Raw genomic sequence first — 56,761 nt, 5'->3', positions numbered from 1 at the left:
CACGATCAGATCTTTAACGGACTTAGTTGAGGATTCCTGAGATGATAAAAAGCAATAATGATTGGGCTGAAGAACAATTTGGGCATGCTAAACTGGGAGACCCAAGAAGAACGGCTAGACTCGTAAAAATGGCTTCAGACTTAGCGCAACATCCAGGTAAATCGGTAGTAAAATCATCCCCCTCACCAGCAAGCATGGAAGGAGCTTATCGATTTATTCGCAACGATAATGTTTCGTCAGGCGATATTGCCGAAGCCGGTTTTAATGCAACAGCTAATCAAGTTCACCATTACCCCCTCCTTCTCGCTATAGAAGATACAACCACCTTAAGCTACAAGCATCGCTCTATTCGAGCTGATTTAGGGCATGTGAACCAAGGTAACCGTTATCGTGGTCTGCTTGCTCATAGTATTTTGTTGTTTGCTCCTGAAACTCTTGACGTTGTTGGTCTGATTGAACAACAGAGATGGACGAGAGACATCAAGACTCGCGGTATCCGTTCCCAGCACCTCAAGCGACCTTATGAAGAAAAAGAAGGTTATAAGTGGGAAAGAGCTTCTCGTAATATGGCAGCTCGTTTAGGAGATGCCATGACCAACGTGATATCGGTTTGCGATCGTGAAGCTGACATCTACGACTATCTCATTTATAAAATGGCAAACCAGCAACGTTTTGTTGTGCGGTCAATGATGAGTCGCCACATAGAAGAAGGGCCAGATAAGCTTTATCAATTTGCCTCTGAACTTAAAAGTGTTAAACAACGACAAATCCAGATAGCTCAAAGAGGTGGTCGTAAATCTCGTGAAGTCATACTGGATGTGAAATATGCGGCGGTGACATTGACGCCCCCCTCGAATAAAACAGGTGAATCTATTTCCCTGAATTATGTGGGTTGCTCTGAGGCCGGAGATGAAGACAAGAAACTGAACTGGCACATTCTGACGAATGAACCCGTAAACAGTGCGGAAGAGGCGTTAAAAATCATCTCCTACTACGAGAAGCGTTGGCTCATTGAGGAATATCACAAGGTCTGGAAAAGTGAAGGGACCGGAGTTGAAGAGCTTCGAGTACAGAGTAAAGATAACTTAGATAGATTAGCGACCATTTATGCTTTTTTAGCCGTAAGGATCTTCCAGTTGAAATTTGCCAATGAGCAAGTTGAAGATATTAGTTGTGAAAAAATCTTGTCCCCAAGAGCCTGGAAGTTACTTTGGGTGAAAAGAATAAAGACGCGACTTCCAGAGGAAATACCAACTGCAAAATGGGCTTATGAACATCTCGCACGACTTGGCGGTTGGAAAGACAGTAAAAGAAATGGAAGAGCGTCAGTTAAAACGCTCTGGGAAGGATGGCTAAAACTACAAGCCATCCTTGAAGGCTACGAACTCGCTCTGTCTCTTGAACAGGACTTGTGATCAAGAGACAGGCGAGTCGCTGGCTTTTTTTGTTTGAACGATAGAGTCGAGTTTATTCACACGGTGGAGCCATATGGATAAGCGCTAAACCACCTAATGACGTTTCACGGTATTTCTTGTTCATATCTTTGCCGGTTTGGTACATGGTCTCGATGACCTTATCCAAAGATATCAGACATTTGCTTGTTCTCTTCAGTGCCATGCGAGAAGCGTTGATGGCTTTTACTGCACCCATCGCGTTTCTCTCAATACAAGGTACCTGAACCAATCCACCAATCGGATCGCATGTCATGCCGAGCGAGTGTTCCATCGCTATCTCTGCCGCGATGCAGATTTGCTCATTGCTGCCACCTCGCAACGCAGTTAATCCTGCAGCAGCCATAGAAGAGGAAACGCCTACCTCTCCCTGGCAACCAACTTCTGCGCCGGAAATTGAAGCATTGGTTTTGTATAAAATACCTATTGCTCCAGCCACAGCAAGGAAGTCTTTGAGCTGTTTGGTGTCGAGTTCTTTTATGAAGCGGTGGTAGTACATCAACACTGCAGGAATGACACCAGCAGCACCGTTCGTCGGCGACGTAACCACTTGTCCACCAGCTGCGTTTTCTTCACTAACTGCGAAAGCGAACAAGTTGATCCAGTCCATGATTTCCATTGGATCATTTTCTATCGCTGCGTTGGCTTCCAACTTTTTCAAAAGGTTAGGTGCACGGCGTGTGACATTGAGGCCACCGTCCAGTATGCCTTCGGTATCAAACCCTCGTTGCATGCAAAGTGACATGACTTTCCAGATTTGCTCGGCTCTTTGGTTGATCTCTTCTTCGTCACGAAACGCCAGTTCGTTTTGAAGAATCATTCCGCCCAAACTAAAGCCGTTCGCTTCCGCCTTTTCCAGCATTTCGTCTGCAGAAGAAAATGGGTAAGGAACCTCTACCTCTGCTTGTTTCGCGCCATTTTCCAACTCATCAGCCGTTGCAATAAAACCGCCGCCGATGGAGTAGTAAATCTCAAACGCAACTTGGCCACCAGATTCGTCAAGCGCAGTAATAGTCATACCGTTTTCATGCAAAGGTAGGTTATCGCTATGAAAAACGATGTCATGATCGTAGCTAAAGGTAATTTCGTGGGTACCTGCTAACAATAAGGTATTGTTTTCAATAGTATGTTGCAGCGCGCTCTTTGCACTGGTCATTTTGATGGTATCGGGTTTGTTGCCCATCAGCCCCAGAACGGTAGCTCTGTCTGTGTGGTGACCTCGGCCAGTCAGTGACAACGAACCATACAAGTCCACTTGTACCCTGTGTACTTTCGCCATAGAGTCCTGAAGTAACTGAGTAAAGTTAAATCCCGCAAGCATTGGACCGTTGGTGTGGGAACTTGAAGGACCAACACCGACCTTAAATATATCGAAAATCGACAGCATAATTGACTTCCTATAGCATTGGACCTTTCATAGGCCTCTAGAACATGGCTGTTAACCGGATGTTAATGCGTAGCAGGCACAAGGCAAAGAAGAATTTTGTATATTTGCCAACTAGAATGCATTGTGAAGCAAGTAGGGTTTATAGAGATCGTAGTATGAAGTTAGATAATGTTGTCATCATTCTGGGTAAGCGGCTCATTAATAACCGATTGAGTACTGAAGGCGCTTCACGGGTAACTGCGTTGGTGGATGCACTTGATTCATTTCCTGTGAACAATACGGCGCTTATTTTCTGTGGTGGCAAAACGGAAGGGCAAAGCATTTCTGAAGCGGATGCGATGTTTCGCTATTTTCAGACACTCAATTCATCGCGATCAATACCATTTCCCGAAAGTCATATTTTGCTCGAAAATCGCTCTCTCAATACCTTACAGAACATGAACAACGCTGCGGAGATGCTATGTGATTTCGGTTTATTTAACACCTCCTCGCTTGAGCAATTACCAATTAATGTAACGCTGCTTTCTAACGATTATCACCTTGAGAGAATCATAGAAATTCAAACGTTAATGGATGAACAGGGCTTGTTAAGAGTGCTCAAATCACGTTGTGCCTCCAGAGGGCTTGAACTGAGTGTTTCATTGGATGTCAAACAGCACATTCGCGTTCCTTATCCTCATAGGGGGACATTGGCTGAAGCGTTCTTGCTGCTCGATGAACTGACCACTTATCGTGTCTATCTGGAAGGTGTTATCGGTGATGCATTTACGAGAGATTTATCTGCCGTAAGATCTAAACCATTGCTTATTGCTCAAACAGCGCTAGAGAAACTGCTGACTTTACCTTTGGGAAATGAAATCCTCATGCAAATTGAAGAGATGAAAAAGGCCATCGAAATGACGGCCTTTGATTGTGATCTGGACTTGGTAGAACAAGCGTTAGATATCTTTCATCCAATATTAACGTTGCTTAACCGAACACTCGATCCTGAGTCTATGCTGTGATTTCTCGACGAGTGCGGAAAGCGCTCAACGCAATTAAGCTATAACACAGCAGTTCTATCCCTTCTTCTGAGATATTTTTCACTTCACGGATGTAGCTTGCATCCAAGACAGAGCGCCAAAAGCTGCCCATACCGTAATGACGTGATTTGATTATTAGTAATCTTCACCTTCTTGATGGTGATCACGATAATATTCCCATTGTTCAACACGTTCATCTTCAGAAAGAATGCAGTAAGTTACACGTTCACCATTTTCAGTTATGGTTTCCAGCTCTCCACCTTGTTGAACACAGTACACGGAAGCTGGGTTTGCTGCAGATGTGTATTCCGTCGAGCGAGTTGCGCCTTCATAAGTGGAACAACCAGTAAGTACTGCTGTCACTGCCATAGCCATCACTAAACTTGTCTTTTTCATTCTTGATCTCCGCATGGGATGAGCGAGTATTGTATTGATTATAGGCAACTTTCGCAGGTTATTGTGTTCTCGGTGTTAAAAGTATGAAGGGCATACAGATTTATATTCAGTGACTTCAATAAGATGGACTTATTAGGGACTTAAACTATCCAGATCATGAAACGTGAAGTTTAGGAGCTTGCCGGAATTGCAACTTGGGAAAGAGAGATAATTTCGGTAGTATGCGCGCAAAGCACTCACAATGGAATTCTCGATGAGACACTTAAAATCAACCATTCATCCAGATATCGAACATCTAGATGACAAAATCATTTTTAAGCGGAATGCCGCGCGTGCCATCGTGCTTGATGGGGAAGATGTATTACTGCTTTACACTGAGCGTTACCATGATTACACGTTACCTGGCGGTGGTATTGATGATGGCGAAGATGTGATAGAAGGGCTGGTCCGTGAGCTAGAGGAAGAGACTGGAGCTAAGAATATCCACGGCATTAAACCATTTGGTATTTTCGAAGAGTTTCGCCCTTGGTACAAAGATGATGCCGACGTGATGCATATGATCTCTTACTGCTACACCTGTAAAATTGATCGTGAGTTAGGCGAGACGTCTTACGAAGATTACGAAGTCAAGAATGGAATGCGTCCAGTCTGGATGAACATCCACGAGGCAATTGCTCACAATGAAAGCACGATGGCAGAGAGTCCGAAAAAAGGGATGAGCATTGAGAGAGAAACCTTTTTATTGCATCTAATAGCTAAAGAGCTACTTTAATTTCTCTTAAATTTTCAAAAATTGCGTAAGAGATTGACTGGTTGATTCAACGGGTGAGAGTGGGGTGCTGTAGATTGGCGTCTCATCTAAACACTACAGCATCCATTTAATAAAAAAGTCCGAGCTCCCCCCCGGAACCCGGACTTATTCCAGACGCGCAAGCGAAGCGTCATCTCGGTATTTTGAATTTTGTTTCAAATTAATAGAACAATAGCCGTTTCATCTTTGGTATGTAAATGATTAATTGGTCTAACTATTGTATTTCAGCTTGTTTTGCATCAGTGATGAGATGCATATCTATCCGATGGCAAGCATAATTTGGATTATTATCAGTAAACCACTACTCTTTCTTATCTATGAGATACAATACCTTAACTTTTATGCACACGCTTGTATCGAGATCACGAGTTATTAAATTTGCAGATCGAGGTCTTGTGAATTGACGCTGTTCTGACATTACTTACGTTGAAGATTTTTTATCACAGATTTGCTAATGGCGGACGTCAACTAAAGTCGAATAATGAATATGGACACGTATTGCCCGCAAACAAGAAAAGCGTCATTCCCGAAAGCGACAGATGAGCGCAGTCGGGAATCTAGGTTGTTAGTTAAGGTATAGAAGTCTATGCGATTGAGCGATGAAGCTTCTGGAATAACCACCCCAGTGCAATCAAGGAAGCGCCTAAGCCGAGGAAGCTTATCGCTCTCCAGAAACCATCCAGAGACCGAACATCCCATAGGAAGACTTTTAGCGCAACGCACGCTAATATAATTAGCCCGATACGTTGTACAGTCATAGCCTTATGCATCGCGCCAGTCCATGTCAGTATGCCTCCTACAATTAAACCCGCCACTGAGTAACTAAACAGTTCCGCCATACTGGTTGGCTGATATAGAGTCATGGAACTTGTTTGCCAAAACTGTCGAATTGACATACCTAACCATATTGCCGCGAGTGTAAATCCTATACTGGCGACAACATGTCGGTGAATTCCCAGGGTATTCCAACGTTTAGCTACCGTTACAATAAGGATACCCGCCGGTAATAGCCAACCTAGACTTAACATGTTGAAAATCGGTATCGCTTGTGCGGAAACGTTATCAACGTTTAATGGTGAATCAATGGTGTTGAGTACCAGGATCATCAAAACAAATGCACCCCACAACAGGTAACTGTAAAGCTGATAAATCTGAGTGAGTTGCTGTGCGAACTGACTGCGGTAGCTGTATACCAAGCCCATGACCAGCGCTTGGTTGGCAAAGACGACTAAACTGGTAAAGTCGATGTGACCTAAGTAGCCGTATTGGCCAGTTAGCCAGTAATTCGTCTGCGTGAAAAGCGCCATTAAAAAGACATGCAGGAAAGCACCTTCAAACCAATTGGCGATCTCGGAATCCACTCTTAGTAATACGGATCGAGCATACGCGAGAATGATTAGCGCTGGTAGATAACTCAGCAATGCCCAAGCCCAGTGGCCGGTTTCGACAGGTTGCCATTCTGGAATAAATGGCAACAAGGTCAGGCGGATGACCAATGTGCCCATCATGACTTTGACCGCCCAACTGGCCGGGCGAAAGTATCCTGACTGAATCTGCAACGCCATTATTGCCACTTGTACAGAAATCGCAGTGGTTAGCCAGGTATCACTTAACCACACAAAAGCGCATCCAGCGACAATGGCATGGGCGACAGCTGAACATTCGTAAGCCAGTTGTTTAAGACGCAGGCCTAGGTAGACATAGAAAACCGTGACTAAAGTAGCGAAAAATGTCCAATACCAAGCGTAACTCCGCATAAGTTCGTGCGTGTAAAACAGTGCGATTAATGTCATCGACGGAGCTAAGGTTAGCAATAATATGCCGCTCATCTGAGAACGGTCATAGAGACTCTGGCTGTAGGTTCTTAAACTGATCAACAAAATACTGGACGCCAATGCGAGTAGAATGCTTGCCTCGCTCTGTGACATATAGAGCATGTCAAAAGCGACAGAAATGACCAAGATGGCGGTTGCAGAGACCAGTATGGATGGCAGAAAAACTCGCATTGACCAACCTTTGCGTACGGCTGGTAACCAGATCGCAGCGACGAGCACTGTATAGCAATAAGCCATTTGCAACACGTTGATCTCAGACATTCGCGTTATAGCGGAAAACGTTAGTAAGGCGACCGCAAGAGAGGTGATGATTGGCGGGTTTGTCCATTTATCCTGACAATGGTGAAAACGAGGATTGAGCTTCCACCCCAGCCTTGGTACCGCGTAGATGAGATAAAGAGTGATGGATAAGTAAATATAAAGCCAGCTGAACAGACTCTCTGTCGGGATACTTTCAATCAGTACCAGCATCCACAATGTATGCGGTATAGAAGTGCTTGGTGAGATCCAGGAACGACCAACGGTTTGCATTAACAGGGTGGCTGCGATGGAAATAGCACTGATGTAGCCAGCTAATAAGAAGTAATCGGGGTCAGTTCCACCTATCCAGAGGGGGGCAGTGTAACCACCAACTAAGCCCAATACGGCCATTAGTGGACCTTGACGTAATGACAACGCGAGGCTGGAAAATGCTGCTGCCGCCAAGATCAGAAGGGACACACTCGGGGTTAGCATTTGATAAACAACGAATGCAAAAATAACGGTACAGTAAACACCGGTTAAGCCGGTACCGGTAATGGCGGCCGGAACATAAGTGAACCCCTGAGCACGTAGCGCTCTCTCGGGGCTGTGTTGTTCTTTACGGTGAAACCATTCGCCCACAAGGATCATCGCAAATGAAAGCGCAAAAGCAAAGGTGACGCGCATAAGTGGTGAAAACTCAATATGGCTACCAATGACCTGAACCAAGTAGCCGCCCCCTATAAGCATGGCAAGAGCACCTACCCACACTAACCAGTTTTCTTGAAGGCTGGAGAGCCATTTTTCGGTTTGGCTTTCCCATTTGTTTCTGGTTTGGCTTTCCCATTGGTTGTCGGTGTCAGATGCTAAACTCGCAACTTGAATCTCGTCCTGATGTGCCTGTTGAAACGCAGGTATTGGCTTTTGTATAGATTGTTCGGCGTCGTCGAATTCTGTTTGATATGTTGATGATGCCTTAAGTTGTTCTTCTGCGTACGATGCGTTTGCATCAGATAGTTCAGTAATATGGGCAGGAGGCTCTTGTTCCGAATCCGTTTGGACACGCTGACTTAAAAATCGCGAACGTAAGTCAGACAACTCATTTCGGAGTTGTTTAATTTCATCTTCCAGTTTTGCTATGCGACTCACTGCTCTGATGGTAATCAGTAAGGCAAAGAACGCCATAATTACCGCTAAAAAAGTATACAAGTGCTTTCTCCCTATCCTTGGTCTCTTTTTAACCCCTAATGAGGATTCTTAACTTTGAGCACCTACGTTAAAGCTTAGTCCACGGTCTATGCCTGTGAGAGTTGGGATGCTAGGTTCCGCCTAAAATTATTATAAAAATTTAGGATATACATGATTTGAGCATTCTACAGGGCGAATGTATTAAGGTCAGTGTCGTGAGGATTAAAAACGATCGAGTTCTTAAACTTGCACTGCAATTTGGGGATCATGTTTATCTTTTGCATGATTTTTATTGTGTCAACCGACGGGGTAAACGTGAACTCAACTATATTAATTATTTCAAGGAATAAGATTGTGCCTGGCGTGATTACGCTAAAACAACGATAAAAATAGGTGACGATAGATGCAAGTTGGTAATGAAGCGCTGGTATTGTCAGCGGTTGGGGTCATAGGGCTGGGGTGTCAGTGGTTAGCTTGGCGGCTGCGTTTGCCTGCCATACTGTTTTTGCTTTTGGCTGGCTTAATTGTTGGCCCGTTTATGCAGTGGCTGAAGCCGGATGACATATTAGGAAATTTACTCTTTCCTCTGGTCTCTCTTGCCGTGGCGGTTATTCTTTTCGAAGGAAGCCTAACTTTAAACTTCAAAGAAATTCGCGGAGTCAGTGGTTCGGTGTGGAGTATTGTCTCTATCGGGGCCATTACCTCTTGGGCCTTGACCAGTGTAGCGACCCATTATTTTTTGGACTTCACGTGGGAGTTAGCAATGCTGTTCGGCAGTTTGACGGTCGTTACGGGGCCGACAGTCATTGTTCCCTTGCTCCGAACGGTAAGGCCAAACAGCACTCTCGCTAATATTCTGCGTTGGGAAGGGATCTTAATTGATCCACTTGGTGCTCTGTTCGTGGTCATGGTCTACGAATTTATCGTGTCGCACAGTGCGGTAAATAGTATCGAAGTATTCGCGACGATTATCGCGGTTGGTGTGATTCTGGGTGTCGTATCGGGCGCGGCGGTTTCCACGGTGCTACGTCGAGGCTGGTTGCCGGAATACTTGCAACCGTTTTCCGTTCTGATGGTCGTGCTCGGTGTATTCTCTGTTTCCAACCATATCGAGTCGGAGGCCGGATTACTGACGGTGACGGTGATGGGGATGTGGCTTGCCAACGCGAAAGACATTAATATCCAACAGATTCTGCACTTCAAAGAGCACCTGACTATTTTGCTCATTACCGGCTTGTTTATTTTCTTAGCCGCTCGTATCAGCCTGGATGATTTTACTGCGCTTGGCAGTGGAGCTCTGATCCTGTTTGTATTTATGCAGCTGGTCTCTCGCCCGTTATCGATCTTTCTTTCCACCATGCGGAGCAACTTAAGTCTAAAAGATAAGCTGTTTCTCTCATGGGTTGCTCCGCGCGGTATTGTTGCCGCATCGATATCATCCCTGTTTGCCATTAAATTGACGGAATACGGTGTCAATGGAGCTAGTTTACTCGTGCCTATGACGTTTATGGTGATCATCGGAACCGTCGTATTGCAAAGTGCAACCGCTCGACCAGTAGCGATTGCATTAGGGGTGGCAGAAGCCGCACCAAGAGGTTTCCTGTTGATCGGTGCAAACCGAGTCGCGAGAGAGATTGGTCAGGCGCTGGCGCGTTATGACCGACGCGTACTTTTGACAGACTCTAACTGGGAATACATCAGCCAGGTACGGATGCTGGGGTTGGATTATTACTATGGCAATCCTATTTCCAGCCATGCAGATGACAATCTTAACTTAATTGGTATTGGTCAGGTTGTTGCTCTGACGCCAGACCAACATTTCAACATTATGGCCTGCATGCAGTTTGTCGGTGAGTTTGGCGAAGATAAAGTGCATTGTTTGCAAAAAGCGAAGACAAACGGCAATGGCAGTGAAAAGCATTCTGTTGCCCAAGAGTATCATGGCAGATTACTGATGGGTGGAAACGTCAGTTATAGCCAATTGGCGAGTTTGTTGAGCCGTGGAGCAGAAATCAAACATACCAAGCTAAGTGACAATTTCACTTATCAGGATTATTTGGCACACCATAAGAATAATCTGCTCATTCCGCTCTTTCATGTGGAGGAAAAGGGCAAAATTCACTTCTGTGATGACCCCGAGCAATTTACACCGGGCAACACCAGTACGATTGTTTCAATGGTTATGGCAGAAAATATCCAATAGCATTTTACATTCGCTCGATTTGGCATACTGCCAATTTGTTATCCAAGCTTACAAAAGCAACTGGCCTTATTTGTTTTAAACACGAGGCGAGAGTTTTCGAGAGTAAATCAAGATCGCCAGAGCATTTAAAAAAGTATTGTGGTCATTTCAGAAATTTCGCATTGACGTTATTGGTAAGGATCGCAATACTGCGCGACTGTTTTACTTTAGGGTGACATTATGGCTCCGCAATCTAACCGAAAAGATTTACATCTAGACGCTGTTTTACATCATGACATGAGCATGAAGAACAAAACGGCGGGCTTCGAGTCGATCGAGTTTGAGCACTGTGCGTTGCCAGAATGTGACTTTAATGCCATCGACTTATCGACCGAGTTCTTGGGCCGCAGATTAGCTTTGCCTTTTTTGATTAGTTCGATGACTGGCGGAGCGAAAGATGCAGAAGCGATTAACTGCCGCCTGGCTGAAGCCGCTCGTGAATTAGGAATTGCGATGGGCGTAGGCTCGCAACGTATCAGCCTAGAGCAAAGTTTGCATTCAGGATTAGGTAGAACGATACGCGATTTGGCGAAAGATGTTCCACTGTATTCCAACCTTGGTGCAGCGCAACTGCGTGATAAAGCTAACTTGGACAATGCCCAGCGCGCTGTAGACGCGATTCAGGCGGATGCGTTGATTGTTCATCTTAATCCAATGCAGGAAGCCTTTCAGAAAAATGGAGACCATAACTGGATAGGTGCCCTCCATGCGATAGAGCAACTTAAATCACGGGTGAACGTTCCAATCATCGTCAAGGAAGTCGGGTTTGGCATCAGTAAGTCTATTGCATTGCGGTTAGTGGAAGCTGGCGTAAATGCTATCGATGTCGCCGGGGCAGGCGGTACCAGTTGGAGTGCTGTCGAAGGTTATTGCCAGGATGATGTTCGTATGAAGCGTGCCGCCGAGCTGTTTCGAGACTGGGGTATACCAACCGCTCGATGTATTGAGCAAATTCGCGCGCAATACCCAACGTTGCCTTTGATTGCATCGGGCGGCGTGCACAATGGGCTCGAAGCAGCGAAAGCAATCCATTTAGGTGCAAACTTAATCGGCCAAGCGGGCGCAGTACTCAAAGCCGCGACGATCAGCACTGAAGAAGTCATCGAACATTTTGAACAGATGGCACTAGAATTACGCGTGGCGTGTTTTGGAACTGGATCTGTGAATCTCTTCTCATTGACTAAAGCTAAGCGTCTATAACCGATCTGTTATGCGTCTTTTTACAGCGTAAAATCCGATTAATTTTCGGTGTCTTAACACGTAGACTAATAATTTAGTTATAGTTTGTACAAAAGTCGCTTCAGGATGCTGGACTAAGAAATGATCTTTGATTGCAACATCTTGACGTTGATTGCTTAGAACATTATATGAAACTGGAACCTAAATCTTATGAAAAAACTGGTAATGCTACTGTTGGCGTCTGCGGCTTTAACGGCTTGTAGTGATGAGGTTGGCACCGAAAGTTGGTGTAACGACATGCGAGACAAACCTAAGACGGAATGGACAACAGATAATGCTATGGATTTTGCTAAACACTGTGTTCTTCAAGATGGTGTGGGTAGTGAGCAATGGTGTAAAGACCTTAAAGAGAAACCAAAAGGTGACTGGACGGCGAACGAAGCGTCAAGTTTCACCAAGCACTGTATTTTCTAATTGAGCCAAAAAGCTCAATGGGTTAATCGAAAAGCCAAGCTGATTGCTTGGTTTTTTTGTATCGGTAAGTTTCCACTGTTTGAACGTCCCGACATCCTCATTTTATTTTTGCAAACCTGTCTTGCTCGTCTTTTATTTATATTAAATCAGTAGCATTCTGTCTTGAGGCAAAAGTTACGTTCTTACAATATAAAAAGGGACTCTTATGAAAGTACTAAAAGGCTCATGTTTGTGCGGCAAAGTAAAGTTAGAAGTGGCAGATGAATTTAAGTACATGGGGAACTGCCACTGTTCTGAATGTCGAAAATTTACTGGTTCTGACTACTCTTCAGCTGGCGGTATCGCGCTGGATAAACTGTTAATCACTGAAGGTAAAGAACATATTCAGTCTTATCAAAAAAGCGAGAATACCGAGCTGTGCTTTTGCCGTCAGTGTGGTTCGAGTCTCTATTCGAAAAAGAATAACGGTATTATAAACCTTCGAATGGGCATTCTGGACGATGCGCCTTCTCACAAGCCAACATTTCATATTTTTGTGGCCTCAAAAGCGCCTTGGCATGAGATATCGGACAACCTGACTCAGTACGAAGAAGGGCCGAAGTAGTGTTTTAGGAGATGTCACGTTGGACAGAGCGCAATAACGATGCGCTCTGTTTGTATGTTTGCCTGTTACTGAGCGTTTTGAAGTTCTTCAAAACCGCCCGCGTTGTGCAGATTCGTAAATCCCTGCGACTGAAGATACTGATACGCTTGACTTGAGCGGTTGCCACTCCGGCAGTACAGAACGATCAATTGATCCTTATTGATGTCTTTAAAATGCTTGTCTATTTCTGAAAGCGGAAAGTTAACGGCGTTGTCCAGGTGACCTTGAGAGAACTCTTGTGGTGTTCTGACATCGACGATCATTGCACCCTGTTCAATCAACTGCCACCCTTTTTCCGCTCGTTCTGAGGCAAAAGTCATTGGCGACATTAAACCAACGCAGATGGTCGCGAGAAGTAGAGAAATTACCTTTTTCATTGTCCAATCACCCTCTCAAATTTCTAATTAATTCATAAGGCTATGATGTTCACTGCCCTGTGTGACTTATCATCATAGACCCAATGTTGGACTTGGTGAACAGAAATTTATTGATAGAGAATTCTATTAAAGCCATAACAATCTCTACCAAATACCCCTTGAACTCCAATTTTTAGGCCTTATGACTTTCATCACAAGCGAATAGCCTGTTATTCCTGCTATAAAATTCCCTATTGTCAGCAAAGTAGAAATGGGTATCGCTGGCTTGATAATTACCACTGAAGCGATGATCACTAACCATGTAGTGGACCTAGAGCTTGATATATAACATCGTTAACCGTTAGTAATTAAGTAGGCGTTAAGGCAACGCTAATATCTATGTGGATTCGCTTTAACCCATTTCTCAGTTATTTCATTCCTTGATGTCACATATCCAACATTGCCATTTTTATGATTTCAACCCAAGCATAGCGCCGAATAGGATCAATCCAGCACCGCAAGCTTGATTTAATCGATGTTTCACCTTGAGTAATAGCCTCTGTAAGTGTGGCGATGTAAACAGTATTGCCACCATTGAGAACCAGATACCATGCAACACAATCATGTAGATCCCATAGAGCAGAGCACTGTTTTGGTTATCCGCATCTGCATTGATCACTTGACTAAAAATACTCAAGAAAAACAACATAGTTTTGGGGTTAAGGGCATTACATAGAAAACCTTGAAAAAAGAACTGCCAAACCGGAGCGTTTTCATGTTGGGTTTGCTCCTTGACTTGATGTGACGATGATCCAAAGAGGCCTTTTAATCCCAGGTACACCAGATAAGTAGCACCTAAGTAACGAATCAAGCTAAACAACCATTCATTTTGTGAAATTAAGTAACTGATACCGAGCAAGGAATAGGTGATGTGTACCGAGATAGCGAGGCTAATACCGATGGCACTCCAAATGCCAGCACGTCTGCCTTGATTGAGACTGTTGTTAAGTACCAAAACAAAATCGGCTCCGGGACTAATAACGATAAGTATACCTAGTAAGGCAAGGCTGAACAGCTCCATGAAGACTCCTGTTTATTTGTTGTTATAGACGGAGCAATTGTAGGCTGATAACTCGAAGACTATAATCGAAACAAATTCTGTTACTTGTGAGAAAAATTCACACATGAGGCACCTAAAATCCTTTCATATTTTTCACGTTGCGGCATCTTCATCCAGCTTTAGTGAAGCGGCGAACAAGCTAAACATTACGCATGGCGCAGTGAGTAAACAGATCAAAGTATTAGAGAGCTATCTCGAACAGCCACTGTTTTACAAGCAAGGTCGGAACGTATTCCTCACTAAAGAAGGAGAAATGCTAAAAGGTTACACTCAGCAAGCCTTTCAAGCGTTGGAAAATGGCGTGAGTAAATTGCGGCAAGAGCGGCATCAATACCTAGAAGTGTCATGTGAGCCAACCTTAACAATGCGCTGGCTGATGCCACGGCTGTCTGCCTTCAACGAAGGGTGTGAGGCGGATGTTCGTTTGTCTACAGCTGGGGGGCCTGTAACGCTGGGTTCAACAGGGCTTTCGATGGCGATTCGTCGTGATGATTTTGAACCACTGCATGATTATCCGAAAACGGCGTTGGCAGAAGAGTGGGTGGGTCCTGTTTTTTCCCCAAGCTATTGGAAGCAAGTCAAACAAGACTTGAGCACAGTTAAGTTATTACACAGCCAAACAAGACCGGTTGCTTGGCAAGCATGGATGATGAATGCTGAACATCAGGAAATGAGCGAGAATGCACAGCAGACTTTTGCCCACTTTTACTTTTGTATTCAAGCCGCGGTTGATGGCCTGGGCGCAGCAATGGGATCTTATCCTTTGGTGATGGACGATCTTAAGCGTGGCAATCTGATTGCTCCTTTTGGCTTCATTTTATCAGGGCACGATTATGTATTACTCAGTCAAAACAAGTCTCTAACTGAGCTAGAGCGTAAATTTGTGGTTTGGTTGCAAGAACAGATGACTGAATGCGTACCATCTTAATGAGAAATCAAAGCCTTAGCTGGTAACGCCTGTTCGTTTCTTAGAGTGGAGAGTTCTGAACTCCTCGCCACAAGAATGCACAAACGCATACCTATCCATCGCAGTAATCAAGAAGAAAGTGACTACTCACTTTAGTTAAGTGCCTTATCAACTTAGTGATTCAGCCTCGTTTCTGTTGGTGTTTCACCAAACAGTTGCTTGTAGCTTTGGCTGAATTGGCCGAGATGAAAAAAGCCGAAATCAAAGGCTATCTCTGCGATGTTACGAGTGTCTTGTGGATCCTGAAGAATCCGGCGTATTTGATTCAGTCGCATTCGATGAATGAACTGTTTAGGGGAAGTATCGCAACAAGCTTCAAACGTATATTGCAAAGTTCTTCTACTCACATGCACTGCGTTACAAAGTTCACTCACGGTAATTGGGGTACTGTAATCCTGACTTTCCAAGAATTGTCTGATGCGTTTCATCACAACCTGTCGTTGAGTGGTAGCGCTTGACGATATTTCCTGATGTGAGCTTAAAGCCTGTACATTTATAGAAAAGAGCTCGATCAGGACATCTTTGACGACAGATTGATGCGTTTCACATGACCACCGTGTTTGGTTGGGATCGAGCAGTATCCCTAAGTAATACTTGAGTCGTTGAATGTGGTGTTCGCTTAAGCCAGATAAACACAGTTCCTGCCCTTTAATTGCATCCAGTTCGAGTTGCTCTTTGATCAGTTGAACAAAATCTTGCTTGAGCACCATACCATAAATTGAAAACGCTTCTGGCGTAATCAGCTCGAAATCCTCTCCTCCTTGGCGAAGTAGAAGCTTGTCAGCAGCAAGTTGTGAATGATTGATGTGCAGCGGCTTATCTTCTGCACTTAGCCCTAACCAGAGTCCGCCTTCTTCGATACGGCATTGTTGTCTAAGGGCGCGATTACTGTCTTCACGAAACACATGAACACTGGAGAAGCGACGCTCTCTTATCTGACCGAGGAAACGGCCATTACTGATTTGGTCGTATTCCTGCTGCCAATTAACAAGACTTGCTGCCTGCTGGTTTGCATCTTTTGTGGGATGCGTGCACAACTTAGGTGCAATTTGGTTCGATCCATCATTCATCATAATTACTTCCGATGCCTGTTGTTTGAATCAAATTAGAGCAATGAGGTTTTAACTAATTGTTTATTAGTAATTTTTCAACATTGCCGATTTTTGATAATCATCAGGAATGCATTTCGCTTTATTCCCCATAGAGACTTATAGAACTATCAGCAAAAAATTGCAAAAACTGAACCATGTAGTTCAAGGGGAAGATTCATGACCGCAACTTATCGTCGACAACAAGGAAGTAAGGTGTACACCTTTGAGTCGTTGGCAGACTTGATGGCGAAGGCAACACCGGAACGCTCTGGGGATGCGTTAGCAGGGGTGAGCGCAGAGTCGGCTGCTGAACGCGTGGTCGCTCAAATGACCTTGTCTGAGCTGCCACTAAAAACTTTTCTTAATGAAGTGGTGATTCCTTATGAAAGTGACGAAATCACACGCTTAATTATCGATACGCACGACCGTGAAGCGTTTAAACCCATAGAGCACCTGACCGTTGGGGATTTTCGCAACTGGCTGCTGAGTGAGCAGGCAGACGGTGTTACTTTGGCTAAGATTCGTCCCGGTTTAACACCGGAGATGGTTGCGGCGGTCAGTAAAATCATGCGCAATCAAGATCTTATTCTTGTTGCGAAAAAGTGCCAGGTTGTCACTGCTTTTCGAAACACCATCGGTTTACCGAGCCGCTTATCTACTCGTTTGCAGCCAAACCATCCGACAGATTCTCTCAACGGCATTGCCGCGACGATTTTTGATGGACTGATGTACGGCAACGGTGATGCGGTTATTGGTATTAACCCGGCGACAGACAACGTACCTCAGGCTGTCAAACTGATGAAGTTGATGGATGAGGTTATTCAGCACTATCAAATCCCTACCCAGTCTTGCGTTTTGACTCACGTAACTAACACGATTGAGGCGATCGAGATGGGTGCACCTGTCGATCTGGTTTTTCAGTCAATTGGTGGTACGCAAGGCACTAACGACACATTTGGTATCAACTTAGCCATCTTGAAAGAGGCGCAGGAAGCGGCATTGTCACTTAACCGAGGCACAGTCGGTAATAACGTGATGTATTTCGAGACAGGTCAGGGCACCGCACTGTCGGCTAATGCTTTTCATGGCGTAGATCAGCAAACCTGTGAGACTCGTGCTTATGCTGTGGCAAGACAGTTTGATCCTTTGTTGGTGAACACGGTGGTTGGTTTCATAGGCCCAGAATACTTGTTTGATGGCAAACAGATCATTCGTGCCGGCTTGGAAGATCACTTCTGTGGCAAGCTTCTTGGGCTGCCGATGGGATGCGATATCTGCTACACCAACCACGCTTACGCGGATCAGAATGATATGGATAACCTCCTCACGCTGTTAGGCGTTGCAGAGTGTTCTTTCATCATGGGCATTCCGGGGTCTGATGACATCATGCTCAACTATCAAACCACGTCGTTCCATGACGCGTTATACGCAAGAAAAGTATTAGGTCTGAAGCCTGCTCCTGAGTTCGAACAGTGGTTAATGGAGATGCAAATTTTCGAAGATGTAAACGAAGTTCGTTTAAATGACCGCGTTTCTGGCTCATTCGCAGGGGCTATTGCACAACTGAATAAGGGGCGTTCTCATGGGTAAAGTAGTGTCTATTTCTGAGTGTTCATTAACGAAAGTGGTGACACGAAATCCTTGGGACAAACTACGTGAGTTTACTTCTGCTCGCATCGCTTTAGGTCGCAGTGGAAACAGTGTACCGACGGATGAATTACTGTCTTTTCAGTTGGATCACGCTCAAGCGATGGACGCGGTTCATTGTTCGTTAAATGTCGATTCTTTGGTCACACAGTTATCCGATTCGTACTCCATTCTCAAATATACGCTCGAGCCACCTGTCGTTGTATCAAGCAAGGTAACAGATAGATTCATGTACTTGCAGAGACCAGATTTAGGCCGTCAGCTTAATGATGCTTCATGGCAAAAACTTGAAGCGATCACCAAGGAACATAATGCGGAACTGGATTTAGCGATCGTTGTGGCGGATGGACTTTCTTCTGTCGCGATTCAAAACCACGCCGTGCCAGTTATCAGTCGTTTAGTTTCCTTAATGAGCGCTGACAATGACCATCAGTGGAACCTGGCACCGATTACTGTAGTTAAGCAGGGACGAGTGGCTGTCGGTGATGATGTTGGCGAGTGCCTTAATGCCAAAGCCGTGCTGGTTCTGATTGGAGAAAGACCAGGACTTACTTCTCCAGACAGTATGGGTATGTACCTCACTTGGGGAGCAAAGCGTGGGTCGAAGGACTCCGACCGAAACTGTATTTCTAATGTGCGACCGCAGGGGCTCAACTATGACGATGCCTGTCAGCGCGCATTCTATTTGCTTAAAGAGGCGAGAAAACTACAACTCTCAGGCGTGAACTTAAAAGACCGTTCAGCCATTGATGAAGAGAGTGGTGGCAGCCTCGAAGACAAACACAACAACAATTTCTTAATTTCTAAAATGTAGAGGGATTTACTATGTCTAATCATCAGGAATATCTTGCTAAAAGACAGTTAAAAAGAGGTACCGCGGGCTGGATTCTGCTTGCGGGGCTAGGTGTATCGTATGTTATCTCAGGTGACTTCGCTGGATGGAACTTTGGTATCGCACAGGCTGGATGGGGAGGCTTCCTTATTGCTGCGATTGCGATGGCAGTGATGTACTTCACTTTGGTGCTGTCTTTGGCTGAAATGTCAGCAGCGATTCCAGCTGCTGGTGGTGGCTACAGCTTCGCACGCCAGGCAATGGGTCCGACGGGCGGCTTCTTCACAGGTTTATCTGTGCTTATTGAGTACGCGCTTGCACCTGCTGCGATTGTAATTTTCATTGGTTCGGCTGTGAACGAATTGATTGGTATTGATGGCCCCGTTGTTTACGCACTTTTTTATGCCGTCTTTATCGGAATTCACATGGCTGGTGTTGGTGAAGCACTTAAGGTCATGATGGTTATCAGTGGCTTGGCTGTGTTGGCGATTTTGGGAACGGCGGGTGTACTGATTGGCGACTTCGACATCAGCAACTTGTACGATATCGCTCCAGCTACCGCTCAGGCGACGGAATCTTTACCATTTGGTTGGTATGGTGTTTGGGCCGCACTGCCATTTGCGATGTGGTTATTCCTTGCGGTTGAAGGGGTTCCTTTAGCGGCAGAAGAGGCGAAAAACCCGGCGAAAGACGTACCAAAAGGCATCATCGGTGCAATGTTATTCCTGCTGCTGACTGCAACGATTGTCGTCTTGTTATTAGCGGGTGCGGTAGGCTCACAGGTCATCGGTGACAGCGCGGTACCTTTGGTGGATGCACTGAAATTGACTGGTAACCCGACGCTTGCGACAGCCGTCAATATTCTTGGGTTAGCAGGTTTGATTGCATCTTTCTTCTCGATTATCTATGGCTACAGCCGTTTGGTGTTCGCGCTTTCTCGTGCAGGTTACCTGCCACAAAGCTTGTCACTGACAAGTGAGAAAAAAGTGCCGACTCGCGCACTGTTTGTTCCGGGTGTATTTGGCTTTTTAGTTTCGCTGACGGGTGAAGGTGATTTGATTCTGGCAATGGCAGTAGTGGGTGCAACGGTATCGTATGCATTGATGTCGCTAAGCCACATCATGCTACGTATCAAACAACCAGAGCTACATCGCCCATACAAAACGCCGGGTGGCGTATTTACCTCTGGTATCTCATTGGTGCTTTCATTAATCGCAATGACAGGTGTATACGCTTTCGATCCTTCAGCTTTCTTCATGACAACGGGACTGTTTGTTATCGGTGGCGCGTACTACGGGCTATACAGCCGCAACAAGCTGGTTGCGACGACCGCAGAAGAAGAGTTCGCGATGCTGTCAGTAGCTGAAAAAGAGCTTGAAGCGGAAGCTGCTCGTTAAGTTTTTCTCAATAACTTTTTAGATAACATATAGGGAGCCTCGTGCTCCCTTTGTTGTTTCTGGTGTTCTGTCTAATATCTTAGCGATGCTGAACGCTAGCGGTTTTTATACTTGTGCAATAAATCCAAAGGAATATGACAGTAATCATTCGGGAAGCGAGTCAGTCTGTCTTGGTGTTCGTCATCACTTGGCACGTAGTTGGTTAGCTCACGAACTTCTACCACGATTTTATCGGCATCTTCTCGTTTTGCGATATAGCGTCTGACACTCTCGAGATGCTGGGGGTTGTGGCTATACACACCCGTTCGATATTTTTCACCGACGTCCTCACCTTGTTTGTTAACACTGTAGGGATCGATGATTTCAAAGAAGTAATCCATCAAATCTTCGACAGAGACCAGAGAAGGGTCGAATTTAGTGCGTACACACTCCGCATAACCGTCGTAGTCAGATGTTGTAGAATTTGTGGTGCCGTTCGCGCGACCAGCTTCGGTTGCAATCACACCTGGAAGGTGGCGCATAAACTCTTGTACACCCCAAAGGCAGCCGCCCGCAAAGTAAATCTCTTGCATAAATCTGTTCACTTGAAAGTTTGGGGCATTATGTCGTGGCAACAGAGCTAAGTGCAAGGTGTCACCAGCTAATCAGACCACCAGACTTTGGTTTCTGGTGGTCGAACTGCTAAGCGGAAGGGGGAGGCAGAAAAATAGCGCGTTACTGGTGGAAAGTTAGTGACTTTCTGACCAAACCGCGAATTCATTGCCACTTGGCTCTGCAAAGTGGAATCGGCAACCGCCAGGAAATTCAAAGATAGGACGAAGAATACGCCCGCCATGTTTTTCCACTTTTTCCAATGTCGCGTGAATGTCTGAGCTGTAAAAGACCAACAGCGCTGCGCCATTTGCTGTGTTGCTGACGGATTCCGATTTAAAAAATCCACCATCTAATCCTTGATCATAAAATGCCGTGTAATCTGGGCCATAGTCGACAAACGTCCAACCAAACACCTGCTCGAAGAACGGTTTGGTCGCACTTAAATCTGTACTACCAAACTCAACGTAATTTAATTTTTCATGTTGATGCATCGTAATTTCCTTATTATTTCGATTCTTACGCAAACTTTTCTACGATGATCTCATCGGCATTGTCTACAAATACCGCTCCCTTTTCTTCCATCTCTGCGACAACACTCTCAACAGTGTCCGGCAATACCGCACGTGTTGAAGCGAGATTCACAACTACCTTAAAGCCGAGATCTAATGCCTGCATAACCGATTTTTTTACGCAGAAATCGAGGGCTAATCCACCAATCACCAGAGTATCGATGCCATTACATTTTAGGAACTCGTTTGCACCTGTGGTTTTGGTATCAGCAACATCATGAAAGAAAACACCGTATGGATGTGCATCCGGGTCCATGCCTTTGTTGACCTGAAAGTCATATTCTAAAACGGGTGGCAAACCATCTAACAGTTCAACGCCGGTCGTGCCCAGTACGCAATGGCGATTCCACTTTACGTCCACATTTGGTAAGCCAACTGGCTCAAGCATATTGGCGGGTGTTTCAGCGTCCCATGCCGCTTTGGGCGGATGTAGGTCTCGGCTCACCAGTTTTAAGTGACCTTTAGCGTGGTTTTTAAGTAGCTCCGGTACAATATCAAGGGCACCAGCAACAGGTAATTCGTCAGGACAAAGTTCACTGAATCCTTTCTCAGGATCGACATCGAACACAGCAGTGGTTTGATAGTTAACTCGAACAGTCATTAGCAGACTCCTTGTCTGGTTGCGTGCGTTTATCCGCGCAAGCAGTTTTGAAAAAAGGTCACTTCGTCGCTGGTGAGTGTGTACACCATGGCTGGCTTGCCACCTTTACCCTTGTTCGTGGATGCGACTTTATTGGTTGGCTTCAACACGCCAGAATCAATCAAACGACGTTTGATGGTCATACGACTGATATCGATACCAAACTCCTGATAGGCCGAAATGATGTCGGCGACTAAAAACTCTTTGTCTAACGCAAACAAAAGCACTGACGTGTACTCAATGGAAGCGCGCAGTTTTTGCCAGGCCTTTTCAATGGTGTTCTGATGGTCAAAGGCCAGTGTTTCTTCACCATTTAGAATAGCCTGTAACGGGAACCACTTCAGGTGACATTCAGGTATACCAGCGTTGTTGATTTGTTCTGCGTTATTGCGATCAACCAACGCGTAGTGGGTGATATTTAAACTCCAGTCGTCCGGATCACGTTTAGGATCGCCATCAATAAAGGCTTCGCTGAAGTGGCGAGGGTAAGTATGGATTTTTTCGCGGCAAATACGACGCCTCGCCGCTTCGAAGTTTTCATCCGCCGGACGTCCGCCTTCACTGGTTAAATCTTTATCAAAGACAAATCCACCCGGTAATGCCCACACGCCATGGTAAGGTCGGTTCGGATTTGAACGCTTAATCAGCAACACTTCCAATCCTTTATTGGCACAGCCCGAGAGCCTGAATGGGATAATGTCGACAGTTACGATCATGGTTGGATCCTAAAAATAAGTTGTAAGTAATCTAGCGCATAACAACTGTTCAATCAATAGGTAAGTAACGATTTGTTAGTAACCAGAATTCTGGCATTGATGATTAACTTTGGGTATTAAGTTTCCTATTGCGCTTAGTTATACACAAGGAGTATTGATTTTTAAAAAATAAAAACCTCATAGAAAAGAGTAGTTAGTAACAAAAGTTGACAAACTAAGTCAGGGTGTTTATTGTTTACGCAAATAAGTTAGTAACAAAAAGTTATATACCCAAGGAAGGGCGTATCGAAGGACACCTAATGACAACCAAACTATTTTCTTCTCGTATCATTCAAAGTGCGTTGGACTTTGATGTCTACAAAGTGAACATGATGAGCGCTGTTGCCGCGCTGTATCCTGATGCGATGGTGTCATACAAATTTATCGTGCGCAGCGAAGAAGATCTCTCTGAATTGTTGCCTGCAGTACAAGCAGAAATCCTTAAACTACAAGACATTCGCTTCACCGAAGAAGAACTTGAGTACATGAAACGTGTTGCTCCATACCTCAAGCCTGAGTTTGTCGACGCACTACGTCACTTCCGCTTTAACCCTCGGAATGACGTTTCTTTGCATAACAGAACCATGGCTGATGGCTCAAGTCAACTGCGTATCACCATCAGTGGGTTATGGAAAGAGACGATTCTGTACGAAACAATCATCATGAGTATTGTTTCTGAAGTTCGCAGCCGTCTGCGTTGGTCTGATATTCCTTTCCAGCAATTCCAAACTGTGTTGGAAGAGAAAGTTCGTTATCTTAAATCTGAACTGAAGCGCCGAAACATCACCAGCTTTAAGTTTTCTGATATGTCGACTCGTCGTCGTTTCTCGTTTGAGGCTCAGAAAACCATGTTGGAGTATCTATGTCAGGAGTTGCCAGATTGCCTGACAGGAACCAGCAACTATCATTTAGCGCGTAAAATGAACCTCACGCCGATCGGTACGGTGGCTCACGAGTGGTTTATGGGCCATCAGGCACTGGTTAATGTCCGTGACTCACAGAAAATTGCTCTGCAACGTTGGCAAAAGATGTTTAACGGTGCGTTAGGGATTGCACTAACGGATACTATCGGTATTGATGCTTTTCTAAAAGACTTTGACGAAGAGTTAAGTAACGCTTACTTCGGGGTACGTCACGACAGTGGCTGTCCATTCGCTTGGGGCGAAAAAATGATTAAGCACTACCAGTCACTGAAAATTGACCCTATGACGAAAACCTTAGTGTTTACCGACGGGCTTAACTTTGAACAAGCGTTAGATATTTGCGAACATTTCCAAGGCAGAGCTCAGGTGAGTTTTGGTATTGGTACATTCCTCGCCAACGACATGGGTGACTATGTTAATGACAAAGGAGAGGCATACCAACCGCTCTCTATTGTGATTAAAATGGTGTCTTGCAACGACTCTCCTGTGGCGAAAATAAGTGATGAGCCAGAAAAAGCGATGTGCGAAGATATTTTCTTTTTGATGAACCTGAAGCGTCGTTTTGAACAGCCTTTAGATTTAGACGAGTGCCGCGATCTTATTGATCGTCTAGAGAGTGAAGGACAAAACTATCTGCTTCATGCCTAATCTCCATTCTGTGCACTCATATTGATAACCACTCTCTATCGTATCGACAAAAATTAGTTAGGTAAGCATAGAGGGTGGGTTCGCTATAGTACATATACCCAACGTTGCAATACTGTGGATGGTGTACATACACTGGAAACTCATTTCAGCCCGATCTTTTGGCTTAACTGTGCGTCTAACTGCTTCTTGATGACTTTGGGCTTCAACGTAATAGCTTGAATCAGGAGTGAAAGATGAATTTAGTTGTGCATTTGCAAAAGAAAGCAATAAGAAAATACGGCTATGAGCTGGCGACTCGTCAGGCATGGAAATGTGGGATTAAAGCGAATTTGGTACGACGTGTAATTGGTCTGTTTAAAGGTCAAATCGTGTGTGTAGTGGAAGGCTGTCGCGCCGAATTATCTTCTCCTATCAACAACCAACTTCATGATGAAGAAAAGCAAGGTCGCTATATTTTTGTTGGAGGCGTTTGCTGGGAGCCAAACAACATCATTGCTCCGGGTTTCCCTGATTTTATGTTTATGCATCTGCGTAAAATGAGTCACCGACATAAATACATCACGGATGATGAGTTATTCCTCAGCTTGGCTTAATTGCTCAGCCTTACTTTTTCAACTTGCTTTAACGACGTTCTGCTGGGGGAGATGAATAGGTGGCCTTATTCGCTGCTCTCAGGTTCTCTGCTGCATTCAATTTCATTTTCTGAAGCATCGTTCTATGCAAGAATCAACTCAACCTCTTCGTTTTGTTTCAATGATAGATTTCAGTGATGTCATTTCGGCTCAATTGACACTCCATTAGATATTTCCTAACCCTTTCCTTATAAAACACTGTTTTTTTACTCTCTAATGACAGAGGGCTTATCTTCGCCTGATGTGAAATTCTTCTCTCGGCTTACCATATCAGACATAGAAGAAAACCATGCTGGAATGTAAACCATGAATATGAAATCTATCGCAACTGCGGCAGTGATTGTCGCTCTATTAGCGGGCTGTAAAGACAAAACACCCCCAGCGCCAACGCAAGCAAACATCACTCTGATTGAGGCCGTGACAGAAACAGTCAAGAATCCTCATCAAGTATGTAAAGATGTGGTAGTGACTCAGCAAGTTGAACCGACAGATAACAATAAAATTCTCGGTACCGTTGGTGGTGCGGCAGCGGGTGCGGCGATTGGTAATCAGATTGGTGGCGGTTCTGGCAAAATCATTGCCACCGCAGCAGGTACTATTGCTGGTGCGTTGACTGGTCGCAAGATCCAGGAAAATGTGCAAAAAGGTGATGTCATCACGACGACTAAGCAACAGTGTCACACTGAATATACAACGTCAGAAAAAGTCGTGGGTTATGACGTAACCTATGAGGTTGCAGGAGCTCTAACAACAGTACGTCTGGCAAGTAAGCCAGCGGCGAAAAGCTTCCCAATCCAAGATGGTAATGTGGTTCTGCCATAGTAATTGGATATTAAGTAAAAAAGAAAGCCCCACTATTTTTGTCTTTTAGGCAAAAATAGAGGGGCTTTCTTTGTTCAAGGGTTAGATGTTATTCACTTTTATAGGAATAATTGTAGTAGCCATAACCGTATGAGCTGGATGCTTTCTTTTTAATCGCGTTGAGTAGAACACCTTTGACTTCAACACCCGCTTGTTCGAAATGGCTTTGGGCAATTTTGATTTCTTTAAGTGTTGTTTGGTCGAATCGAGTTACCATTAAGGTTGTGCCTGCAATCGCACCTACAATGCTTGGATCCGTTACGGCAAGCACTGGCGGTGTATCGATAATCACCAAGTCATACTTTGCAGAGACAAAGTCAATAAAACTCTTGAAACGAGGGTGCATGAGTAACTCTGACGGGTTTGGCGGCACTTGACCTCGTGTGCCCACATTAACTCAATGTAAGAAAAAACTTAGTTTTTTGAATATGTAAATGATGTCACTGTTGTGTGTTAAGTTTTTCTTCTTGCTGTCAGGGTTGTGAAAGGCCCCTGCTTATAAAGAGGCCTTATGATGTTGTCGTGGTACTTTATCGCTTTGCTAAACCTTTTTTATTTAAGTAAGGCAAGATATGTGGACGTGATTCCCCAGCAAGCTTGGTCGTGATTTCTTGTGACCAGGTGCTTTGTTTCTGGTTACTTGAACGGCTGGCGTAGTAGCCGTGCATGGCTTGATCGTAAATCTCGATATCTTCTAATTTTAGCGGTTGGTACTGGTTTTCATGTACGATCACTTTTGCTGGTAAGCGAGGCTTAATCTCCGGGCTTTGTTCTGGATGCCCTAGGCACATACCAAACAGGATGGCAGTATTTTCTGGTAAGCCCAGTAACTCATCGACTTGTTGAGCATTGTTTCTCAGACCACCAATGTACACCCCTCCCAGTCCCATCGACTCAGCTGCTAATAAGCAATTTTGCGCCATAATACCGGAGTCAACCGCGCCAATAAGCATCAACTCTGTAAAATCTGCTTGCACTTTAGGGTTGATCGTCGCGTGGCGCTGATAATCAATACAGAACACTAAAAACTCGGCAGCATTGGCAACGTATGCTTGGTTACCTGCGTACTGCGCCAACAATGTTCTCTTTTCTGGATCCGTGACTCGGATAATCGAGACAACTTGCAACATACTGGAAGATGATGCTGCCAGACCTGCTTGAATAATGGTTTCTAGTTGAGTTTTGTCTATCGGCTGCGTGCTGAACTTTCGAATTGAGCGGTGGCTTAAAATGGTTTGAATTGTGCTGTTCATGATGCTTTAACATCCTTTGCTATTGTTCTATTGCGTTTGATCATCACCTTATCGATATTTGATGACTGGGTAAACTCCCACAAAAGAAAAAGTGTGCCTCCGCCCATAAGTTTTGTCCGAGGAGTGTGAGTATCAGACATGCCTGATGATATAGGTATATACTGTCTTAAAATCAATAAATTACGTGCGGTAAAAAGATGAAAGAACTGATTGTTCACACGGTGACGGTGTTTATGGGCTTTTTCGCCATCATGAATCCGATAGCTAATATCCCAATATTTTTAAGCTTAACAGCTGACGAAGATAAAGAGACGGTTCGCTCTATAGCGCTCCGCTCAGTACTTATCGCTTTCATTATCGTTATGGTCTTCTCAATTGCAGGTAAATTGATCTTCGATTTATTTGGCATCACTCTCTATGCGTTGCGTATTACCGGAGGAATTTTGGTTTTTTTGATTGGCTATAACATGCTGCAAGGTGACACCACCCATCAAAAAACTAAAGAAAAGGCATACTCAGCAGCGCAGCAACAGGCGGCATTAAGCATCGCAGTCTCACCTTTAGCGATGCCAATCCTGGCTGGGCCTGGAACTATTGCAACAGCGATGAACTTTGCTACAGCTGGTGGGTTTGATCAGACGATCATCACCATTGTTTCGTTTGCTGTGCTCTGCATCATCACTTACATCCTGTTCTTATTTGGCGACAAGTTGGTAAAAGCGGTCGGACCTAGTGCACTCAATGTAGTGACTAAAATGATGGGGCTGATATTAGCTGTGATAGGTACTCAAATGTTTATTGATGGAGCTGGGGAAGCCTACAAGAGCGTTTTTCCATAATTCCTTTACTATTATTTGAGATTTTGGGCAACGTGACTGATAAAACTAAGTAACCAGATATGATTTAGGTATAGGAATACCCTATCTGAATAATAAGAATAACCAATTGTTTCTATGGCCTTAATTTCAATAGTATTTTGAAGATAGAGTATTGGGGAGGAAACATGGTCAAAAAAGCAATTGTTGTTGAAGGCGGTGCGATGCGTGGCGTATTCGCTAGTGGAGTGTTAGACGCATTCATGGAGCAAAATTACAAACCGTTTGATTTTGCTATTGGTGTGTCAGCTGGCGCATCGAATCTAATTGGCTATTTAACCGATTATCCACATCGCAGCATTAACATCATTACTAAGCTTGCGACCTGCAAACGTTTCTTCGATCCAACCCGCTTTATTAAAGGTGGTGATTTGATCGACGTTAAGTGGTTATTTGAAGAGTCTAATCGCCTGTATCCCGTCGATGAAAAAAAGCTGTTTGACGGGATCCCTTTCTTTGCCACCACGACGAATGTCGACACAGGTAAAGCCGATTATTATCGAGTGAATCGCACGAATTTTCATCATGCGCTAGAAGCAACTACGGCTTTACCGATTGCATACAAACATACCCCATGCTTTTCAGGTGGTTGCTACACCGATGGCGGAGTCGCGGATTCCATTCCGGTACGAGAAGCTTATCGTCGAGGTGCCCGAGATATTACTGTCGTGTTGTCTCACCCGTTGAGTTATTCGAAGAAGCCAGTCAAAACAACGTGGCTGATGAAAAAGTTATTCGCTGAGCACCCTAAAATGGTAGAAGCCATGTTGCACCGCTCTGACAACTATAATGAGTCTCTGGAATTTATTCGTAACCCGCCGGAAGATGCGCGCATTAGTGTTATTGCTCCGCCAGATAATTTCCACGTTCAGCGTTTATCTATGCGTCAATCGGTACTGCTTGAAGGCTATGAGATGGGGCTTGTCGAGGGCAGAGAGCATCTGAAAAATCTGGCTAATGCTCAGGGTTTGGACACAGAAAACTACCAATTATGTATCTAGATTCTGTTTGACGTAATAGATTTTCGTTAATTGCGAACAATAAGTAAGGACGCCATTACGGACTGGATAGGTTTGTAAAGCTTAGGAAATGCTGGGTGATTGAATAGAGCAAAGTAGGGCGAGCCACAGTAATATGGCTCGCTGATAAGCGTTAAGCTTGCTTACGTTGCTCTGCTTTCTGCGCAAGTTTTGTTGCGCGTCGCTCTTGTCGCTGCTTAGCGCTTTCTCCACCAACGTGCTGCTCGCCACGTTGTTCTGCTAATGAAATTTGCTTTTCACGCTCACGGAAACGGATGATTTGCTCTTCTGAGTGTGTGCCGTGACACTTAGGGCAACTCACACCTTGTTCATAAAGCTCTGATTGTTTGTCTTCTTCTGTGATTGGTAGGCGACATGCGTTACATAAGTCGTAGTCTGCTTTTTCAAGCTGGTGGTTTACCGCAACACGACCATCAAATACGTAGCAATCACCTTCCCACATGCTTTCTTCTTGTGGTACTTCTTCCAGATATTTTAGGATGCCGCCTTCCAGGTGGTACACCTCGTCAAAACCTTGCTCTTTCATGTAAGCGGTCGATTTTTCACAACGGATACCACCAGTACAGAACATCGCCACTTTTTTGTGCTTTGCGGGATCCATGTTTTCTTTTACGTAATCTGGAAATTCACGAAAAGTTTCAGTTTTTGGGTTAACCGCACCTTTAAATGTACCGATCTCGATTTCGTAATCATTACGGGTATCGACAACAAATACTTCTGGATCGGCAATCAGATCGTTCCAGTCTTTTGGTTTCACATACGTGCCAACCACGTGGCGAGGGTCGATACCTTCCACACCTAAAGTCACAATCTCTTTTTTAAGTTTCACTTTAGTGCGGTTAAACGGTTGAGTATCCGCAAATGACTCTTTGTAAACTGTACCTACAAGACGTGGCTCTTTATTTAACCAATCAAGCAGAGTATCAATACCTGCTCGGTCAGAAGCAACCGTACCGTTAATACCTTCACTTGCCAGCAGTAGAGTACCGCGAATTTGGTTCTTCTCCATCAGCGCAAGTAATGGTTCACGTAGTTCTTTATAGTTACCGAGTTCCACAAACTTGTACAGCGCGCAGACAACATACTGACTCATGAGGTTTCCTTAATAAAACAGGCTTTAATAAAACAGGTGGTCGATGACCATTAAATGATAACGGCATGGATTATACCTGACTAAATTTGTCGGAAATACGGACAATCTTTACGGATATTTAATCGGAGTGAAAGCCTGAGGCGGATCTTGTTAGATTAATGGACTTTTTTTGCTAATCCGCCGTAACATCGCTCCGAAAAGGAAGCTGCAATGAATATCCGACGTCAAAAGGTAAGCTGCTTTATCGTTTGAATTCGTTGGGTAAAGAAGCGCGAAACGCGTTGAAATATACGAATACTCGCTACACCACGATATCGTTTCATCCACTCTTTTGTTTGGCTGTAGTCGTCAGTCTCCCAATTTTTTAATCCATAACCTCAGGTTATCTATTCTCTGTTAAAAACGTCGTTTGTTGACTTGTTACGGTTTGGTTAATGTTTGTTTACGAGGTCAAGTCGGAAATTGACCTGATTCATCCATATCAACTAAGGCGGAAATCATGGAATTTAGAGGGATCTACACACCGGTTATTACACCATTTAAAAAAGATGGCAGCATTGATTTTGATGCATATGTTACTCATGTTAAATATTTGGTAGATGCTGGAGTTCAAGGGCTAGTCATCGGAGGTACGACGGGTGAGTACTATGTCGAATCTCATGACGAACGCGTTAAATTACTGCAATTAGCTAAAGAGCAGGCAACAGAAGGTGTTCAGGTTGTGTTCGGTACAGGGTCAGTTAACCCTGAAGAATCAATCAAACTAGCTCAGGCTGCTGCTGAATATGGTGCTGATGCTATTTTAGTGGCGACACCTCCTTATTCTTTACCAACTCAGGAAGAGCTGGTCGAACATGCATTGAACATCGATAAAGCGGCAAACTTACCTGTCATGCTTTACAACTACCCGGATCGTATGGGCGTCAATATGGAGAAGACGTTTTTTGATGCGGTGATGTCTCAGTCTTCTAATTTTGTTTCTATCAAAGAAAGTTCAGGTGATATCAACCGTCTACATATGCTGGTTGCCGATTACCCTGATCTGCAAGTGTCCTGTGGCATGGATGACCAAGCGTTGGAATTCTTTGCCTGGGGTTGTCAGAGCTGGGTTTGTGCGGGTTCGAACTTTTTACCTAAAGAACACTTAGCGCTTTATCAAGCGTGTGTCGTTGAACAGGATTTTGAGAAAGGACGCAAAATCATGGCAGCGATGATGCCGTTAATGAGTGTACTGGAACAGGGCGGAAAATTTATTCAGTGTGTTAAGCAGGGTGTAGAGATTGATGGTCGATTTGCCGGCGAAGTTCGCAAGCCACTGTTAGGTTTGAGCGAGGATGAAAAACGACAAATGGTCGATGTGATAGATACATTGAAGAGTGCTATTGCCGCACTGTAATTCATGATGACATCAAGGGAGAGTGAATATGTCAGCACTACTTAGCTATCAGGACTATCAGTCGATTGCAGAAACACTGAATGTCCCAACACAAAGCTTTATTGACGGACGCTTTTGTGACGCAGCATCAGGTGACACTTACGCAACAGTTAATCCGGCGACTGGTCAAGTTATCGCACAGGTTGCAGCGTGCAATAAAGAAGATGTAAATAGAGCCGTTGCAGCAGCACGTCGTGCTTTTGATGAAGGAACATGGAACGGCCTTCATCCAGCTGAACGCAAAGATATTCTAAAAAAATTTGGTGAGCTGGTATCTGGCGAAGCTAATCAACTTGCCGTTATGGAAAGCATTGATTCAGGGAAGCCTATTCAGGATTGTGTCACTATCGATGTGCCTGAATTTGTCAATACGCTGAACTGGCACGCCGAATCTATCGATAAAATTTATGATCAATCAGCGCCGGTCGGTAGTGATGCGATGGCAATGGTGGTTCGTGAACCGATTGGTGTGGTAGGTGCTGTCTTACCGTGGAACTTTCCTATGCTGATGTTGGCATGGAAAATTGCACCAGCACTGGCTGCTGGCTGTTCAGTAATCGTTAAACCTGCAGAGCAGACATCACTGACCGCTTTGCGTATCGCAGATCTTGCATCTCAAGCTGGTATTCCTGATGGTGTCTTCAGTGTCGTTACTGGTGGCGGTGCAGAAGTAGGTGAACCTTTAGGCCGCCATCCTGATGTGGATATGGTTACCTTCACGGGTTCAACGGTAACGGGCCGTCGTTTCCTTCAATATTCGTCCGAATCTAACCTGAAGAAAGTTGTGTTAGAACTGGGTGGTAAGAACCCTTGCGTAGTTCTTAATGACGCATCGAATCTGGAAAAAGTGGCAGAACACGTGTGTTCAGCAGCATTCTGGAACATGGGTGAAAACTGCTCGGCAGCATCGCGACTTATCGTTCAGTCTGGTGTGAAAGAAGAATTAATGGGACACATTCTTACCACGCTTAAATCATGGAAAATGGGCGACCCACTGAATCCTGATAATCAATTAGGCGCAATGATTGATAAACGTCAGTTCGACAAAGTCATCAGTTATCTGGAGCTGGGTAAGCAGAAGGGATACACCGTGGTTGCTGGTGGCAGCAGTTATGACGGGATATATATTGAGCCAACGATTTTTGATGGTGTAAGTAATCAGGATCAAATCGCTCAGGAAGAAATTTTCGGCCCAGTCTTAGCTGTTATTACCGTCGATAGTGTTGAAGAAGCTTTGAATGTTGCGAACGAAACCAGTTATGGTCTTGCGGCATCAGTATTTACTTCGAACAGCGGCCAAGCGCTACGTGCGGCTCGCGCGATTAAAGCGGGAACAGTAACGGTTAACTGTTTTGGTGAAGGTGATATCACGACCCCGTTTGGTGGTTATAAACAGTCTGGATTTGGCGGACGTGATAACTCTATTCATGCCCATGACCAGTACACAGAACTGAAAACTATCTGGGTTGATTTAACCCACGACCTGTAATCGGGTTAACTATCTAACGTTGCGGTATCAGTGACTGTGAATGAGCAGTCACTGAGTAAACCGCGTATTGTTCAGGCATGCGAGTAGGGAAGGCGGACGTATGCAAACACATATCAAAGTAAAAAAATTGCCAAAAGACACTGGAGAGGCTGCATGGAATGCCATTCTAGGCAAGCAGGTTTCTTATCCGGCAGTTGAAAAAGATTGTACGTATGACTGGGTGATTGTCGGTGGTGGTTTTTCTGGTCTTGCTGCAGCTCGTCGTCTGACTCAGTTAGTTGGAAGCGAAGAACGCATTGCGGTGTTGGAAGCAAATCAACTTGCCCACGGGCCTGCGGGGCGAAATAGCGGCTTCATGATTGATTTACCCCATGATCTAAATTCTGAAACATACTCTGGCGGTATGCAGGCTGATCAACGACAAATCAGACTTAATCGTACCGCGATTCAGTTTGCTAAAGATCTTGCCGCTGAATATGAATTTGATAAGAAAATCTTTGACCCGTGCGGAAAAGTCACGGCAGCTTGTACCGAAAAAGGGATCAAGCATCTTGATTCGTACCGCAACCATCTTGATACGCTTAACGAAAAGAGTGAACTCTTGAGCGCATCGCATATGAAAGATTGGACCGGGAGTGATTTTTATCAGCAAGGACTATTTACCCCTGGCGCTGTAATGATTCAACCTGCCGCTTTTATTCGTAACAGTGCAGCCGCATTACAGGGGAAAGTGGATATTTATGAAAATAGTCCAGTGATTAGCATGTCGTTAGGTGATGTTCATGTTTTGCAAACACCAAAAGGTAAAGTGAAAGCGAAGCGTGTGATTCTTGCCGTCAATGGGCATATTCAATCATTTGGATTTTTCCCTCGTCAGTTGCTGCACGTTTTTACCTATGCATCAATGACACGCAAGCTCACTACTCAGGAGATTAACCGTTTAGGTGGTGTTTCCGATTGGGGGATCCTTCCGGCTGATCCTATGGGAACCACCGTTCGCAGAATCTCTGATTATAAAGGCAGTGGTGATCGCATCATCATTCGTAATCAGGCGACGTTAAACCAATCAATCGTTACTTCGAGTGGGGACATGAGAAGAGCGAAACAGTTACAAGACCGTTCGTTTAAACATAGATTTCCAATGTTAGAAGGGGTTGATATGGAATACCGCTGGGGCGGAAGACTGTGTTTGTCCTGGAACTCGGTTCCGGCATTCGGGGAAGTTGAACAACGTGTCTATGCTGCCGCGTGTCAAAATGGTCTGGGGACGGTGAAAGGTACTTTATCTGGGATGATGGCGGCTGAAATGGCCGTATCACAAAGCTCGGATACTCTCGCCGAATTTTTGCAACACGAACAGCCTAAAAAACTGCCACCAGAGCCATTTTTAACCATGGGTGCCACGGCAACGATGCGTTGGAAAGAATGGCAGGCAGGTATCGAGTTATAACTGTTCGATAAGACCAATAAGCGGCGTTACGTCCTGTCCGAAAGGTCCGTATTTGGGGGGAGCCAAGCGGTACAGCACTTACTGTTAACGTTCTCGAATGCTGGCTACGCCATCATAGCATTGGTGGATTTGATTTTTTGTTGTTGAACTTTTATAACAATTAGCGAAATATCAAGACAGAGAAGAGAAAGCTTGTCCTGTTTGGCGCCTTTCATCAACTAGCGTCAATGTTTCTTTGCTAAATTCATTTATGGCGCTCCAAATTGGTATGTACTCTATGGATGCTTTTGAAAAGGATGATTCAACGCGACGTGTCTGCTTTATTCTTATGCCGGGCTTTGCATTTACGTCGTTCGCACTTGCTTTAGAAGCGTTGAGCGTTGCAAATGAATTTAACGGTATTCAATACGATTACCACTTATATAGTGGTGACACCTCTACTGAAAAACGTCATGTAATCAGTTCGAATCAGGTATCAGTCGAAGTAGAAGGGCATTTTAGCCAGTGTAAAGAGTGCAGTCATGTGGTTGTCTGTGCCTATAAAGGGGCTTCTACCTACGATAATGCCGAGCTATTTGCTAAGTTGCGGGCGTTTCGTAAATCAGGTGCGCAAATTGCGGCACTTTCCGGTGCCAGTTTTATCCTGGCGAAAGCTGGATTACTCAACGATCAGACCTGTACTTTGTTCCGTGACCAGGTCCCATCATTTAAAGAGTTGTATCCGCATATCGGTATTCAGGAAAACATATATACGGTCAATGGTAATATTTATACCTGTGCTGGTGGCATGACAACGCTGGATATGATGCTGTATATCATTGGGAAAGATCATGGTGCTGATCTGGCGAAAGTAGTGTCACAAAAATTTTGCCATGACAGTATTCGCTCATCAGAAGACATGCAGAACAGTCGTCGCTATTTGGAGTTACGGATGTTATCTCCGTGTCTTGGTGCTGCCGTAGAAGTTATGGAACGTAACATTGAGCATCCTTATAGTATTCAGAAAGTAGCTGAAAAAGTGGGAACCACGACACGGACGCTTGAACATGCATTTAAGACTCACCAAAACATGACGCCAGTTAATTATTATTTGAAGTTGCGATTAGACACTGCAAAAAAAATGATTGAAGAAACACGATTACCGTTATCAACGATTTCTCAGGCGACAGGTTTTACTTCTCAAAGTTATTTCACAAAACGATTCCGCGAGTTTTATTCTATGTCCCCGAGTCAGTTACGTCGGCTCGATGGTTAAATGTATGTATTGTTATTGTTTAATTAAAACTACCAAATAATTTCGTATTTGTTATATAAAAGCCGTAGTGCAATGTGCAGAATGAGATAACTACCAGGGTCATTTAAATAAGGACATTAAAAATGAGTCAGTTATCCGATATTCGTTTGTCTAGCAAGCAAACTTCATTTAACGAAATTCCTCTTATTGATATTGCATCATTAATTGATGGCAGTGACCCACAGGTCGTTGCTGACAAAATTGGTCATGTGTGTGAGAACGTTGGCTTTTTCTATGTTAAAAATCATGGCGTAGATTCCGAGTTGGTACAACGTATGTATCAGATGACAAAGCAATTTTTTGATTTGCCACTAGAAGATAAAAGTACTCTTGATGTTGCGAATTCTGGTGAGACTTTACGTGGATATATTCCGTTCTACGGTGAAAACGTAGACCCAGAAAACACTCGCGATGTTAAAGAAGCTTTCGATTTTGGATTACATGAGGAACAGGTATCCCCTTTCTTTGGTCCGAATCAGATGCCGGAAAACTTCCCAGAGTTTAATAAAGTATGTGAAGAATACCATAGTGCTATGTTAGCACTGGCTCAAAAACTGATTGGTGGTATTGCATTGAGTCTTGGCCTTCCTATGGATTATTTCGCGAAGAACCAAACCAAGCCAATTACCATTCAGCGTCTATTGCATTACCCGCCGCAAGAAGGTCAGGTTTATCAGGAAGAGATTGGTATCGGTGCACACACTGATTATGGATTTTTAACCATTCTTTCTCAGGACATGGTTGGTGGTTTACAGGTTCGTAACTGTGCTGGTGAGTGGGTGAGCGCCCCACCAGTAGAGGATGCATTCATTGTTAATATCGGAGATTTGGTCCAGACACTGACTAATGATCGTTATATTTCGACATTTCACCGAGTAATCAATACCAGTGGTGTACAACGTTACTCTCTGCCATTTTTTATCGATATGGATTTTGATGCTGTGGTTGAAGCGGTTCCAACCTGTGTTAGTGAAGATAACCCATCCAAATATACTAACTATACATGTGGACAACACAAGTTTAAACGTTTTGTAGATAGTTATTCACATCTAAAAAATATTGACGCTGCTTAATTAAAAGCAAATTTTATTATTGTTTTATGGCTAGTAAAAAGGCGACCCAAGAGGTCGCCTTTTTATTTTAACTCAATTTTTATATAAAGAAACTTGTCGGTTTGATGTGATCTTATAGCCATTCATTTACTCTAATTTGTATTCTTTACGTTCAACCTGTCTTCGGGGGGAGGTAATGAATCCTACTTAAAATGACGCCACATGTTCAACTGGATATAAAGTTTATATAAATCATGTTGTTAATATTATTTTGAGGTTGTGAGTATAACGGGTTTTTGGATGACAAAAACTCATGTATACCCAGCGAAAAAGTCGTTTGTTTGTTCGGTGAATGTTAATCACAATCAACAAAAATACAACATTTATTTGTTAGTGGGTAATTGTGTTAAGTACATATTTTGATATGTATAAGTACCTTGTACATCCAAAATGAACTTAATTGTTATTAAATAAACGAAATGAAATTCATAGCTATCTATTAAGGAAAATAATTGATAGTTCAGGCACCATACACAGGGAGTAATATATAATGAGCAAATTAAAAACGTTTGAGCTGATAAATCAACGTAAGCCAAGATATGGAGTTGATCGAGAGTTATATATTAGTGAGGATGTCTATCAACAAGATCTTGAATTAATCTGGTATAAAGAATGGATATTTGCTGGACATACTTTTGAGATTAATAAGCCTGGTGAATATTTTACTCTTCAGGTTGGTCAATATCCGGTTATTGTGGTTCGTGATGAAAAAGGTGAAGTCCGTGCATTTCATAATGTGTGCCGTCATCGTGGCTCTCGTCTTTGCCAAAATTCCAAAGGAAAGAACGCGAAGCTTGTGTGTCCTTACCACAAATGGACTTTCGGCTTGGATGGCAAACTGCTTTATGCCGGTAATATGGGCGAACAATTTAATGCCGCAGATAATGGACTGACTCCGGTACACTGCGAATTAGTAAACAGCTATATCTATATTTGTGTTGCTGATGAAGCCCCGGATTTTGAGCAATTCCGTCAGGATATGTCTCCATTTACAGATCCGCATAATCTTGAAGATTGTAAGGTTGCCTATGAGTCTAACTTAATAGAAAAAGGCAACTGGAAGATCGTTTTCGAAAACAATCGCGAGTGTTTCCACTGTGACGGAAACCATCCCGAATTGCTAAATTCGTTTGTTGAAAACTTATCGGTTGCTGGTATTGGTGCTGGTGAAGATCCAGAACTGGAAGAGCATTGGGATAAATGTGAACGTGCGGGACTCCCGAGTCGCTTGGTTATGGACGAAAAAGGTCAGTACCGTATGACTCGTATTCCGCTTTCAGCGAAAGCTTCAAGTTATACCATGTCTGGTAAACCGGCTGTGAATCGTCGTTTAGATAAGACAGACGTCGAAAACATTGGTGCTCTGCTTTATTTCCTATATCCCTCAAACTGGAACCACTTTCTGGGTGACCATGCGCTAAGTTTCCGTGTTTTACCTATGAGCACCGGAGAAACGCTGGTGACAACGAAATGGTTAGTACCAAAAGATGCAGTAGAAGGCGTTGATTACGATATCGACGACTTAACCAAGGTCTGGCTAGCAACCAATGATCAGGACCGTCAACTGGTTGAAGAGACTTATAAGGGGCTTAGTTCACCTGCTTATATTCCGGGCCCTTTCTCAGATATTGCAGAAAATGGCGTTTGTCAGTTCGTTGACTGGTATTGCGAAACAATGAAAGGTCGTTTGAATCAGGATTAATCATAGATTATCTATTGCAATTCATAGAAGAAACACAGAGTAACAACCAGTGAAAGGATGATGGCTCACTGGTTTATATAATAGTAAACCTGACGGTGAAATTACCAACTTAGCAGTTAGGTACAACGACAGTAGGATGATTGTCGATGAGGAGAACAGTGTGAACGCATTTAATACATCTGATTTCATGAATCCAATGGAGATTCAGACATGGAGCAACGGAAGGCACTTAGTTCGATGCGTTAAAGTTATTCCGGAAACGCATGACGTCACAACATTTGCGTTCAGTATGAATCAGCCGGTGTTCTTTTTCTTTAAACCCGGCCAGTTTGTCACTCTGGAACTGGATATTGATGGCGAACGCGTGATGCGCTCATATACCATATCCAGTTCTCCATCGATCCCTTATACACTCTCTATTACGGTCAAGCGAGTACCGGGTGGGCGAGTGTCGAACTGGCTGCACGATAACCTGGTAGTCGGAGAGCAAATTGCTATTCATGGTCCTGTTGGTCAGTTTAACTGTTTAGATTTTCCTTCCGATAAAGTGCTTCTTTTATCTGGTGGGGTCGGTATCACACCAGTCATGTCTATGGCTCGCTGGTGGTTTAATACCGATTCTGATGTTGATATGGTTTTTGCTCATAGTGCACGTACACCAAAAGATATAATTTTTGCTAAAGAGCTGGATTATATGTCGACCCGCATCGAGAACTTTAAACTACATATTGTCTGTGAAGGTACGGATGTTGGTGAAAGTTGGGGAGGATATCGTGGTTATTTAAATCATCATATGCTCAGGCTGATTTCTCCTGATTTTATGGAGCGAGAGATTTTCTGCTGTGGTCCTGAGCCATATATGAAGGCAGTTCGCGGAATATTGTGCGATCTTGGGTTTAACATGAAGCACTACCATGAGGAATCCTTCGGTTCAACACCTGTTGATGATGTGAAAGAAGCAGAAAAACATGCGGATCAGGCTGAAAAAGAAGATGCGTTACCTAAAGCTTTAGTTGAACTGCGTATTCCTGAATCTGACATTATTTGCTCAGTCGAGTTGAATACCACAATTAATGAAGCCGCAGCTGAAGCCGGCGTCACTATACCTAAAGCTTGTGGTTTAGGTATATGCGGAGCTTGCCGCATAAAAGTGACGGATGGTGAATACGAAATGACTCACAACGGCGGTATCACCGACGAAGAAATTGAACAAGGGTATGTTTTATCTTGTTGCACCACGATCAAGGGGAACATTGAAATAGAACTATAGACCTTAGATCACCACACGAGAGCTGAAGTATCTCCAGTGGTGGCTCAACTTATGTTGGCTAATGTTGCACTGATAAATCAAAGGATTGGATATATTTGAATGGCCAAACAGATAGAACCTGACAGAATTTTGATGAAAATGCCGTCACTACGGGCAGTAAAAGCGTTTGTTGTAGCGGCGAAATACCAAAGTTTTACTATGGCTGCCGATTCGTTGTGTGTGACTCAGACGGCTATTAGCCGTCAGATCCGTGAGTTGGAATCCCAGCTGGGTGTCAAATTGTTTCACAGGGTTGGCCGTACTGTTAAGCTGACCGAAGCTGGCAGTATCTTTTATGATGCTGCTTACCTTTCTTTTATTAATATTGCGCAAGCCGCAAACAGAATTGAGCAGCATGAGAAACAGCGTTTAGATATCACGGTATGCTGCTCTCCTGCATTTTCGGCGTTGTGGTTATCATCCCGCCTTTTCGATTTTTATCTCAATCATCCCGAGATAAATGTCAATGTGATTACTACGAATAACTTTTTAAATTTAGAACCGGGCATACACCCAGATGTGTATATCAGTAAAACAAGTGCCATTCGGGACGGATATACAGCGATCCCTTTGTTTTATGATGTTGTCTATCCTGTCTGTTCTCCCGAATTTATTAGTAGACATTGCGATCTTCAGAATGAAGAAGATTTACAAGCCAGATATTTACTTAACCTTAGTCCTTACGGGAGATCTCAGTTGGCGGAGCATGTGGACTGGGGAATCTGGCTTGCCGAATCTGGATTCGAACAGTTGAGTGAGAAGGGCTATCAAGTCACTTCGAATGATTATAACTCACTCATTCAAATGGCTTTAAATGGTCAAGGTATCTGTTTAGGCTGGCATCATCTGGTACACGAAATGGTTGAAAAGGGTGAGCTGGTTAGATTCGGCAATACAGAAGTGACGTTTCGCGAGAAATGCCATTATATTGTTTTCGATGAAACAAAATCTCAGAACGAGAGCTTCAGCAAGTTTAAAAACTGGCTTTTAAATACTCTGAAAAAAGAACAAACATCAGTAATCTAACCTTAAAATACCCATAGGTTGCTAATGTTACCCTTTGGAACTTGACGTGTTTCCTTCGTTTAAATATTCGTCACCACCTAGGTCGCTATGTGCTTTTGGGAGGAGCTGGGGCCGTGGCGTTGAACCCAAGCGTAAAGACAGTGAGGCATAGTTCTTAAGCGGTAGGCAACATTAGCCATGCATCGATAGCGTTGCATGGCTATTTTCTAATTTGCCGAGTTCGTCAATGGCATTAACGGCGAAAATTACGATTACGTGATGAGCGCTCTTTATGAGCAGATGCCGCTTTAGCTTGTGATTTCAAAATTGAGTCAACCGTTAATTCCATCGGCTCTTTCGGCTTCAGACCATGCGGGAATGTACGAGCGCGGGGAGGCAGGTCATACTCTTCACTAGAAGCACGAGGCATACGCTTAAAGCGGTATAGGTAAAAGTTTTCTAGCTTTTCTCTCGCCCAATCGGTTTTCTTTAAATACTTAACGCTACTCGCAACCGATGGTTTGGTATGAAAGCAGTTAAAACGCATAGCGGTATCTAGAATATCCCAACCATAGAAATCCACGAGTTCTTGCAGCATTGTTTCCAACTTAAGACCGTGTAATGGGTTATTTTTTTGTAATTCAATTCTTTCTTCATCAGTCATCATAACGATTTCCTAAGTATCTAACTAGCCTAGGTAGTTGGGTGTGTGGTTTCCGCTCTCAACAGACGGTCGTATTGTGTCATGAAGATAGGAAGGGTGCGGATTCTAGCAGAGTTAGTCTTCTTTCCCTAATCTGAAATAGTTTAGTTGAAAGCAGTATTCTAACTGCGAATTTTATCTGCGACAGACCGCCGATTGTTGTTTAGGTTGTAAAGTACGGTCCATGTTCAGAAACTTAAAAGTTATTAATGAGTGCCTGTTTGCATAGTTGCAGTGAGCAAGATATAACCTAAAGCAAAGTAGAAGCTTTCATTCAAAATGTACTGTAATTAGAGAGGACTATATGGATATAGCGATATTAACATTTGAAGGGTTTAATGAATTAGATTCGTTCATTGCGCTAGGGATTTTAAACCGAATGAAGGATCAGGATTGGAATGTTCAGATCACTTGCCCAACAGATTTCGTGACATCAATGAATGGAGTAAGAGTTGCTGCTCAACAACCATTAGAATTTGCCAATAAGGCTGATGCAGTGCTTTTTGGTAGCGGCATCCTAACAAGAGACGTAGCGAAAGATCAGAGAATTTTGTCACGCTTATCCTTGGATCCAAACACTCAGTTAATAGGAGCCCAGTGTTCTGGAACTTTACTGTTGTCAAAACTAGATTTGCTAAATGATACGCCAGCATGTACTGATTTAACGACTAAACCATGGGTTCAAGAACTAGGAGTCGAAGTTCTTGAACAACCATTTTACGCAAATAGAAATGTAGCAACTTCAGGAGGATGCCTTTCATCTCAATATCTGGCTGCTTGGGTTATCTGGAAATTGGCGGGTCGAAATCAAGCTGAGGCTGCAATCCATTATGTAGCGCCGGTTGGGGAGAAGGACACTACTGTGGAGCGCTGCATGTCTGTTGTTGGTTCTTATTTGTAAACAATCGAGCGACAAAGCTGGGCCAAGTACAACTGGGAACCCTTCTGGTGGTGGTCGTGGCAATGCACCTTAAAAAAGGCCAATAGCCGCTTAATTTTTAAAATGGTGTCAGTTTGTTTTTAAAGTTGGCACTAATCTGCCCATTAATCAGTTAGTGCTAAAGTCCATACACATCCTCTTAATACTGGTTTGCCACACCAAACATTATCCCTCTTTGGTCACACCCTTGATATTTTGCTCTGGCTTAGACGAATCAAAAGTCAATCGCGTCTGTTGAACCCAATGGTTACTTCTCTCATTCATAGCTGTCAGTCATTTTTGTTGACTAATATTTCATTTTTAGTTTAAATTGAAATAAAATTTCCAATAAGTTGTTTCTGAAACTGAATTAAGATTGTCTCATCATCTTTGTGTGTCAATCGTGATGCTTTCTTCGACAATGAGTTTTTCTAGCAGGGTTAAGTTTTAGTGGCAACTGTTGTCTTTTCGGTAAAACAAAGCTTATTCCAGGGAGGGGGTATGATTGCAGCAACGAACGTGACAGATCTGCAAAGGGACATTTACATAAAGTATGATGATTTAAGTCAGCGACTTCAGCAGGTTGCAAAGTATGTTATTGAAAAACCACAAAGTATCGCTTTTGACTCGGTATCAGAGATTGCGCGTAATGCCGATGTTCCGCCGTCAACCTTAACGCGATTTGCTCATGCATTTCACTATCGCGGATTTAATGATATCAAGAAAGTATTTCGGGTTAATTTAGCAGAGCAGACAGATAGTTATACTCCAATTGCCAGTTTATCAACGGGGTTGGATAAAGACCAGAATGCTGAAGCGCCAGTCAATATTCTTGCTCAGTTAGCCAAGGCAAACATCAACTCACTCGAAGACTTAAACGTTCAAGTGGAACACAGTACGTTGCAATCTGCCGTAAAGTTACTGAACGAAGCGAACAGTATTTATGTGGTTGGCTTCGGACAAAGCTTCGGTATGGCCTCATATTTAGTATATGCACTCAGACGTATCGATCGACGAGTCTTTCTTGTTGACGGTTTGGGTGCAATTTACTTACAGCAAATGCAGACCATCCATGGAGGGGATGTCGTAGTTATCATCGGCAGTGAACCATACTCTGATGAATCGGTGATGGTTAGTGAAGTCGTTGCGGAAAAAAAAGTACCAAAGATTACCATAACCGACAGCCAGGTGAGTCCCATAGCGACCAACAGTGATGCCTGCTTTGTCATTAAAGAGTCGCAGTTAGATAAGTATCGAACTTTATCTGCAACCCAATGTTTGATTCAGTCACTAGTGGTTGCTCTTATTTACAATACAACTGAAGAGACACAGGTCGACATTCAGAATATTTAGCTGAGTGTGGCTGGGCTTTTGATTACAAAGAGGCGGTAATGAATTCAAATAAAAAAGCGGAACTGTATCTGTTTTCTGCCACCATATTAGCGGGATTAGGGTGGCTATTTTCTAAGCAGGCAGTTGCTGAACTTCCGCCTCTCGCATTTATTGGTTTTCGGTTTGTCTGTGCCGCTGTGGTTATCGCGCCATTCGGTCTTAAGCAACTGGCTCGTGGCGCGCGCAAGCAGTTTTTTAATGCGGGGTGGATAGGGCTGTTGCAAGGTTTGTCTCTCTCTCTGTGGATTTATGCCGTATCAGTCAGTGATGAACTGGGCGTAGGCGCGTTTATTATGAGCCTTTCTATGCTATTTGTACCTATTTGGGGGTGGATGCTGTTTAAACAGCGGCCAACACGCTCTTTTTGGTGCTCTCTTCCGTTTGTCAGCGCGGGACTGTATTTTCTCTCTCTCTCGGGGAGTTTCTCAATGTCTACGGGTGAGCTGTTCTTTTTTATTTCTGCGGCCTTTGTTGCCTTACACTTCATTTGTAACAGCCATTATTCTCAAACTATTCCAGTTCTGTATCTCACCTGTGTTCAGTTCTTTACCGGCGGCCTATTGGCGATTCTTTTTTCTGCCTGTATAGAATCTTGGCCAACCTCAATCAGTATCAGTACGTTAGGATGGTTTGCCGCTAGTGTCATTCCGGCGACATGCCTACGCTTCTTTATTCAAATTAAAGGGCAAAGTGGTACCAATGCAACGAATGCGGCATTACTGATGACATTAGAGCCTTTATGGACAGTGCTAATCAGTGTTCTGTGGCTAAATGAAGTGATGTCGACCAATAAAATTCTGGGTATCGTGCTTATTCTAACAGCGTTGATGGTCTATCGATGTTGGGACTTAGTGCAGGTGAAAGTAAAGAAACTACGCGCTTTTTAACTTTATCAGCGCCCGTGTTAACGGGCGCTGAGTTAGTTAGACTGCGACGTGATCATAAAGTGGGATTTTGGTTAGTTTCGTCACTTCATCAATATAGCGACGCACGTTTGTTGGGAACTTCACGTCTTTAATTACGGTAAGGTTTCTCAGGGTCGGGTAGAAGTTAATATCATCGTAACTGAGTACATTGCCCCGACTTGAAGGTAGCGTCAACCAATCAAGAGTTTGTAGAGATTGGTTTAGCTGAACTAAAAACTCAGCACTCTGTGCTATTGCCTGGTCGAATGACATGCCAATCATTTTTGACTTGTTGGTGGTAAACCAAGCTTTGGCCTCTGCGCTACCAAATTCAGGTAAAGTGATTTCCATCCAACGTGGGTGAACAAGTGAGCCTTCAACACTTTTCACAGCCTGATTGTAGTGCTCAATATCGGCTTGATGTATAGCCTCTGATAATACAGGTTTGCCATCCCATTCATCCAAATATTTCACAATATCGAGGCTTTCTGCCATGTAGGTGCCGTCTTCTTTCTCGAGGATGGGAACCATATTCGCACCGACTTTTTCGATGCGTGCATCAACATCGTGATTTTGTAAGTACACGAACTCGACAGGCATGTTTTTTAGATTCGCGAGCATCATCGCCTTGATGCAGAATGGGCAATGTTCAAAAACAAATAACTTCATATCTCTCTTACCTATTGAAAATATTTTAGGGAACTAACATTCAATTGTAGATTAAAATGAAATTATTATTTCATTGTTTTTGTTTATTTGTGTGGGCGGTCAAAAACAAATTCAAAAGAGAAGAGGGGAACGCTGGGCGCAACTTAATACGCCCTGAATCGATGTAAGGCTATGCAGGAGTATTTTTGTCACTTTCCTGGAAAGCCAGTGACACCGCTAACGTTTGAGCCAGACATAGTGACGCTACCTGAGAACGGAATGCATCTACTTTGCCTTCTTTCACAACAAAGCAAACATCGCTAAAAGCTGCAAGCGGGCTAATCTGACTGTCGGTAAGAATGATCTGTTTCGTGCCTGTATTCGCTAGAGCATCACTTACGTCTGTGGTGTCTTGTGCGTATGGATAAAAACTGATCGCCACCACTACATCATTCTCTCGAACCATGTTTATCTGTTCTTTGAACATTCCACCAAGCCCATCAATCAGGAATGCGCGTTTGTTCAAGTGACGGAATGCGTATGTTAAGTACGAGGAAATACTAAATGAGCGTCCAAGGCCTATTACGTAAATGTTATCAGCTTCAGAGAGGAGTTTTACTGCCTTATTAAGGCTTTCTTCATCGATCTGACTAGATAGTTGTTGAATAGCCGTGGTGTTAGCTCGCGCGAAGGCTTGCAGAATATCGATAGGGCGTTCAGGTGGCTCTTCATCGGTATCCATGCTTTTTGATAGTTTAACTCGATCGGTATAGCTGGATGTCTCTTCAAGTAAATTAGTACGAAATAGCTGTTTCATCTCGTTAAAGCCGCTATAACCAAAAGCGCTAGCAAAACGAATTAACGTCGATGGAGGAACATCAGCTTGCTCTGCAATAACAGAAACAGTCTCGAATGCGACACTGCTTTTATTGTCGAGTACATATGCTGCAACTTGTTGAAGACGTTTACTTAAATCGCCGTAGCGGTTTCTTATTTGGTCTTGCAATTCACTCAGTGTGTTTGGGGCTGACATTACGTTCTCCATTAATTCATTCTGCGACTTGCTTTAAGCGTTTCATTTTAACTTAAAAGTGAAATCTTTCATATAGCCGTAACATCTCCAAGTGTTGCTATTTGTGTAGTAACTATCGCAATCTTTTCCAAATTCGATCTATACCTCATTTACATCTAATGAGCCTCCTAAAACCTTGTATCGCTAAAATCATTACCTTTTAGATAAGCTCTGTGACAGAAGATGCCTGGCTGGCTTTCGACTAACTGAAGCTTAAATCTAATTCGATGCTCTCTTATTGAAATAAACGTTTCATATTTTAAATTAAATGAAATAGAATGTAAGTGTGTCTACAGCGCAGGAAGCACTGACCGGGCAATGAGTGTTTGCACCTGCTTGTTCTCTATCAATCTACCTCTTTCTATGCGTCTAGGTTTTAGCGGTATAGGAGAGTCATTACATTTTCATGGAGTCTAGAATGGAGCTCTTAGGTATTATTCTGTCACTGATACTACTTATAGTGATGATTTATCGCGGTTTTTCTGTATTGGTTGTTTCACCTTTAATGGCAATGCTTGCTGTCAGTTTCAGTGATGATATGCCGATACTAACCGCTTGGACTGGCCCACTGATGGAGGGAAGTGCGCACTTTGTTCAAGCTTACTACCCTGTCTTTTTGGTTGGGGCGATATTTGGTGTGGTGATGAACGCTTCTGGTGCTGCGAAAACCGTCGCTAACTCTATCTCCGCCTATATGGGAGAGTCCCGGGCTTGTTTGGCAGTGATTTTCGCCTCTTTCCTGCTGGTTTACGGCGGTGTTGCGGTATACGTTGTTATCTTTGCTGCTTTTCCTGTAGCACAGAACTTGTTTGCAATGGCTAACTTGCCGAGACGCTTTATTCCTGCCGCTATTCTTGCCGGAGCCATGCCTGCTTATGTGGCACCAGGATCTGCTCAGTTTTCGAATACCATTCCAATTCCGGTGTTAGGAACGACCATTTATGCTGCGATTATTCCTGGCATTATTGCTGTCGTAATATGGGTTCTGATTGCGAACTTGTATTTGAACCGAGCGATTGCCAAAGCGAAGAGTAATGGGGAAGGGTATCCTTTTGAAAGTGAAAGGGCAGAGAGCGCAGAACTACCGAGTGTATTTACTTCATTTTTTCCGATCCTTATGGTTATAGTCGGCAACTTTTTACTCACTCAGTATTTCTCTCGCCCAGAGGTTATAGAGTACTACGCGCCATATGGTGGTGTTAAAGGGATATGGCCAATTACTCTGTCGATCAGTGCCTCTTTAGTCGTCAGTATTTACATGATGCGCCGTTATTTGCAATCGACATTACACACGCTTTCAAAAGGAGCTGTAGATTCATTGCTGGCAATCTTTAATACGGCGGTTCAGGTTGGCTACGGTAATGTTATCCAGAGTTTGTCAGCATTCGCCCTGATAAAAGGTTTTCTACTTGCGATCCCAGGGACAAAGTTATTTACCATCACTGTCACCTCTGCTCTGTTGGCAGGTGTGGTGGGCTCAGTATCTGGCGGTACTGGGATCATAATGGAAGTCTTTGGGGATGACTTCCTACGTTTGGCTGCTGAACACCAAATTGATCACGGTCTGATTCATCGTTTGGTGCTATTTGGATGTAGTTTGCTCGATACGTTACCACATTCAGGGTTAGTCATTACGGTACTGGCAGTTTCACAGTGCACTTACCGTGAAAGTTATATGCCAGTATTTATCGCTACGTGCGCAGCACCAGCTGCATCGGTTATCGCTATTATCATACTGGGCTTGATGGGGGTGAGTTAATTCTCTTTATTTCTCGCCAATACTATAAAAGGGAGCCAAACGGCTCCCTTTGTCATTTCGCTTTGTAATATGAGGTCTCAGCTTATCCCTTCAAGGAGTAATTTGGTTCCAGATAAGAGCAGGAAGCCATAACACAGTTGGTAGATCGTCTGCTGAGGTACTTTATCCAGTAACCAAACTCCGATTTTTACGCCTATTGGTGCCAATGGCATGAGAACCAAAGAGGTCAGCAAGTTGGTGCTGTCGAAGGTGCCAAGTAAGGTAAATGGCACCAGTTTAAATAGATTAATAATGGCAAACAGGACAGCCATCGTCGCGATTAAAGTGTTTTTTTCGAGCCGTAGAGGGAGCAGGTAAAGACTGGCAGGACCACCACCGGCATGAATAGCTGTACTGGAAAAACCACATAATGTACTCCAGAACCAGGCCGAAAGCGTTCCTCCTGGTTTTGGTTGCTTGCGCTGAAACAGATGCATAAAGAAGAAAAGTACCGACAGCAGCCCGACAATCAGTTTCACACTGGACTCTGTCATGTTACCTAAATATAACGCTGCCAGGCCAACGCCAAGGGCAGATGCCGGCAACATCCGTTTTATTACCTGAGCATCTGCAAAATGGCGGTGGTGCTTAACGGCAAAGAAGTCCATGACACATAAGATGGGGAGCAGTATCGCAGCGGCTTGGGTCGGTGAGATGGTCCAGGCCATCAGTGGTACCGAAATGACACCTAATGCGCCACCTAGCCCTCCTTTGCCAATGCCATAGATGAGGACCGCCGGTACGGATACGATGTAAAACCAAGGGTCAGTGATGATCATTTCCTTTGCTCCATGTAAAAAGCGCCCATATGGGCGCTTTGGGGTTGCAACGTGTAGGTATTTAAGCCCGACAGATAATAGCCGCCATACCTATCTTGCGTTGTACTTTGTGGTTAACCACGCTGACGCCACAGAGAAATCAGGTTGTGGTAGTTCTGCTTGATATTTTCGATGAGTGTTTCATCGTTGATGCTATTTGCCAGCCATTGACGAGATGGCTCACCAAATAGAGTACGGCCAACAGCAAAGCCTTTAACGATTTCTTTACCCGCAGTTGCATTAAAGCCTTTTTGCAGTTCTTCCTGAGGTGCATCCAGACCAAGGATTACTACCCCACGGCAGAATGCATCGCGCTCTGTTACTACTGAGCTGACTTTGTCCCAGCTATCTGCCTCAAGAGCTGGCAGTTTCCACCAGTCTGGCTTGATACCCAAGTCGTAAAAACGCTCTAAAGCCTGAATGTATAATCGGTCTTCTTTTGTCACACCAGAAGGCAGGATGACTTCCAGTAGCAACTCATGACCAGATTTACAGCACGCTTTGTATACTTCTTCAACCAGTTCTTCTTGCTCTGTGCGAATTTCTAGCTCGTCTTCTGGGCTGTAGAACACCAAACATTTCACAATGTGCTCTAGTGGCCAGTCGATCAATTGTGAACCGATATTACCGTGCTCAAGGCGCAGCGGACGTGAACCTGGTAACTCGATAGGACGACCAATCCACCAACCTTGGCCTGTGACTTCATTCAGTACATCCTGACCGAATGTGCTATCACACAGTAGGCCTGCTTTACCTGCTAAGTTTGCTTCTTGTGCAACTTGCTGGCTTGCTTTAAAGATAAGTTTTTTCAGTGTCTTGATACGTGAAGCATCCGTGCCTGCTTCACGTGCCATGTCTTCAAGTTGGCTTCTGTGGTCGAATGCCATCACACACAACTCATCCCATTTAGGAGCTTTGCGCGTGGTTACGCGGTGCAGGTGGTTGAGTTCCGCATCCAGGTCAGGACGTTTCACATCTGCAGCGCGAGTGATGTAATTATCAAGCTCTAATTTGGTTGGCATTGCCGGAGCACAGCCGTGACGAGAAACTACCAACGCACCACATGCGTTAGCGTATGCACAAGCTTTTTCCCAGCCTTCATCGCTTAGGTAACCACGTAGCAAACCTGACATGAATGCGTCACCAGCGCCAAGAACGTTAAGCACATCAACGCGAACGCCGTGTACTGTGATACCTTCGTCCAGAGTTTCTGGAATAGCGTCCGTGTAGACAGAACAGCCCAGAGCACCGCGCTTACAAACCAGATCGGCGTTAGATACTTTACGCACTGCTTTCAGTGCTTCAACAGTATCAGTCGATCCACCACAGATGTGGAATTCTTCTTCTGTACCAACGATAACGTCGAACAGCCCCAGAACTTCTTGTAGCTCGGCAGTAACTTTTTCTGATTCGATAAAGCGAGTTTCACCATCACCCAGTGAAGTCAGACCCCAAAGCACTGGACGGTAGTCGATGTCTAGGGCAGTTTTTACGCCATTGCGACGAGCATATTTCAATGCGGTAAGCACGGCTTCACGCGTTTTTGGGTTTGATAGGTGAGTACCAGTGATTGCCAGACAGCGAGCAGACGCGATGTACTCTTCAGTAAAATCATCTTTGCTGATCGCCATGTCAGCACAGTTTTCGCGGCAGAAGATCAGAGGGAAAGTATCTTCGTCTTTAATGCCCAGAATAACCAGTCCGGTCAAACGATCTTTATCTGTGATCAAATGGCTAGTATCACAGCCAACACGCTCGAGTTCTTCACGCAGGAAACGACCCATGTGCTCGTCACCAACGCGTGCAAGCATTGATGATTTCAACCCTTGTACTGCTGTGCCGTAAGCCACATTACCTGATGAGCCACCAAGGTATTTATTAAAAGATCCCATGTCTTCCAAACGAGCGCCGATCTGTTGACCGTATAGATCAACCGCAATGCGGCCCATACAAATCACATCTAACTTTTTCTCAATACTCACAATCTTCTCCTCAAGAGCGTAAACTCTTTCCGTCATCACAATGATGGTTCCAATACTAAAGTTTTTGTGTCTGCGCTAAGGCCATGGCCTTTTGCGTTTCACGTTTCAATAAAACCTTTATACGGAATATTTATTTCATTTTCAATTTAAAGTGGGAAATTTGATTCATTTTGTGATCGGAAATGGAAAATAAATTTCAAGTGGTATTGGAGAGTGAAAAAGTAGATTCGTGCACTTGAAGTGGGGGAACGGATTAGAGCAGATGGCTTGTTACCATATGGCTGCATTTTATTATTCGGCTAAATAAAAAAGGCCCGCAACAAGTAAACTGCTGACGGGCAATCGCTCGAAACTGTATTCAAATTGTATTGCTAGTAAGGAACCAGAGCTCAGGATGGAAGCATTCGAGGGTTATTCTATCCCGAGCTCTGGATAATTTAGTACTGGCGCGCTTTTTTCAACTTCTCTGCGTTTTCCTGCGCTTTAGCTTCAATCGCTGGTTTTGCAGCGACTTGAGCTGTACCACATCGCCACCAGGACTCGTAATCGTTCGTCATGGTTTTAGGTAGTACTTTTATATCAATCAAGGTTGATACGGTTTGCAGTTTAGCATCGGCTAGAGCGGCGATTAGCTCCTCTTCGGTATGCACTCGGTAGGCTTTACAGCCGTAACTCTCAGCATTTTTTGCAAAATCAACTGGAACTAATCCACCGTTCATCTTACCGGTTTTCGGGTCTTTGAAGCGGTTTTCAGTACCAAAGCTGCCCATTTTATGGTTCATCTGCAAGTTATTGATACAGCCAAATGCTGCGTTATCAAACAAGAGTACGTTGATTTTCACGCCTTCTTGAATCGATGTTTGTAGTTCTGAATGAAGCATCATGTACGAACCGTCACCGACCATGGTGTAAACAGGTTGCTCTGGATTCGCGATTTTTGCACCAATCGACGCGGCCACTTCGTAACCCATGCATGAATAGCCATACTCCATGTGGTAGGTGTCCGGACGTTTTGGTCGCCAAACACGTTGCAAATCACCTGGAAGAGAGCCCGCTGCACCGACAACGATGGCATCAGGTTCAAGATGTTCATCAAGCAAACCTAATACGCGAGTCTGAGCTAAGTCAGTATTGAGCGCCTCACGGTACTCCGCCAAATCGTCATCAAAGTGCCCGCCGATTTCCGGAACGAAACCTTCGCCGATTTGAACATTAAATAAGCGGGTTAGCTCCTTGTCCCAAGCTTGTTTCGCCGAACTGATTTCGCTGCTGTAGCCACTCACGTAGCCAAGCTGAGCTAACTTTTCACCGATTGCTTCAAGAGCAATTTTGGCATCAGCGACAACGGAAGTTGCATCTAATTTGCTCGCATCGAACTCAGACACGTTGATGGTTAAGAAATCCACATCTGGGTTCTGAAATAGTGATTTTGAGCAAGTGGTAAAATCGGTAAAGCGAGTACCCACACCAATCACTAAGTCTGTATCACGCGCAATGCGGTTAGCCGCAAGACAACCAGTGGTGCCTACGCCACCCAGGTTGAGTTCGTGGTCATGGACAATCGCACTCTTACCTGCTTGAGTCTCACCGAAAGGAATGTTGTGTTTCTCGGCGAATAGACGAAACGCCTCGTGTGCTTCTGAATAACGTACGCCACCACCACAAATAAGCATCGGTTTCTTCTTACTCTTAATTAGAGCAACCGCGTCATCAATCATTGGGTTTGTTGCCGGACGACGTTCAATGCGGTGTACGCGTTTTTTGAAGAAATATTCTGGGAAGTCGTAAGCTTCACCCTGCACGTCTTGTGGCAGACAAATTGTGACTGCGCCAGTGTCTGCAGGATCTGTCAATACACGCATCGCGTTAACCATCGCAGACATAAGTTGCTCTGGACGAGTAATGCGATCCCAGTAACGTGAGACTGGTTTGAAGCAATCGTTAGTGCTGATTGATGCATCATGGTATTGCTCAACCTGCTGTAGAACAGGATCTGGTTGGCGTGTCGCGTAAGTATCTCCAGGTAAGAAAAGTACTGGGATACGGTTTGCTGTCGCTGTCGCGGCTGCGGTTACCATGTTTGCTGCACCTGGACCAACAGAAGAGGTAACGGCATAGATTTTTTTGCGCTTATTCTGTTTCGCATAACCCATCGCGATATGAGCCATACCTTGCTCGTTACAGCCTTGGTATACCTCTAGTGAACCAGCGTTTTCTTCTAGTGCTTGACCTAGGCCAACAACGTTGCCATGACCGAAGATGGTAAAGATGCCATGAATAAACTTGTGTTCTGTTCCATCGAACTCCACGTATTGTTGATTCATAAACTTAACCAGCGCTTGTGCGGTTGTCATTCTAATCGTGTTCATAACCACTTTACTCCAGATAATTTAGTCGACAGCAGGTGAAACGAAATCCATGACCTGATGCCTTGCTAGCATATTAAATCTAATGACTTAGATATTATGGAACATTTATTTCATTGCAATGTTTTTTTGAAATGTTGTTGGCTTTTGTGATCCTGATTAGATTGTGGTGTGTTTAATCGTTAAAAACAAAATAATGGTGTGATGGATGAGACTTTTTTTGATTTTTAATGAAATTAATATTTCATCAAATGTTTTTGCTTGAAAAGTAAGTTTTTACCTTTTTGGCGTAATGTCGGAAGTCTGTCTGCCCGGATCGTGGTGTAGTGAAAAATCGATAACTGCATACTTTAAGGTGGTTATAGCATCCAAAATTTCGCAAAAACTGTGGGTTGTGACGACGGCTATTTTGTTTAATAGAAGTGAGCTGGTGGTGGCGTTAAGTATTTGAACGATGAGGAGGCGTCACAAAGCTGCTGCTTTGATAACGACGGGACAAAAAAGGTTCACCGCCTCCTCTGTGGCAGAGGAGGCGGATTCTAGCTGTTATACCATCGCAGCTTTGCCAGTTGTTTTTACATTGCTCTTAGTCACTTTCGTTTCAGTCTCTTTGTCATCGATGCGTTTATCTGGTCCTGTCTCGCTATAGGCGTGCCCATAAAAAGAGTCCGATAGGATTTTTCTTAATTCTCCGATGAGTGGGTAACGTGGGTTTGCACCAGTACATTGATCATCAAAAGCCTCCACCGCTAACTGATCCACCTTATTAAGAAAGTCTGCTTCGTTAACCCCCGCAGCTTGGATAGACATTGGGATGTCCAGGTTAACTTTTAGCTCATCCAACCATGCTAGTAGACGTTCAATCTTCTGCGCGGTACGGTCACCAGCCTGGCTTAGGCCTAGGTGGTCAGCAACTTCTGCGTAACGACGGCGTGCTTGTGGACGGTCGTATTGAGAGAACGCAGTTTGTTTCGTTGGGTTATCGTTCGCGTTGTAACGTACAACGTTAGAGATAAGCAGTGCGTTAGCCAAACCGTGTGGAATGTGGAACTCAGCACCAATCTTGTGAGCCATTGAGTGACATACACCCAGGAATGCGTTCGCAAATGCTACACCAGCGATAGTTGCCGCGTTGTGTACTTTCTCACGAGCGATTGGGTCGTTAGCACCATTCGCGTAGCTTGATGGTAGGTATTCTTTTAGCATCTTAAGTGCTTGTAGAGCCTGACCGTCAGAGTATTCGTTCGCAAGAACAGATACGTAAGCTTCCAGAGCGTGAGTCACTGCATCGTAACCACCGAATGCGGTTAGAGACTTAGGCATGTTCATAACAAGGTTCGCATCAACGATAGCCATGTTAGGAGTTAGCTCGTAATCAGCCAGTGGGTATTTAGCACCAGTCTTGTCGTCTGTAACAACCGCAAATGGCGTAACTTCTGAACCCGTACCTGAAGTCGTAGTGATACATACAAGCTCAGCTTTTTGACCCATTTTAGGGAACTTGTAGATACGTTTACGGATGTCCATAAAGCGCATTGCCAGTTCTTCGAAGTGAGTTTCTGGGTGCTCGTACATTACCCACATGATCTTCGCAGCATCCATTGGTGAACCACCACCTAGAGCCAGGATCACATCTGGTTGGTAGCTCTGCATTTGAGCTGCGCCTTTTTCAACAACAGATAGTGTTGGGTCAGCTTCTACATCAAAGAAAGTCTGAACTTCCATACCTTGAGCTTTAAGTAGGCTTACTACTTCGTCAGCGTAACCGTTGTTGAATAGGAAACGGTCAGTTACCAGGAATGCACGTTTCTTACCTTCTAGGTCGCCCAGAGCGATTGGAAGGCTACCACGACGGAAGTAGATTGACTTAGGTAGTTTATGCCACAACATGTTTTCAGCTCGCTTAGCAACAATTTTCTTGTTGATTAGGTGTTTAGGACCTACGTTCTCAGAGATAGAGTTACCACCCCATGAACCACAACCTAGCGTTAGAGAAGGAGCAACGTTGAAGTTGTAAAGGTCACCGATACCACCGTGAGTAGTCGGAATGTTGATTAGGATACGAGCCGTCTTCATCTTGTCACCGAAGTAACGAATACGATCTGCGTTGACGTCTTGGTTAGTGTAAAGACCAGACGTATGACCGATACCACCGATTTCAACCATGGTTACCGCTTGAGCAACAGCGTCTTCAAAGCTGTCTGCTTTGAACATACCTAGACATGGAGACAGTTTCTCGTGTGCAAATTCGTCTTCGTATGCAACTTTGCCCAGACCTTCACCGATAAGCACTTTAGTGTCAGCTGGAACTTTAACACCCGCCATTTCTGCGATAGCTGCAGCTGGTTGGCCAACGATTTTCGCGTTTAGCGCACCGTCGATAAGGATAGTTTTACGTACTTTGTCAGCGTCAGCTTTGCTTAGTACGTGAGCTTTGTGAGAAGCAAAACGCTCTTTAACTTCGTCGTAAACGTCTTTATGAACGATGACAGCCTGCTCAGAAGCACACACTACGCCGTTATCGAAAGTTTTAGACATCAGTACAGAAGCAACTGCACGTTTGATGTCTGCGGTTTCGTCGATAACAACCGGAACGTTCCCTGCACCTACACCGATTGCTGGTTTACCAGAAGAGTAAGCCGCTTTCACCATGCCTGGACCACCAGTCGCAAGGATAAGAGCAATACCTTCGTGCTTCATAAGCGCGTTAGAAAGTTCTACTGAAGGTTGGTCAATCCAACCGATGATGTCTTTTGGTGCACCCGCTGCTACTGCTGCGTCCAGAACAAGTTTAGCTGCATCGTTTGTAGAGTTTTTAGCACGTGGGTGTGGCGAGAAGATGATACCGTTACGAGTTTTAAGTGAGATAAGAGACTTAAAGATCGCAGTTGAAGTAGGGTTCGTGGTTGGAACGATACCACAGATGATGCCCACAGGCTCTGCGATAGTCATCGTACCCATGCTTTCGTCTTCTTCTAGAACGCCACAAGTTTTCTCGTCTTTGTACTTGTTGTAGATGTACTCAGAAGCAAAGTGGTTCTTAATTACTTTATCTTCAACAATGCCCATGCCAGATTCTTCTACCGCTTGTTGCGCTAGAGGAATACGAGCTTGGTTAGCTGCTAGAGATGCTGCGCGGAAGATTTTGTCTACTTGCTCTTGAGAGTAAGTAGCAAATTCAGCTTGTGCTGCTTTTACGCG

The 56,761-nt window shown here is 44.2% G+C and carries 48 protein-coding genes and 1 pseudogene; 28 read left to right on the top strand and 21 right to left on the bottom strand.

The window, feature by feature from the left end; genetic code table 11:
• The first annotated feature begins 41 nt into the window (after positions 1-41).
• Complete coding sequence (locus WJM94_RS22480; RefSeq protein ID WP_444495679.1) at positions 42-1,415, top strand: IS4 family transposase; 1,374 nt, start codon at positions 42-44, stop codon at positions 1,413-1,415.
• 52 nt (positions 1,416-1,467) lie between these two features.
• Here the strand turns inward: WJM94_RS22480 and WJM94_RS22475 are convergent, their stop codons facing one another.
• Positions 1,468-2,838 (bottom strand): L-serine ammonia-lyase, encoded by a 1,371-nt coding sequence (locus tag WJM94_RS22475; protein WP_444496399.1) that lies wholly within the window; start codon positions 2,836-2,838, stop codon positions 1,468-1,470.
• A 155-nt stretch (positions 2,839-2,993) separates the two neighbouring features.
• Between WJM94_RS22475 and WJM94_RS22470 the strand changes: the two genes are divergently transcribed.
• The gene (locus WJM94_RS22470) at positions 2,994-3,842 is read left to right on the top strand and encodes a YdcF family protein (protein WP_444496398.1); all 849 of its coding nucleotides are present in this window, start codon (positions 2,994-2,996) and stop codon (positions 3,840-3,842) included.
• Here WJM94_RS22470 and WJM94_RS22465 read toward each other — a convergent pair.
• Together WJM94_RS22465 and WJM94_RS22460 are read right to left on the bottom strand one after the other, a co-directional pair.
• The gene (locus WJM94_RS22465) at positions 3,832-3,972 is read right to left on the bottom strand and encodes a hypothetical protein (RefSeq protein WP_444496397.1); all 141 of its coding nucleotides are present in this window, start codon (positions 3,970-3,972) and stop codon (positions 3,832-3,834) included. The two genes, WJM94_RS22470 and WJM94_RS22465, sit on opposite strands and share 11 nt — an antisense overlap.
• A 23-nt stretch (positions 3,973-3,995) precedes the next feature.
• Entirely contained in the window at positions 3,996-4,256 is a 261-nt protein-coding gene (locus WJM94_RS22460) for a putative hemolysin (protein ID WP_444496396.1), read from the bottom strand.
• 253 nt (positions 4,257-4,509) lie between these two features.
• Here WJM94_RS22460 and WJM94_RS22455 point away from each other — a divergent pair, with 253 nt between their 5' ends.
• On the top strand, positions 4,510-5,028 hold the full coding sequence (locus tag WJM94_RS22455; RefSeq protein WP_444496395.1) for an NUDIX hydrolase: 519 nt from the start codon (positions 4,510-4,512) through the stop codon (positions 5,026-5,028).
• Positions 5,029-5,651: 623 nt separating this feature from the next.
• Here the strand turns inward: WJM94_RS22455 and WJM94_RS22450 are convergent.
• Positions 5,652-8,351, bottom strand: a complete 2,700-nt coding sequence (locus WJM94_RS22450; protein ID WP_444496394.1) for a DUF2339 domain-containing protein — start codon at positions 8,349-8,351, stop codon at positions 5,652-5,654.
• A 382-nt stretch (positions 8,352-8,733) separates the two neighbouring features.
• On the opposite strand from WJM94_RS22450, the gene WJM94_RS22445 reads away from it, so the two are divergent.
• The 4 genes from WJM94_RS22445 (at position 8,734) to WJM94_RS22430 (ending at position 12,829) form a co-directional block, all read left to right on the top strand.
• Positions 8,734-10,533 (top strand): cation:proton antiporter, encoded by a 1,800-nt coding sequence (locus WJM94_RS22445; protein ID WP_444496393.1) that lies wholly within the window; start codon positions 8,734-8,736, stop codon positions 10,531-10,533.
• 219 nt (positions 10,534-10,752) lie between these two features.
• On the top strand, positions 10,753-11,772 hold the full coding sequence (gene fni, locus WJM94_RS22440; protein ID WP_444496392.1) for a type 2 isopentenyl-diphosphate Delta-isomerase: 1,020 nt from the start codon (positions 10,753-10,755) through the stop codon (positions 11,770-11,772).
• Between the two features lie 189 nt (positions 11,773-11,961).
• Positions 11,962-12,225, top strand: coding sequence for a DUF3012 domain-containing protein (locus tag WJM94_RS22435; protein WP_444496391.1), 264 nt, complete (start codon positions 11,962-11,964; stop codon positions 12,223-12,225).
• A 205-nt stretch (positions 12,226-12,430) separates the two neighbouring features.
• A complete protein-coding gene (locus WJM94_RS22430; protein WP_444496390.1) occupies positions 12,431-12,829 on the top strand; it encodes a GFA family protein in 399 nt (132 codons plus the stop codon).
• A gap of 65 nt (positions 12,830-12,894) precedes the next feature.
• Here WJM94_RS22430 and WJM94_RS22425 read toward each other — a convergent pair whose 3' ends face one another.
• Together WJM94_RS22425 and WJM94_RS22420 are read right to left on the bottom strand one after the other, a co-directional pair.
• On the bottom strand, positions 12,895-13,245 hold the full coding sequence (locus WJM94_RS22425) for a rhodanese-like domain-containing protein (RefSeq protein ID WP_444496389.1): 351 nt from the start codon (positions 13,243-13,245) through the stop codon (positions 12,895-12,897).
• A gap of 448 nt (positions 13,246-13,693) precedes the next feature.
• Complete coding sequence (locus tag WJM94_RS22420) at positions 13,694-14,305, bottom strand: LysE family translocator (protein ID WP_444496388.1); 612 nt, start codon at positions 14,303-14,305, stop codon at positions 13,694-13,696.
• A gap of 103 nt (positions 14,306-14,408) precedes the next feature.
• Here WJM94_RS22420 and WJM94_RS22415 point away from each other — a divergent pair, with 103 nt between their 5' ends.
• Positions 14,409-15,272: a LysR family transcriptional regulator gene (locus WJM94_RS22415; protein ID WP_444496387.1), complete on the top strand. Its 864-nt coding sequence runs from the start codon at positions 14,409-14,411 to the stop codon at positions 15,270-15,272.
• Positions 15,273-15,424: 152 nt separating this feature from the next.
• Here WJM94_RS22415 and WJM94_RS22410 read toward each other — a convergent pair whose 3' ends face one another.
• The gene (locus WJM94_RS22410) at positions 15,425-16,381 is read right to left on the bottom strand and encodes a helix-turn-helix domain-containing protein (RefSeq protein ID WP_444496401.1); all 957 of its coding nucleotides are present in this window, start codon (positions 16,379-16,381) and stop codon (positions 15,425-15,427) included.
• A gap of 198 nt (positions 16,382-16,579) precedes the next feature.
• Here WJM94_RS22410 and WJM94_RS22405 point away from each other — a divergent pair, with 198 nt between their 5' ends.
• Genes WJM94_RS22405 through eat form a run of 3 tightly spaced genes read left to right on the top strand, consistent with a single transcriptional unit; the run spans position 16,580 to position 20,278 of the window.
• Positions 16,580-17,992, top strand: a complete 1,413-nt coding sequence (locus WJM94_RS22405; RefSeq protein ID WP_444496386.1) for an ethanolamine ammonia-lyase subunit EutB — start codon at positions 16,580-16,582, stop codon at positions 17,990-17,992.
• Positions 17,985-18,863 (top strand): ethanolamine ammonia-lyase subunit EutC, encoded by an 879-nt coding sequence (gene eutC, locus WJM94_RS22400; protein ID WP_444496385.1) that lies wholly within the window; start codon positions 17,985-17,987, stop codon positions 18,861-18,863. Before WJM94_RS22405 ends, eutC begins: the two co-directional genes overlap by 8 nt.
• A gap of 11 nt (positions 18,864-18,874) precedes the next feature.
• Complete coding sequence (gene eat, locus WJM94_RS22395; protein WP_444496384.1) at positions 18,875-20,278, top strand: ethanolamine permease; 1,404 nt, start codon at positions 18,875-18,877, stop codon at positions 20,276-20,278.
• A 95-nt stretch (positions 20,279-20,373) separates the two neighbouring features.
• Here eat and WJM94_RS22390 read toward each other — a convergent pair whose 3' ends face one another.
• The 4 genes from WJM94_RS22390 to WJM94_RS22375 form a co-directional block, all read right to left on the bottom strand.
• Complete coding sequence (locus WJM94_RS22390; RefSeq protein WP_444496383.1) at positions 20,374-20,850, bottom strand: peptide-methionine (S)-S-oxide reductase; 477 nt, start codon at positions 20,848-20,850, stop codon at positions 20,374-20,376.
• 156 nt (positions 20,851-21,006) lie between these two features.
• Complete coding sequence (locus WJM94_RS22385) at positions 21,007-21,363, bottom strand: VOC family protein (RefSeq protein ID WP_444496382.1); 357 nt, start codon at positions 21,361-21,363, stop codon at positions 21,007-21,009.
• Between the two features lie 25 nt (positions 21,364-21,388).
• On the bottom strand, positions 21,389-22,042 hold the full coding sequence (locus WJM94_RS22380) for a nicotinamidase (RefSeq protein WP_444496381.1): 654 nt from the start codon (positions 22,040-22,042) through the stop codon (positions 21,389-21,391).
• A gap of 29 nt (positions 22,043-22,071) precedes the next feature.
• Complete coding sequence (locus tag WJM94_RS22375) at positions 22,072-22,797, bottom strand: NUDIX domain-containing protein (RefSeq protein ID WP_444496380.1); 726 nt, start codon at positions 22,795-22,797, stop codon at positions 22,072-22,074.
• A gap of 299 nt (positions 22,798-23,096) precedes the next feature.
• On the opposite strand from WJM94_RS22375, the gene pncB reads away from it, so the two are divergent.
• The 3 genes from pncB (at position 23,097) to WJM94_RS22360 (ending at position 25,861) form a co-directional block, all read left to right on the top strand.
• The gene (pncB, locus tag WJM94_RS22370) at positions 23,097-24,407 is read left to right on the top strand and encodes a nicotinate phosphoribosyltransferase (RefSeq protein ID WP_444496379.1); all 1,311 of its coding nucleotides are present in this window, start codon (positions 23,097-23,099) and stop codon (positions 24,405-24,407) included.
• Between the two features lie 233 nt (positions 24,408-24,640).
• Entirely contained in the window at positions 24,641-25,000 is a 360-nt protein-coding gene (locus WJM94_RS22365) for an acyl-CoA synthetase (protein WP_444496378.1), read from the top strand.
• Between the two features lie 345 nt (positions 25,001-25,345).
• A complete protein-coding gene (locus WJM94_RS22360) occupies positions 25,346-25,861 on the top strand; it encodes a glycine zipper 2TM domain-containing protein (protein WP_444496377.1) in 516 nt (171 codons plus the stop codon).
• Positions 25,862-25,949: 88 nt separating this feature from the next.
• Here WJM94_RS22360 and WJM94_RS22355 read toward each other — a convergent pair.
• Positions 25,950-26,297: pseudogene (locus WJM94_RS22355) on the bottom strand (tyrosine-protein kinase); the annotation flags it as partial.
• A gap of 133 nt (positions 26,298-26,430) precedes the next feature.
• The gene (nfsA, locus tag WJM94_RS22350) at positions 26,431-27,153 is read right to left on the bottom strand and encodes an oxygen-insensitive NADPH nitroreductase (protein WP_444496376.1); all 723 of its coding nucleotides are present in this window, start codon (positions 27,151-27,153) and stop codon (positions 26,431-26,433) included.
• 197 nt (positions 27,154-27,350) lie between these two features.
• Here nfsA and WJM94_RS22345 point away from each other — a divergent pair, with 197 nt between their 5' ends.
• Positions 27,351-27,992, top strand: a complete 642-nt coding sequence (locus tag WJM94_RS22345) for a MarC family protein (protein ID WP_444496375.1) — start codon at positions 27,351-27,353, stop codon at positions 27,990-27,992.
• 164 nt (positions 27,993-28,156) lie between these two features.
• Positions 28,157-29,029, top strand: coding sequence for a patatin-like phospholipase family protein (locus WJM94_RS22340; protein WP_444496374.1), 873 nt, complete (start codon positions 28,157-28,159; stop codon positions 29,027-29,029).
• Positions 29,030-29,180: 151 nt separating this feature from the next.
• Here the strand turns inward: WJM94_RS22340 and trhO are convergent, their stop codons facing one another.
• A complete protein-coding gene (gene trhO, locus WJM94_RS22335; RefSeq protein WP_444496373.1) occupies positions 29,181-30,161 on the bottom strand; it encodes an oxygen-dependent tRNA uridine(34) hydroxylase TrhO in 981 nt (326 codons plus the stop codon).
• Between the two features lie 499 nt (positions 30,162-30,660).
• Here trhO and WJM94_RS22330 point away from each other — a divergent pair, with 499 nt between their 5' ends.
• The 8 genes from WJM94_RS22330 to WJM94_RS22295 all read left to right on the top strand — a co-directional run bounded on the left by WJM94_RS22330 (position 30,661) and on the right by WJM94_RS22295 (position 40,978).
• Complete coding sequence (locus WJM94_RS22330) at positions 30,661-31,557, top strand: dihydrodipicolinate synthase family protein (protein ID WP_444496372.1); 897 nt, start codon at positions 30,661-30,663, stop codon at positions 31,555-31,557.
• A 28-nt stretch (positions 31,558-31,585) separates the two neighbouring features.
• Complete coding sequence (locus WJM94_RS22325; protein WP_444496371.1) at positions 31,586-33,085, top strand: aldehyde dehydrogenase; 1,500 nt, start codon at positions 31,586-31,588, stop codon at positions 33,083-33,085.
• 100 nt (positions 33,086-33,185) lie between these two features.
• Positions 33,186-34,535 carry an NAD(P)/FAD-dependent oxidoreductase gene (locus WJM94_RS22320; protein ID WP_444496370.1) on the top strand — a complete coding sequence of 450 codons (1,350 nt, stop codon included), beginning with the start codon at positions 33,186-33,188 and terminating at the stop codon, positions 34,533-34,535.
• A 250-nt stretch (positions 34,536-34,785) separates the two neighbouring features.
• Complete coding sequence (locus tag WJM94_RS22315) at positions 34,786-35,790, top strand: GlxA family transcriptional regulator (RefSeq protein ID WP_444496369.1); 1,005 nt, start codon at positions 34,786-34,788, stop codon at positions 35,788-35,790.
• A gap of 122 nt (positions 35,791-35,912) precedes the next feature.
• On the top strand, positions 35,913-36,902 hold the full coding sequence (locus WJM94_RS22310) for an isopenicillin N synthase family dioxygenase (RefSeq protein WP_444496368.1): 990 nt from the start codon (positions 35,913-35,915) through the stop codon (positions 36,900-36,902).
• Between the two features lie 529 nt (positions 36,903-37,431).
• Positions 37,432-38,643, top strand: coding sequence for an aromatic ring-hydroxylating oxygenase subunit alpha (locus WJM94_RS22305; RefSeq protein WP_444496367.1), 1,212 nt, complete (start codon positions 37,432-37,434; stop codon positions 38,641-38,643).
• Positions 38,644-38,803: 160 nt separating this feature from the next.
• A complete protein-coding gene (locus WJM94_RS22300; RefSeq protein WP_444496366.1) occupies positions 38,804-39,913 on the top strand; it encodes an FAD-binding oxidoreductase in 1,110 nt (369 codons plus the stop codon).
• A 99-nt stretch (positions 39,914-40,012) separates the two neighbouring features.
• Positions 40,013-40,978, top strand: coding sequence for a LysR family transcriptional regulator (locus WJM94_RS22295; RefSeq protein ID WP_444496365.1), 966 nt, complete (start codon positions 40,013-40,015; stop codon positions 40,976-40,978).
• A gap of 232 nt (positions 40,979-41,210) precedes the next feature.
• On the opposite strand, the gene WJM94_RS22290 is transcribed toward WJM94_RS22295, so the two are convergent.
• Positions 41,211-41,624 (bottom strand): VF530 family DNA-binding protein, encoded by a 414-nt coding sequence (locus WJM94_RS22290; RefSeq protein ID WP_444496364.1) that lies wholly within the window; start codon positions 41,622-41,624, stop codon positions 41,211-41,213.
• A gap of 340 nt (positions 41,625-41,964) precedes the next feature.
• On the opposite strand from WJM94_RS22290, the gene WJM94_RS22285 reads away from it, so the two are divergent.
• The 3 genes from WJM94_RS22285 to WJM94_RS22275 all read left to right on the top strand — a co-directional run bounded on the left by WJM94_RS22285 (position 41,965) and on the right by WJM94_RS22275 (position 44,858).
• Positions 41,965-42,561, top strand: a complete 597-nt coding sequence (locus WJM94_RS22285; protein ID WP_444496363.1) for a DJ-1/PfpI family protein — start codon at positions 41,965-41,967, stop codon at positions 42,559-42,561.
• Positions 42,562-43,080: 519 nt separating this feature from the next.
• Positions 43,081-43,932 carry a MurR/RpiR family transcriptional regulator gene (locus WJM94_RS22280; RefSeq protein WP_444496362.1) on the top strand — a complete coding sequence of 284 codons (852 nt, stop codon included), beginning with the start codon at positions 43,081-43,083 and terminating at the stop codon, positions 43,930-43,932.
• A gap of 38 nt (positions 43,933-43,970) precedes the next feature.
• Positions 43,971-44,858, top strand: coding sequence for a DMT family transporter (locus WJM94_RS22275; protein ID WP_444496361.1), 888 nt, complete (start codon positions 43,971-43,973; stop codon positions 44,856-44,858).
• 36 nt (positions 44,859-44,894) lie between these two features.
• Here WJM94_RS22275 and grxB read toward each other — a convergent pair whose 3' ends face one another.
• The gene (gene grxB / locus WJM94_RS22270; RefSeq protein WP_444496360.1) at positions 44,895-45,545 is read right to left on the bottom strand and encodes a glutaredoxin 2; all 651 of its coding nucleotides are present in this window, start codon (positions 45,543-45,545) and stop codon (positions 44,895-44,897) included.
• A 169-nt stretch (positions 45,546-45,714) separates the two neighbouring features.
• Complete coding sequence (locus tag WJM94_RS22265) at positions 45,715-46,557, bottom strand: MurR/RpiR family transcriptional regulator (RefSeq protein ID WP_444496359.1); 843 nt, start codon at positions 46,555-46,557, stop codon at positions 45,715-45,717.
• Between the two features lie 457 nt (positions 46,558-47,014).
• On the opposite strand from WJM94_RS22265, the gene WJM94_RS22260 reads away from it, so the two are divergent.
• On the top strand, positions 47,015-48,355 hold the full coding sequence (locus WJM94_RS22260) for a GntP family permease (protein ID WP_444496358.1): 1,341 nt from the start codon (positions 47,015-47,017) through the stop codon (positions 48,353-48,355).
• A gap of 77 nt (positions 48,356-48,432) precedes the next feature.
• Here WJM94_RS22260 and WJM94_RS22255 read toward each other — a convergent pair whose 3' ends face one another.
• From WJM94_RS22255 to adhE, 4 genes are all read right to left on the bottom strand, one after another.
• Complete coding sequence (locus tag WJM94_RS22255) at positions 48,433-49,173, bottom strand: sulfite exporter TauE/SafE family protein (RefSeq protein ID WP_444496357.1); 741 nt, start codon at positions 49,171-49,173, stop codon at positions 48,433-48,435.
• Positions 49,174-49,286: 113 nt separating this feature from the next.
• A complete protein-coding gene (locus WJM94_RS22250) occupies positions 49,287-51,230 on the bottom strand; it encodes a bifunctional 5-dehydro-2-deoxygluconokinase/5-dehydro-2-deoxyphosphogluconate aldolase (protein WP_444496400.1) in 1,944 nt (647 codons plus the stop codon).
• A gap of 401 nt (positions 51,231-51,631) precedes the next feature.
• Complete coding sequence (gene iolD / locus WJM94_RS22245; protein WP_444496356.1) at positions 51,632-53,563, bottom strand: 3D-(3,5/4)-trihydroxycyclohexane-1,2-dione acylhydrolase (decyclizing); 1,932 nt, start codon at positions 53,561-53,563, stop codon at positions 51,632-51,634.
• A 543-nt stretch (positions 53,564-54,106) separates the two neighbouring features.
• The coding region (gene adhE, locus WJM94_RS22240) for a bifunctional acetaldehyde-CoA/alcohol dehydrogenase (protein WP_444496355.1) at positions 54,107-56,761 on the bottom strand (2,655 nt) is incomplete at its 5' end.

It is taken from the genome of Vibrio sp. YIC-376, from assembly GCF_052353105.1.
Classification (GTDB): domain Bacteria; phylum Pseudomonadota; class Gammaproteobacteria; order Enterobacterales; family Vibrionaceae; genus Vibrio.
The sequence above is the reverse complement of the archived record's forward strand: the minus strand, read 5'-3'. Positions and strand labels throughout refer to the sequence as shown.

Coding starts and splice junctions, on each gene's coding strand:
- WJM94_RS22250 (WP_444496400.1), bottom strand. CDS start 51,230: ATGACGGAAAGAGTTTACGCTCTTGAGGAGAAGATTGTGAGTATTGAG.
- eutC (WP_444496385.1), top strand. CDS start 17,985: ATGGGTAAAGTAGTGTCTATTTCTGAGTGTTCATTAACGAAAGTGGTG.
- WJM94_RS22360 (WP_444496377.1), top strand. CDS start 25,346: ATGAATATGAAATCTATCGCAACTGCGGCAGTGATTGTCGCTCTATTA.
- WJM94_RS22475 (WP_444496399.1), bottom strand. CDS start 2,838: ATGCTGTCGATTTTCGATATATTTAAGGTCGGTGTTGGTCCTTCAAGT.
- nfsA (WP_444496376.1), bottom strand. CDS start 27,153: ATGAACAGCACAATTCAAACCATTTTAAGCCACCGCTCAATTCGAAAG.
- WJM94_RS22460 (WP_444496396.1), bottom strand. CDS start 4,256: ATGAAAAAGACAAGTTTAGTGATGGCTATGGCAGTGACAGCAGTACTT.
- fni (WP_444496392.1), top strand. CDS start 10,753: ATGGCTCCGCAATCTAACCGAAAAGATTTACATCTAGACGCTGTTTTA.
- WJM94_RS22305 (WP_444496367.1), top strand. CDS start 37,432: ATGAGCAAATTAAAAACGTTTGAGCTGATAAATCAACGTAAGCCAAGA.
- eat (WP_444496384.1), top strand. CDS start 18,875: ATGTCTAATCATCAGGAATATCTTGCTAAAAGACAGTTAAAAAGAGGT.
- WJM94_RS22420 (WP_444496388.1), bottom strand. CDS start 14,305: ATGGAGCTGTTCAGCCTTGCCTTACTAGGTATACTTATCGTTATTAGT.
- WJM94_RS22415 (WP_444496387.1), top strand. CDS start 14,409: ATGAGGCACCTAAAATCCTTTCATATTTTTCACGTTGCGGCATCTTCA.
- WJM94_RS22375 (WP_444496380.1), bottom strand. CDS start 22,797: ATGATCGTAACTGTCGACATTATCCCATTCAGGCTCTCGGGCTGTGCC.
- WJM94_RS22480 (WP_444495679.1), top strand. CDS start 42: ATGATAAAAAGCAATAATGATTGGGCTGAAGAACAATTTGGGCATGCT.
- WJM94_RS22410 (WP_444496401.1), bottom strand. CDS start 16,381: ATGAATGATGGATCGAACCAAATTGCACCTAAGTTGTGCACGCATCCC.
- WJM94_RS22430 (WP_444496390.1), top strand. CDS start 12,431: ATGAAAGTACTAAAAGGCTCATGTTTGTGCGGCAAAGTAAAGTTAGAA.
- iolD (WP_444496356.1), bottom strand. CDS start 53,563: ATGAACACGATTAGAATGACAACCGCACAAGCGCTGGTTAAGTTTATG.
- WJM94_RS22265 (WP_444496359.1), bottom strand. CDS start 46,557: ATGTCAGCCCCAAACACACTGAGTGAATTGCAAGACCAAATAAGAAAC.
- WJM94_RS22295 (WP_444496365.1), top strand. CDS start 40,013: ATGGCCAAACAGATAGAACCTGACAGAATTTTGATGAAAATGCCGTCA.
- WJM94_RS22290 (WP_444496364.1), bottom strand. CDS start 41,624: ATGATGACTGATGAAGAAAGAATTGAATTACAAAAAAATAACCCATTA.
- WJM94_RS22435 (WP_444496391.1), top strand. CDS start 11,962: ATGAAAAAACTGGTAATGCTACTGTTGGCGTCTGCGGCTTTAACGGCT.
- WJM94_RS22285 (WP_444496363.1), top strand. CDS start 41,965: ATGGATATAGCGATATTAACATTTGAAGGGTTTAATGAATTAGATTCG.
- pncB (WP_444496379.1), top strand. CDS start 23,097: ATGACAACCAAACTATTTTCTTCTCGTATCATTCAAAGTGCGTTGGAC.
- WJM94_RS22445 (WP_444496393.1), top strand. CDS start 8,734: ATGCAAGTTGGTAATGAAGCGCTGGTATTGTCAGCGGTTGGGGTCATA.
- WJM94_RS22465 (WP_444496397.1), bottom strand. CDS start 3,972: ATGGGCAGCTTTTGGCGCTCTGTCTTGGATGCAAGCTACATCCGTGAA.
- WJM94_RS22320 (WP_444496370.1), top strand. CDS start 33,186: ATGCAAACACATATCAAAGTAAAAAAATTGCCAAAAGACACTGGAGAG.
- WJM94_RS22330 (WP_444496372.1), top strand. CDS start 30,661: ATGGAATTTAGAGGGATCTACACACCGGTTATTACACCATTTAAAAAA.
- WJM94_RS22325 (WP_444496371.1), top strand. CDS start 31,586: ATGTCAGCACTACTTAGCTATCAGGACTATCAGTCGATTGCAGAAACA.
- WJM94_RS22260 (WP_444496358.1), top strand. CDS start 47,015: ATGGAGCTCTTAGGTATTATTCTGTCACTGATACTACTTATAGTGATG.
- WJM94_RS22470 (WP_444496398.1), top strand. CDS start 2,994: ATGAAGTTAGATAATGTTGTCATCATTCTGGGTAAGCGGCTCATTAAT.
- WJM94_RS22405 (WP_444496386.1), top strand. CDS start 16,580: ATGACCGCAACTTATCGTCGACAACAAGGAAGTAAGGTGTACACCTTT.
- trhO (WP_444496373.1), bottom strand. CDS start 30,161: ATGAGTCAGTATGTTGTCTGCGCGCTGTACAAGTTTGTGGAACTCGGT.
- WJM94_RS22280 (WP_444496362.1), top strand. CDS start 43,081: ATGATTGCAGCAACGAACGTGACAGATCTGCAAAGGGACATTTACATA.
- WJM94_RS22275 (WP_444496361.1), top strand. CDS start 43,971: ATGAATTCAAATAAAAAAGCGGAACTGTATCTGTTTTCTGCCACCATA.
- WJM94_RS22365 (WP_444496378.1), top strand. CDS start 24,641: ATGAATTTAGTTGTGCATTTGCAAAAGAAAGCAATAAGAAAATACGGC.
- grxB (WP_444496360.1), bottom strand. CDS start 45,545: ATGAAGTTATTTGTTTTTGAACATTGCCCATTCTGCATCAAGGCGATG.
- WJM94_RS22390 (WP_444496383.1), bottom strand. CDS start 20,850: ATGCAAGAGATTTACTTTGCGGGCGGCTGCCTTTGGGGTGTACAAGAG.
- WJM94_RS22345 (WP_444496375.1), top strand. CDS start 27,351: ATGAAAGAACTGATTGTTCACACGGTGACGGTGTTTATGGGCTTTTTC.
- WJM94_RS22310 (WP_444496368.1), top strand. CDS start 35,913: ATGAGTCAGTTATCCGATATTCGTTTGTCTAGCAAGCAAACTTCATTT.
- WJM94_RS22255 (WP_444496357.1), bottom strand. CDS start 49,173: ATGATCATCACTGACCCTTGGTTTTACATCGTATCCGTACCGGCGGTC.
- WJM94_RS22380 (WP_444496381.1), bottom strand. CDS start 22,042: ATGACTGTTCGAGTTAACTATCAAACCACTGCTGTGTTCGATGTCGAT.
- WJM94_RS22340 (WP_444496374.1), top strand. CDS start 28,157: ATGGTCAAAAAAGCAATTGTTGTTGAAGGCGGTGCGATGCGTGGCGTA.
- WJM94_RS22315 (WP_444496369.1), top strand. CDS start 34,786: ATGGCGCTCCAAATTGGTATGTACTCTATGGATGCTTTTGAAAAGGAT.
- WJM94_RS22385 (WP_444496382.1), bottom strand. CDS start 21,363: ATGCATCAACATGAAAAATTAAATTACGTTGAGTTTGGTAGTACAGAT.
- WJM94_RS22425 (WP_444496389.1), bottom strand. CDS start 13,245: ATGAAAAAGGTAATTTCTCTACTTCTCGCGACCATCTGCGTTGGTTTA.
- WJM94_RS22455 (WP_444496395.1), top strand. CDS start 4,510: ATGAGACACTTAAAATCAACCATTCATCCAGATATCGAACATCTAGAT.